Here is a 57,671-nt window from a genome sequence, read left to right as displayed (position 1 = left end):
AACAGTTGTGGCTGGCGCGCCAAGGCGCGTTCGAGCGCTACCAGTGGGATGGCCTGAGCCTGCGCCTCATCCAGCGCATCGACGGCAGTGCAGGCGTGCCGCCGGTCACCATGGGCGGGCTGGCGCTGGCCGGCAACGGCCAGCTGTGGGCGACGACGCCGCGCGGCCTGCTGCGTTGGGACCCGAAAACGCGGCGCCTGCAGCAGTTCAACGAGCGCGATGGACTGTCCGATGCGGAGTTCACCGGCCGGCCACCGGCAGTGAATGCAGATGGTCGCGTGCTGGCCGTCACCCAGACCGGGTTGGTTGCCTTCGATGTGAATGCCGACGACACGGTGCTGCCTTCTTCATCGCTGGTGATCGCCGAAGTGCGCGTACGCCGCGACGACGCGCGCGGCTGGCAACCGTTGCCGCTCACCGGCACCCTGTTGCTGGGACCGGATGACCGCGATCTGCAGATCGATGCGCGGCTGCTGTCCTATGCCAGCCCGCAGGGCAACCGTTACCGCTTCCGCGTGCAGGGCTATGACCAGGACTGGGTGGAGCAGGGGGGCGATGGCCAGCGCACCCTGTCGCGGCTGCCGACCGGCAGCTACGTCATCGAGGTGCAGGCAGCGACCGCCCGGGGCGCGTGGACGCCTTCGCAGCAGTTGCAGGTGAAGGTGCTGCCGCCGTGGTGGCGCAGCGGCATGGCGATCTTCGGCTACATCCTGCTGGGGTCGCTGCTGCTGGTGGTCCTGGTCTGGTCGGTCCGCGCGCGGCTGCGCCGTCGCCAGCAATGGCAGCTGACGGTGCACAAGCAGCAGCTGGCCGAGCAGGCCTCGCAGGCCAAGAGCCGTTTCCTGGCCACGCTGGGCCACGAAGTACGCACGCCGATGACCGGCGTGCTGGGCATGAGCGAACTGCTGCTGGCGACTCCGCTGGATCCGGTGCAGCGTGGCTACGCGGGGTCGATCCAGCAGGCCGGCAGCCATCTGCTGCGGCTGGTCAACGATGCGCTGGACCTGGCCCGCATCGAAGCCGGGCGGCTTGAGCTGGATCTGCGTCCGTTCGACCTGGAGGAACTGCTCGACCAGGTGCAGGGCCTGATGCAGCCGATGGCGCAGCAGCGCCAGCTGGAATTCCGGCGCGGTGAAAACCCGGCAGGGCCGGTCAGTGTCAGCGGCGACGAGATGCGCGTGCGCCAGATCCTGCTGAACCTGCTCGGCAACGCCATCAAGTTCACCGAGCGCGGCCACGTCGGCCTGGCCGTGCGCCTGGAAGAGAAGGGCGGCCTGTGTTTCGAAGTGCATGACAGTGGCCCGGGCATCAATGCCGAGCAGCAGCAGCGCCTGTTCCATCGTTTTGAACAGGCCGACGGTCCGCGCACCGCGTCGCGCTACGGCGGCAGTGGCCTGGGACTGGCGATCTGCCAGGAACTGGCGGTGGCGATGGGGGGGCGTATCGAAGTGGACAGCCAGCCTGGCAAGGGTGCGCGGTTCCGCGTGCGCCTGCCCCTGCCCTGGACGCGCCAGGCCGCCGGCACCGCGGGCGAGGTGGCGGCCCTGCCGGAACTGCCGCCGCTGCGCATCCTGCTGGTCGAGGACGACGCCACGGTGGCCGAGGTCATCGCCGGCCTGCTGCGGGTGCGCGGGCATGAGGTGGTCCACGTGCTGCATGGCCTGGGCGCGCTGTCGGAGATCGCCACCGATGGTTTCGACGTCGGCCTGCTCGATCTCGATCTGCCCGCGCTGGACGGTACGGCCATCGCCCGCCAGCTGCGCACCATGGGCTATGAACTGCCGCTGGTGGCAGTGACCGCCCGTTCCGATGCCTACGCCGAAACCCAGGTGCTGGCCGCCGGCTTCGATGGCTTCCTGCGCAAGCCGGTGACCGGCGACCTGCTGGTGGCGGCCATCGCCCAGGCGCGTGCGAAACGGCAGGCAACTGCGTGACTGTGCCGGCGCCGGGCGTGAACGGCGCGACTTTCGGTTTACCATGCCGACGCCCGCAGCGCGGGAATCATCAGGACCAGCGTGAGGAGGCAATCGGTGGTGTATCTGCGGGCGGCGATGCTGCTGCTGGTCCTCCTGTGCGGCGCGTTGCCCGCTGCGGCACAGCCGGTGCCTCCGAGCCCGCGGCAGGTGACGGTGTTCGATGGCCTGCCGTCCAATACCGTCAACCGCATGGCCGAGGACCGGTACGGCTACCTGTGGATCGCCACCAACGATGGCCTGGCCCGCTATGACGGCCGCACTTACCGCGTGTGGCGTTCCGAGGATGGACTGCGTGACAACCGCATCTGGACGGTGCTGGTCGATGCCCGCAACCAGTTGTGGATAGGCACCGAGAACGCTGGCCTGGTGCGCATGTCGGCCGACCGCCGGCAGCTGCACTTCTACGACCGCAGCAGCCAGCCGTTGATGGGCACCAACACGGTCTGGAGCCTGGCCAGCACGCCTGATGGCTCGATCTGGTTCGGTACCCACGAAGGCGGCCTGTACCGCCTGGACAGCCAGGACCGCCTGCAGCGCTTCCTGCCCGAGCCGAACAATCCGCGCAGCCTGCCTTCGTCGTCGGTGCCCTACCTGGCCACGCTGGCCGATGGCAGCCTGTGGATCGGCACCAAGCATGGCGTGGCACGCTGGACCGGGACCGACTTCGAGCGTGTCGGTACGGACATCATTCCCAGCCTGCTGATCAACGGGTTGACCGCCGAGCCCGATGGCAGCCTGTGGATCAGCACGATGGCCGGGGCCACCGTGCGCCGCCCGGATGGCCGCTTCGAGGCACCACCGTGGAAGCTGCCGCCAGGCGAGCAGGTGCTGGGCATGATGCTGCGCGACGAGCAGGGCGGGCATTGGCTGGATACGCGCACCGGGCTGGGACGTGCGGTCGACGGCCAGTACCAGACCGTGCCGCTGTACAGCGCGATCGCACGCGGTCCGGTGCGGCCGAACTGGACCGGTGCCTATGAGGACCGCGAAGGTGGCATCTGGCTGGCCAGCACCAATGCCGGGTTGTGGCACCTGCTGCCACGCTGGTGGCAGTTCTCGGTGCTGTCGCGGCTGGAGGACGACCCCAGCTCGCTGCGCAATGCGCTCGTGCTGGGCACCAGCCCGTCCAGCAATGGCGGTGTCTGGACCGTGGGCAGCCATGGCGCGCTGGACCGCTTCGATCCGAAGACCGGCAGGATCGAGCAGCACCGCACCTGGGTCAACGGCATGCACTGGCTGACCTCGGTGCGCGAGGACCGGCGTGGCCAGGTCTGGATCGGATCGACCGATGCACTGGTGCGCTACGACCCGCAACGGCGCGAACTGCGTCGTTGGGGCCGTGATGCCGGTACCGATGCGGCGATGGAAGGGGTCATCGAAGCGATGATGACCTGCGACGGCGACAGCCTCTGGTTGATGCTTCCCGCGGGCCTGCAGCAACGTGATCTCGACGGACGCCTGCGGCGCCAGCTGGACAATGGCCAGCGCGGCCTGCAGCAGGGCCAGCTCAACCTCGATGTGGAATGCGGTCCGCAGGACCATATCTGGCTGGCCAGCAGCCGTGGCCTGCTGCAGTGGCTGCCGGAAAGCGAACGCTTCCAGCCGGTGCCGGGTGCGCCGGCAACGGCCATCCATGCGTTGCATGTGGGCCGTGACGGCCAGGTCTGGTTGTCCGAGGACGGGCGCCTGTCGCGATACCGCTGGAGCCAGGGGCGGCTGGAACGGCAGGCGGTGGTCGGTGCCGAACAGGGCTATCCGGCGATCTCCGCCTCTGGCCTGGTGGTGGATGCGCAGGGCGTGGCCTGGGCGACCAGCGCACGCGGCCTGGTACGTGTCAGTGCCGATGGGCAGAGCGTGCGCCTGTACGGCGTGCACGACGGCCTGCCAAGCCAGGAATTCCGCGAGCACACCCTGATCGCAGCGGCCGATGGCCACCTGGTGGCCGGAACGGCAGCGGGCGCGGTGGTGTTCGACCCGGAGCAGGTACGGCCTTCGGTACGTCGCGCGCCACTGGTGATCGAGCGGGTGGAAGTGCGCCGCAACGAACAGGTGCTGGACATGACCCACGATGCGCCGTTGCAGATCGCCGATGGCGATCGCGACCTGCGCATCGTCGCGCGATTGCTGTCCTTTGCCGACTCGGCGTCCAATACCTACCGTTATCGCCTGGCCGGCTACGACCCGGATTGGGTTGAAGTCGGTCCGGCGGGCGAGCGCCTGTTCTCGCGCCTGGCGCCGGGCAGCTACCGGCTGGAAGTGCAGGCACGCTCGGCCGACCATGTGTGGTCGCGGGTGCAGAGCCTGGAGTTCCGCGTGCAGCCGCCGTGGTGGCGCAGCCTGTCCGGCCTGCTGGTACTGGCGTCGGTCGGGTTGCTGCTGACCAGCTGGTTCGCCTGGTTGTACCGACGCCGCCTGCAGCGGCGCCACGCCTACCAGCTGGCGCTGCACAAGCAGGAACTGGCCGAGCAGGCCTCGGCGGCCAAGACCCGCTTCCTGGCCAACCTTGGCCATGAGATCCGTACGCCGATGACCGGCGTGCTGGGCATGAGCGAGCTGCTGCTGGCTTCGCCACTGGACCCGCAGCAGCGCGGCTACACGCAGTCGATCCGGCATGCGGGCGAGCACCTGCTGCATCTGGTCAACGATGCGCTGGACCTGGCGCGGATCGAGTCCGGGCGCCTGGAGCTGCAGTCGCAGTCGTTTGCGTTGAATGGCCTGCTGCAGGATCTGGCGGCGCTGATGGGCCCGCTGGCTGCACAGAAGGGCCTGCGCTTCGTCCTGGACAACCAGCTGCCGCCGGGCCTGCAGGCGACCGGTGATGCCATGCGCGTGCGGCAGATCCTGCTGAACCTGCTGTCGAACGCAGTGAAATTCACCAGCCGCGGCACCATCACCCTGCATGCACGTTGCGATGGCGAGCTGCGCGCGCTGCATTTCGAGGTACGTGATACCGGCCCGGGCATCAGCCAGGAACAGCAGCAGCGCCTGTTCCGACGCTTCGAGCAGGCCGATGGTGCACGTACGGCAGCGCAGTACGGTGGCAGCGGCCTGGGCCTGGCGATCTGCCGCGAGCTGGCACAAGCGATGCAGGGGCGGATCCAGGTGGAGAGCCAGCTGGGCCGGGGCACCTGCTTCGGCGTCACCCTGCCGTTGCCACTGGTGGTGGACGGTGACGCCGAGGTGTCCGCCGAGGGGCATCGCGACGATGCGGCGAACATGCCACCGCTGCGGGTGCTGCTGGTCGAGGACGATGCCACCGTGGCCGATGTGGTGCGGGGGTTGTTGAGCGCACGCGGCCACGAGGTGGTGCATGCCGGCCATGCGCTGGCGGCGCTGCGCGAGATCAGTGCCGGCGATTTCGACGTCGGCCTGCTGGATCTGGACCTGCCCGGCCTGAGCGGCTTCGAACTGGCCCAGCACCTGCGTAACCAGGGCTACATGCTGCCGCTGCTGGCGGTGACCGCGCGGACTGATCCGGACCTTCAGCAGCAGGTGGAAGCGGCCGGCATCGGCGGCTTCCTGCGCAAGCCGGTGACCGGTGAACTGCTGGTGGAAGCGATCGCCAGGGCGATGGGCAGGTAGGGTTTATTGCAGGGCTTGCAGTCCTGCACCTGCAGAATCAATGTCAACGTCAAAAGCCCGCCTTCGACAGTTTTCCGCGATCTGTCGGAGCTCGGGGTCGGATCCCGTTGCTGCGCAACGGGCTCTGACCCCAATCTGGAATTCGATATCTGACAGATGTGTCGACCAAGGTCGACACCTACCAACAACCGCGCGTTCCAACAGTCGCCGTTACCCACAGCCGCGTGAACCTGTCAGAGGTGGGGCGGTGTGGGCTTGCAGGACCGTTGGCGCCATGGATGGCGCCATCGAGTCCCCATGGGTGAGGGCGCTTTGCTTGCGAAGCACTGCTTCGCAAGCGCCCGAACGCGCAGCCGCCGGCGGCTGGGCCGGACCGCGGAGCGGGATTTACGGCGTGTCCTGCAAGCCCGCACCGCCCCGCCAACTCACGGAATGCTCGCTGTTGCTGTTGCCGGCCAGCGGCCGGCACTACCGCAGGTGCAGGGCCGCAGGCCCTGCCGAACCCCCTTCACTCCGCGACGTGCTCGACCTGCCGCGGTTCGGGCTTGGTGTCGGGCAGCTGCCAGAAGATCATCGTCGAGGTCAGCGTGATCGCGCCCACGCACAGGAACGTGGCATGCAGCGCGGCGGTGGCGCTGTTGCTGTCCAGGTGGTTGCCGAACGCGGCCAGCAGGCTGCCGGCCGCAGCAGCACCAAAGCCGGCGGCCAGCATCATCACCATCGACAGCAGGCTGTTGCCGGAACTGGCGAACTCACGGTCCAGATCGCGCAGGGTCACGGTGTTCATCACGGTGAACTGCAGCGAATTGACCGCGCCGAAGAACGCCAGCTGCAGCAGGCGCCAGGCCAGGTGCTGGCCGGGTGTCATCAGGATGAAGCTGGCCATCGCCAGGCCGACCAGCACGGTGTTGACCATCAGCACGCGGCGGTAACCGAAGCGCTCGACCAGCCTCACCGCCAGCTGCTTGGAGACCATGCCGGCGGCCGCTACCGGCACCATCATCAGGCCGGCATGCATCGGGCCCAGGCCGAGGCCGACCTGCAGCAGCAGCGGGATCAGCATCGGCATCGCGCTGCTGCCGATGCGCGAGAACAGGTTGCCGAGAATGCCGATGCGGTAGCTGGGCACGCGGAACAGGGCCAGCGAGAACAACGGTGCGGTCGAGTTGGCGGCGTGCAGCCAGTAGCCCACCAGCGCGGCCAGGCCAGCCACGGTCATCAGCATCACCAGTGCGTGTGGCGTACCCAGGCCGGAGATGCCGTCCAGTGCCAGCGACAGCACCACCATCGCGAAGGCCAGCATGACGTAGCCGCGCAGGTCGAAGCGGGTGCGGTGGCTGGCGTAATGGTCGGGCATGATCTTCATCGCGGCGATGAAACCGATCACGCCGATCGGCAGGTTGATCAGGAACACCCAGTGCCATGAGGCGATCTCGACCAGCCAGCCGCCCAGCGTGGGGCCGATCAGCGGGCCGACCAGCGCGGGGATGGCGATGAAGCTCATCGCGCGCAGGAAATCCTCGCGGGGCACCGAGCGCATCACCGCCAGCCGGCCGACCGGCAGCAGCATCGCACCGCCGATGCCCTGCAGCACGCGCGCACCGACCAGCTGGTGCAGGTGCTGGGCCAGCGCGCAGGCCAGCGAGCCGAGGGTGAACAGGATGATCGCCACCAGGAAGGTGCGCCGGGTGCCATAGCGGTCGGCGATCCAGCCCGAGGCGGGAATGAAGGTGGCCACCGCCAGCGCATAGCTGAACACCACCGACTGCATCTGCAGCGGGCTCTCGCCCAGGCTGGCCGCCATCGCCGGCAACGCCGTGTTGACGATGGTCGAGTCCAGCATCTGCATGAAGATCGCCAGGGACACCAGCCACAGCAGGGGACGCTGGCGGTTGTAGGTCGATGGCGATGTGGACATGGGGTGCGGCCGGTGCAGCGTGGGGGCCGCCATGATCGCGCACTGCGGGTCACGGCGCGATCAAGGTCGCGCCGTACCTGCCTGCGGAATGCTCAGCGTTGGCTGTGCGCGTGCACTGCGTCGACCAGCACCTGTACATGCGCCGGGTCCATGTCCGGCGACATGCCATGGCCGAGGTTGAACACATGGCCCTCGCGCGAGCCGCCGTTGCCGGCGGCATAGGTGTCGAGCACGCGCGCGGCGGCCGCGGCGATCGCATCCGGCGAGGCGTACAGCGTGGTCGGGTCGAGGTTGCCCTGCAGCGCGACGCGGCCACGGGTGCGGCGCATCGCCTCGTCCAGGTCCAGCGTCCAGTCCAGGCCGAGTGCATCGGCGCCGGTCTGCGACAGCGCTTCCAGGTGCAGGCCGGTGCCCTTGCCGAACAGGATCAGCGGCGTGCGCTCGCTGCCTTCGCCGCGCTCCAGCCCCTCGGCAATGCGCTGCAGGTAGCGCAGCGAGAACTCGCGGTACATCGACGGCGACAGCACGCCACCCCAGGTGTCGAACACCTGCAGCGCCTGCGCACCGGCGGCGCGCTGCGCGCCGAGGTAGGCGATCACGGCGTCGGTGGTGACCTCCAGCAGGCGGTGCAGGGCCTGCGGATGGTTCAGTGCCATGGCCTTGATGCGCGCAAAGTCCTTGCTGCCACCGCCTTCCACCATGTAGCAGGCCAGTGTCCACGGGCTGCCGGAGAAGCCGATCAGCGGTACTTGGCCGTCCAGCTCGCGGCGGATCAGCCGTACCGCATCCATCACGTAGCCCAGGTCCTGTTCCATGTCCGGCACCGCCAGCCGGGCGATGGCGGCTTCGTCACGCACCGGGTGCCGGAACTTCGGGCCTTCGCCTTCGACGAAGTACAGCTCCAGGCCCATCGCATCGGGAATGGTGAGGATGTCCGAGAACAGGATGGCCGCATCCAGCGGGAAGCGGCGCAGCGGCTGCAGGGTGACTTCGCAGGCAATCTCCGGGGTCTTGGCCATGGCCAGGAAGCTGCCGGCCTTGGCCCGGGTCGCGCGGTATTCCGGCAGGTAGCGGCCGGCCTGGCGCATCAGCCAGACGGGGGTGCAGTCCACCGGTTCGCGGCGCAGGGCGCGCAGCAGGCGATCGTTGCGGAGAGGGCTGGTCACGATGGGCATTCCTTGGACGGGAGGAGCAGCGGCGTCAGTCGCCGTGCGAAAGGATCTGGAAGCCGCGATGCAGTTCGGCATCACGGGCCTTCTCGAAGGCGTGGCGGGCGTCGTCGGCCTGCAGGAACAGCTCGCGCCGCAGCTGCGAGCGGCTGCCGACACGGCCGCTCTCGCGCAGCAGCTCCCAGCCGCCGAACAGGTCCGGCAGCAGGCTCAGGCGCAGGAAGCGCGGTGCCTGCGCGCCGGCATCGGGATGTTGCAGGTAGACGTGCATGGCGCCGATTGTAGCGGGGCCAGGGTGACCCCGGCCGCAACGCGGCCGGCACTACCGGACCGACAGCACCTTCAGCACCGCCGCCTCATCCACGTCCGGCACCACTTCGGCACGGCCCATCCCGCGCCACAACACCAGGCGCAGGCGGCCGGCCACGTTCTTCTTGTCCAGGCGCATGCGGCCGAGCAGGGCCTGCGGCTCCAGCCCGCCCGGGATCGCCACCGGCAGGCCGAGGCGTTCCAGCAGGGCCTGCAGGCGCGCGCGGTCGGCATCGTCGGCCAGGCCCAGGTCGGTGGACAGCTTCGCCGCCAGCACCATGCCCACCGCCACCGCCTCGCCGTGGTTCAGCGCATCGCGGCCCGGGGCCGAATAGCCCTGTTCGGTCTCGATGGCGTGGCCGAAGGTGTGGCCGAGGTTGAGCAGGGCACGCTCGCCCTTTTCGAACGGGTCGCGCTCGACGATGGCGGCCTTGTGCCGGCAGCTGCGCGCGATGGCCTCGGCCAGCACCGCATCCTCGCCGGCCAGCAGCGCATCGGCATGCTGCTGCAGCCACTCGAAGAACACGGCATCACCCAGCGCGCCGTACTTCACCACTTCGGCCAGGCCGGCACGCAGCTCGCGTGGCGGCAGGGTGGCCAGCACGCGGGTATCGGCGATGACCGCACGCGGCGGATGGAAGGCACCGACCAGGTTCTTGCCGGCCGGAATGTCGACTGCGGTCTTGCCGCCCACCGACGAATCGACCATTGCCAGCAGGGTGGTCGGCAGCTGCACGCAGTCCACGCCGCGCATCCAGCAGGCGGCAGCGAAACCGGCGAGATCACCGACCACGCCGCCGCCGAGGGCGAAGACGCAGGCGTCGCGGGTGGCGCCGAGCGCGGCCAGCGCTTCGATCGCGCGGCCGAACTCGGCCAGCGTCTTGGAGGCTTCGCCCGCGGCCAGCACGTGCTCGCCGATGACCAGGTCGGGGCGAGCGGCAAGCAGCGTCTGCTTCACCGGCGCCAGATAGCGCGGGGCGACTTCACTGTCGCTGAGCAGCAGCACATGACGGCCGCGCACGTGCGAGGCCAGCGCGGTGCCATCGGCCTGGGCACCGGCGCCGATGGTGATGGAGTAGGGGCGGTCGCCGCCAACGGCGACCTGCAGCAGGGCGGGGGAGGTCATGCGGTCAGGTCCTGGCGCTGCCATTGCGTGGCCAGCTTGACCACCAGTTGGGCGGTCGCATCGGCAGCGGTATACGGGTCGGTGTCGAGGGTGAGGTCGGCCAGTTCGCGGTACAGCGGGTCGCGGTGTGCGGCCAGATCGTGCAGCACCTGCTCGCGGTCCGGGCGCTGCAGCAGCGGCCGGCCCTTGTCGCGGGCCAGGCGCTCGAGCTGTTCGGCCACGCTGACCCGCAGATAGACCACGAAGCCGCGCCGGGCGATCAGTGCACGATTGTCCGGATCCAGCACGGCGCCGCCACCGGTGGAGACCAGCTGGCCACGGCCTTCCAGTACCCGCGCAAGCGCCTGGCGTTCATGGCTGCGGAAGCCGGCTTCGCCGGAGTGCTCGAAGATGGTCGGAATGCTGGCGCCGGCGGCATCGACGATGGCCTGGTCGACATCGACGAAGTCCAGCGTGAAACGCTCGGCCAGGCGGCGGCCGATGCAGGTTTTGCCGGCGCCCATCGGGCCGATCAGGATCAGGTTCGGAGCAGGATTCATGCCTTCTGATGCTAACACCTCCGTGCCCTGGCCTTTACGTTCTTCACGTCAGGGTGGGCGTTCCTGCGGGGTCTCCCGCGCCAGACGGAGTACAGGCCATGACGGTCGCCAAGGTCATCGAAATCACTGCGTCCTCGCCGAAAAGCGTGGAAGACGCCGTGCGCAGCGGGCTGAAGAAGGTCTCCGAGACGGTCAAGGGCATCCAGGGCGCCTGGGTGAACGAGACCAAGGTAGTCACCAATGGCAGCGGCGAGATCACCGAATGGCGGGTCAACCTGCGGGTGACTTTCCTGGTGGAATAGGGGCGCGTTCAGCGCACGTCCTGCACCTGTCGCTGGCCGTCCAGCACCACCACGTGGTCGGCCAGGGCGGGCAGGGCGCTCAATGCCTGCCGGCTGACCCGCTCGTAGTACTGCACGAAGCGCTCCAGCTGTGGCCGGCTCATGCCGTGCCGGCCCGGCTGCGCGGCCTGCAGGTTCTGCTCCTGCTGCCAGCGCCAGCGTGGTACCACCGAGAAATCCGGCGGCTGCAGGAACCACAGGCGGTCGCAGCGCTGCCACAACGCCGGGTAGTCACGGGCCAGCGCCTGGTTGCACCAGCGCCGCCAGCGGCCATCGGCGTCGGCTTCGCGTTCCAGTGCGTTCAACGGGCTGTCCAGCGCGTCGTCATCCTGCGCGGGCGTGCCCAGGAACCAGCCTTCGAATACCAGCAGGTCCAGCGGTTGCTGCAGCTGCGGCCAGTGTGCTTCGGGCAGGCGCTCGTCGGCCAGCTTGTCGAAGCGCGGCATTGCGAAGGGCTGGCGTGCGGCCACGGCGTTCAATACCGCATGGGCCAGCGGCAGGTCGTGGGTGCCGGGCGGGCCGCGGGTGATCAGCAGTGGGTGCACCTGGCGGGCCAGCCGTTGGCGCTGTGCGCGGGTCAGGTAGACATCATCGATCGACAGCGTGGCTGCGTTCAGGCCGCGTGCCTGGGCACGGGCCACCACCTGCGCCGCCAGCGTCGATTTGCCGCTCCCCTGCAGGCCGCTGATCGCCAATACTGGAACCGCTGCGCCGCTGCCCAGCGCATCATCCAGCGCCTGTTCGGCCAATGTTTCGGGGAATCCTTTCACCTGGGGCATATACGCAGCAGCGGCCATGCAGCCACAATAGCCCAATCCGTGTGAGAAGAACGCAATCATGAGCGACCTGTACGCCGAAGCCCTGTCCACGTTTGCCGGCCTGTTCGACGAGGCCAAACAGAGCCGCGAGGTCGAGCCGAACGCGATGACCGTGGCCACCGCCGATACGCAGGGTCGTCCCTCGGCGCGCACCGTGCTGCTGAAGGCGTTCGATGAGCGCGGCTTTGTGTTCTACACCCACCTGGACAGCCACAAGGGCCAGGAGCTGCAGGCCAATCCTCAGGCCGCGCTGCTGTTCCTGTGGCGCAGCCTGCGCGAGGCCGGCATCCAGGTGCGCATCGAAGGCCGTGTCGAGCAGGTCGCCGATGCGGAAGCCGATGCCTATTTCGCCAGCCGCCCGCGGATGAGCCAGATCGGCGCGTGGGCTTCGCAGCAGTCGAAGACGCTGGCCACGCGCGAGGAATTCGATGCGCGCGTGGCCGAGGTCGAAGCCCGCTTCGAGGGCAAGGACGTGCCGCGCCCGGAGGGCTGGAGCGGCCTGCGCGTGGTGCCTGACCGCATCGAGTTCTGGTATGGCGCGCAGTTCCGCCTGCACGAGCGCTGGTGCTATGAAGCCGGCGCCGAAGGGCGCTGGAGCAAGCGCCTGCTGTACCCGTAAGGCGGGGTGGTGCTGGGGCTGCTGTAGAGCCGAGCCCAGGCTCGGCTGATGTTCTCGCAGGAGCAGCCGAGCATGGGCTCGGCTCTACAGCAACCTGCGTTTGTCGCGAACGGACTGGTCCGCTTCATGCACGAGCAGGTCGGCGACGGGCACACTCGCTGCGATGCCCTCGATCTGCGGAGTTGCCGTGCCCTCCTGGCGTTGCCTGTTTGCCGTGCCGCCACCACGCCGCGGCGTGGAAGCGTTGTTGTTGCTGCTCGCCCGCATCGTCGCCGGTGTGATGTTCTGCGTGTCCGGCTGGAACAAGGTGTTCACCGACGCCGGGCGCGAGCGCATGGTGCATACGCTGGTCGATGCCGGTATCCCATTCCCGGTGTTCAGTGCGCCGGTACTCGGTGCGATCGAGTGGATTGCGGGTGGTCTGCTGGTGCTGGGCCTTTTGAGCCGCCCCTCGGCCCTGCTGCTGGCGGCGATCTGCGTAGTGGCTGCGCTGACCGATGGCATCGCGCGCATTCCGGCAGGGCTTGGCGTGCTGGATTGGCTGAGCTGGTTCTTCTACCTGAGCGAAGTGCCGCTGGGCGTACTGCTGCTGTGGATTGCCGCAGTGGGTAGTGGACGGTTCGCCATCGAAGCGCGCTGACGACAGGCACCCTGTAGAGCCGAGCCCATGCTCGGCTGCTTACGCGGGAACATCAGCCGGGCATGGGCTCGGCTTTACAGGTCCTCCGCGCGCAGCCAGCGCCACAGCGTGGTGCGTGACACGCCCAGCGCCAGCGCCATGCCCTCGCGATCATGCCGGTGTTCCCGCAACAGTGCTTCCAGCTTGGCCCGCGGTGGGCGCCTGCCGTTGCTTTCCAGCGGCAACGCCGCGACACCTTCATGCACCAGCTCGGGTGCCAGCTGCAGCAGCCGCGCCGTATCGATCAGCCCTTCACCGGGCTGCCAGTGGATGCGCAGGCGATCGACCAGATTGCGCAGCTCGCGCACGTTTCCCGGCCACTCGGCCGCGCACAGCACCGCCAGCGCCGCCTCATCCAATGGCGCGTCGATGCCACGCAGCTGGCGGAAGAAATGCTGCGCCAGCAACGGGATGTCACCGCGTCGGGCGCGCAGCGAGGGCAGGGCAATCCGCAGCGCGGCCAGGCGGTAATACAGGTCGCGGCGGAAGCTGCCGGCCGCCGCGCGCTGCTCCAGCGATTGCAGGGTGGCGGCGACCACGCGCAGGTCCACCGGCGTCGGTTCGGTGGCACCCACGCGCAGCACTTCACGTTCCTCCAGCACCCGCAGCAGGCGGGTCTGCAGCGGCAGCGGCAGTTCGCCGATTTCGTCCAGGAACAGGGTGCCGCCATCTGCAGCTTCCACCAGGCCAACGCGGCCGCCACGCCGTGCGCCGGTGAAGGCGCCATCGCTGTAGCCGAACAGCTCCGCTTCCAGCAGCGATTCGCTGATCGCGCCACAGTTCAGCGCGACGAAGCGGCCACGGCGCCCGCTGGCGGCGTGCAGCTGGCGCGCCACCAGTTCCTTGCCGGTGCCGGTTTCGCCGCTGACCAGCACGGTGCTGTCATGTGGGGCATACAGCGCGATCTGCGCGCGCACCTGCGCCATCGCGTCGCTGTCGCCGAGCAGTTCATGCGCATCGGCACGCGCTGCCGGGCGCCGGCGCGGTGCAGCGCGGTTGCTGCCGGAACGTGCCAGGGTCTGGGTCAGTTCCAGCGCATGTTCGAACGCCTGCCGCACCGAGTCGGCCGAATACAGCAGCACCCCGGGCAGGCCGGCCTGCTCGGCATGGTCGATGGCCATGCCGGTGCCGACGATCACCTCGATGCCGTTGGCGCGCAGGTCGGCGATGCAGTCGCGCGCATCCTCGCGGGTGACGAAACGGCGATGCTCGATATTCAGGCCGAAACTCTGCTGGAAGTTGCTGAACACCGGTACGTCGCTGGCGTGGGTGACCAGGCCGATGCGGCTGGCGATACGCCGTGCCCGGGCCAGCGCTTCCATCAGGTCGAAGCCGTTGGCCTGGATCGGCACCAGCGGCAGCTCCAGCCGGCCGCGCAGCCAGGCCGCGTTGGAGCCGCCAGCGATGACCACGTCGCAGTGCTCGCGGCGCAGGCGTTGGCCGATCACCTCCACCGCTTCCTCGAAGCCGAGGTTGATCTGTTCGATACGCGCGCGGCGGTCGAACTCGGGGATCACGTCGCCGAGCAGGCCGGTCAGCCGCGAGACGCTGACCGTCCAGATCACCGGACGGCCCGGGTCGGCATCGGCATGGCGAAGCGGGGAGCGGGGCAGATACATGGCAGCCGGTTCGGGGAGGATGTTTCATGATACATCCGTTTCAATGTTTCATATGTTCCACTGCTGCATGCCGGTCATTCCCGTGAAATCAACCGCTTGCAGCTTGGCATGGTGCTTGCGCTTCCTTATCCGTACTTCAACCTGGATCGTCGCATGACCGCTTCTGCCCCTTTCTCCGCCGGTGCCCGCTTCCGTGAGGCGCTGGCTGCCGAATCGCCGCTGCAGGTGATCGGTGCGATCAACGCCAACCACGCCCTGCTGGCCAAGCGCGCCGGCTTCCGTGCCATTTACCTGTCTGGCGGCGGCGTTGCCGCAGGCTCGCTGGGCCTGCCGGACCTGGGCATCAACACCCTGGAAGACGTGCTGGTGGACGTGCGCCGCATCACCGATGTCTGCGACCTGCCCTTGATGGTCGACATCGACACCGGCTTCGGCCCGAGCGCGTTCAATATCGCGCGCACCGTGAAGTCGCTGATCAAGGCCGGCGCGGCCGCCTGCCACATCGAGGATCAGGTCGGTGCCAAGCGTTGCGGCCATCGTCCGGGCAAGGAGATCGTCTCGCAGGGTGAAATGGTCGACCGTGTGAAGGCCGCTGCCGATGCCAAGACCGATCCGGACTTCTTCCTGATCGCGCGCACCGATGCCATCCAGGTGGACGGCGTGGACAAGGCGATCGAGCGCGCCATCGCCTGTGTCGAGGCCGGTGCCGACGGCATCTTCGCCGAGGCCGCCTACGATCTGGATACCTACCGCCGCTTCGTCGACGCGGTGAAGGTGCCGGTGCTGGCCAACATCACCGAATTCGGCGCCACCCCGCTGTTCAGCCGCGATGAACTGGCCTCGGCCGGCGTCGCCATCCAGCTGTTCCCGCTGTCGGCGTTCCGTGCCGCCAACAAGGCCGCCGAGAACGTCTACCAGGCGGTGCGCCGCGATGGCCACCAGCGCAACGTGGTGGAAACCATGCAGACCCGCGAGGAACTCTACGACCGCATCGGCTATCACGCCTTCGAGCAGCAGCTCGATGCGCTGTTCGCCGCCAAGAAATAAGCAGTACCCTGCACCATCAAGTTTCGGAGGGAAACATGAACGATACGACCGCAACCCCGACCTTCAAGCCGAAGAAGTCCGTCGCCCTGTCCGGCACCGCGGCCGGCAACACCGCGCTGTGCAGCGTGGGCCGCAGCGGCAACGACCTGCACTACCGCGGCTATGACATCCTGGACCTGGCCAACACCAGCGAGTTCGAGGAAATCGCCTACCTGCTGGTGCACGGCAAGCTGCCGACCCGCGCCGAGCTGGTTTCGTACAAGGCCAAGCTGAAGTCGCTGCGTGGGATCCCCGCCGCGGTGAAGGCCGCGCTGGAAGAGCTGCCGCCGTCGGCGCACCCGATGGACGTGATGCGCACCGGCGTGTCCGTGCTCGGCTGCGTGGCACCGGAGAAGGACGACCACAACCACCCGGGCGCGCGCGACATCGCCGACAAGCTGATGGCCTGCCTCGGTTCGATGCTGCTGTACTGGTACCACTGGAGCCACAACGGCCGCGCCATCGATGTGGAAACCGACGATGATTCGATCGGCGGCCACTTCCTGCACCTGCTGCATGGCGAAAAGCCGCAGGATTCGTGGGTGAAGGCGATGCACACCTCGCTGATTCTGTACGCCGAGCACGAGTTCAACGCCTCGACCTTCACCTGCCGTGTCATCGCCGGTACCGGCAGCGACATGTACAGCGCGATCTGCGGTGGCATCGGTGCGCTGCGTGGCCCGAAGCATGGCGGCGCCAACGAAGTGGCGTTCGAAGTGCAGAAGCGCTATGACAATCCGGATGAAGCCGAGGAGGACATCAAGGCGCGCGTCGAGCGCAAGGAAGTGGTGATCGGTTTCGGCCACCCGGTCTATACCGTCTCCGATCCGCGCAACAAGGTGATCAAGGACGTGGCCCGCGAGCTGTCCGAGGAACAGTCGAGCATGAAGATGTACGACATCGCCGAGCGCCTGGAATCGGTGATGTGGGACATCAAGAAGATGTTCCCGAACCTGGACTGGTTCAGTGCGGTCAGCTACCACATGATGGGCGTGCCGACCGCGATGTTCACCCCGCTTTTCGTGATCGCGCGCACCGCCGGCTGGAGCGCGCACATCATCGAGCAGCGCATCGACGGCAAGATCATCCGCCCGAGCGCCAATTACATCGGTCCGGAAGACCGCGACTTCGTTGCCATCGACAAGCGCGTCTGATCCCCCTGCTGTACCCATCCGGCCGGCCGCATGCCGGCCGGGTGCTTTCGCCGCCGCACCGCCGGCATCCGGCCCGCCCCAAGCACTCCGCCAGCCCATGAATACCGATTACCGCAAGAACCTCCCCGGCAGCGCGCTGGACTATTTCGACGCGCGCGCCGCTGTCGATGCGATCCAGCCCGGCGCCTATGCCACCCTGCCGTACACCTCGCGCGTGCTGGCCGAGAACCTGGTGCGCCGCTGCGATCCGACCACGCTCGGCGATTCGCTGAAGCAGCTGATCGAGCGCCGTCGCGACCTCGACTTCCCGTGGTTCCCGGCACGCGTGGTGTGCCACGACATCCTCGGCCAGACCGCGCTGGTGGACCTGGCCGGCCTGCGTGATGCGATCGCCGACAAGGGCGGCGACCCGGCCAAGGTCAATCCGGTGGTGCCGGTGCAGTTGATCGTCGATCACTCGCTGGCGGTGGAATGCGGTGGCTACGATCCGCAGGCGTTCGAGAAGAACCGCGCCATCGAGGATCGCCGCAACGAAGACCGTTTCCACTTCATCGACTGGACCAAGCAGGCGTTCCAGAACGTGGACGTGATTCCGCCGGGCAACGGCATCATGCACCAGATCAACCTGGAGAAGATGTCGCCGGTGATCTACGTGCAGGACGGCGTAGCCTTCCCGGATACCTGCGTGGGCACCGACAGCCACACCCCGCACGTCGACGCGCTGGGCGTGATCGCGATTGGTGTTGGCGGCCTGGAAGCGGAGAACGTGATGCTGGGCCGCGCGTCGTGGATGCGCCTGCCGGATATCATCGGCGTCGAGCTGACCGGCAGGCCGCAGCCGGGCATCACCGCCACCGACGTGGTGCTGGCACTGACCGAGTTCCTGCGCAAGGAACGCGTGGTGGGTGCGTATCTTGAATTCTTCGGCGAGGGGGCGTCGGCACTGACCATCGGTGACCGCGCCACCATCTCCAACATGTGCCCCGAATACGGCGCCACCGCCGCGATGTTCTATATCGACGGGCAGACCATCGATTACCTGCGCCTGACCGGCCGCGAGGAATCGCAGGTGGCGCTGGTGGAGAACTATGCGCGCACCACCGGCCTGTGGGCCGATGACCTGGCCACCGCGCAGTACGAGCGCGTGCTGCGCTTCGACTTGTCCAGCGTGGTGCGCAACATGGCTGGCCCGTCCAACCCGCACAAGCGCGTGGCCACTGCCGAGCTGGCCGAGCGCGGCATCGCCGACAAAGCCAAGCTGGCAGCGGGCAGGGCCGAGCAGGCGCAGGGCCTGATGCCCGACGGCGCGGTGATCATCGCCGCCATCACCAGCTGCACCAACACCTCCAACCCGCGCAACGTGATCGCTGCCGCACTGCTGGCGCGCAAGGCCAACGAACGTGGCCTGCTGCGCAAGCCGTGGGTAAAGTCGTCGCTGGCGCCGGGCTCGAAGGCGGTGCAGCTGTACCTGGAAGAATCCGGCCTGCTGCCGGACCTGGAAAAGCTCGGCTTCGGCATCGTCGCCTTCGCCTGCACCACCTGCAACGGCATGAGCGGCGCGCTGGATCCGGCCATCCAGCAGGAGATCATCGATCGCGACCTGTACGCCACGGCCGTGCTGTCGGGCAACCGCAACTTCGATGGCCGCATCCACCCGTATGCGAAGCAGGCCTTCCTGGCGTCGCCGCCGCTGGTGATCGCCTATGCCATCGCCGGCACCGTGCGCTTCGACATCGAGAAGGACGTGCTGGGCGTCGATGCCGAGGGCAACGAGGTGCGCCTGAAGGACATCTGGCCGAGCGATGCCGAGATCGACGCGGTGGTGAAGGCCTCGGTGAAGCCCGAGCAGTTCCGCCGCGTCTACAACCCGATGTTCAACGTGCGCGTGGAGCATGGCGCGGCGGTCAGCCCGCTGTACGACTGGCGCCCGCAGAGCACCTACATCCGCCGTCCGCCGTACTGGGAGGGCGCACTGGCCGGTGAGCGCACACTGTCGGGCATGCGTGCGCTGGCGGTGCTGCCGGACAACATCACCACCGACCACCTGTCGCCGTCCAACGCGATCCTGGCGTCCAGTGCCGCCGGCGAATACCTGGCGAAGATGGGCCTGCCGGAAGAGGACTTCAATTCCTACGCCACCCACCGCGGTGACCACCTGACCGCACAGCGCGCCACCTTCGCCAACCCGAAGCTGTTCAATGAAATGGTGCGCAACGACGATGGCAGCGTGAAGCAGGGTTCGCTGGCGCGCGTGGAGCCGGAAGGCAAGGTGATGCGCATGTGGGAAGCGATCGAGACCTACATGGACCGCAAGCAGCCGCTGATCATCATCGCCGGTGCCGACTATGGCCAGGGCAGCTCGCGTGACTGGGCCGCCAAGGGCGTGCGCCTGGCCGGTGTGGAAGCGATCGTGGCCGAAGGCTTCGAACGCATCCACCGCACCAACCTGATCGGCATGGGCGTGCTGCCGCTGGAGTTCAAGCCGGGCACCACCCGCCTGACCCTGGGCATCGACGGTACCGAGACCTTCGACGTGATCGGCGAGCGCACCCCGCGCGCCGACCTGACCCTGGTCATCCACCGCCGCGACGGCCAGGATGTGATCGTGCCAGTGACCTGCCGCCTGGACAGCGACGAGGAAGTGGCGATCTACGAAGCCGGTGGCGTGCTGCAGCGCTTCGCCCAGGATTTCCTGGAAGGGGCCAAGGTGGCGTGATACCGGCCTGAATGCCTGCCCCCGGAGGCCGGGGGCGGGCTTGTCCGACACCAGGGCGGGGCGCAGACTAACTTGGCAAAAACTGCCAAAGGAGAGTTTCATGGCCACCATGAACATTTCGCTGACCGACCCGCTCAAGCAGTTCGTGGACGAGGAAGTGCGTGAAGGCGGCTACTCCAGTACGTCGGACTACGTGCGTGACCTGATCCGCCAGCGCCAGCGCAGCAAGGCCGAAGAGCTGCTCAAGCAGTTGATAGCCGAGGGGCAGGCTTCTGGTCCAGGCGTTGCGGTGACGGCCGACACATTCGAGCGCATGCGTCGCGAACTGACCGAAAGGTTGGAGCGTGAAGGCGATTGAATGGCGGCCAAGGGCCGAAGCCGACGCAGCCGATGCCGCGCTGTGGTCTGCACGGCAGGGTGGGCTGGTACTGGGTCGGCGCTTTCTCGCCGAGTTGGAGACCACGCTTCAACGCATCGCCGTGTTTCCAGGCTCGGGTTCCACCCGGCACGCCGACCTCGCAGCACAGCTGCCGGTGCCGTTGCGGTCCATGCTGGTTCCGGGCTTCGAACGCTACCTCGTCTATTACCTCGATCTACCGGACCGCGTGGACATCATGCGTGTGTGGTGCGTTGATCGTGGTCTTGACGCACTGATGCAAGACATTTCCTGAAATTCAAACGCGTGGATTCGACGATGACCTTCCTCCCGCAACTCCGTATTCCCGCCACCTACATGCGCGGCGGCACCAGCAAGGGCGTGTTCTTCCGCCTGCAGGACCTGCCCGAAGCCGCTCAGGTGCCGGGCGCCGCGCGCGATGCGCTGCTGATGCGCGTGATCGGCTCGCCCGATCCGTATGGCAAGCAGACCGACGGCATGGGCGGTGCCACCTCCAGCACCAGCAAGTGCGTGATCATCTCCACCGCCTCGGTGCCGGACCACGATGTGGACTACCTGTACGGCCAGGTCTCGATCGACACCGCCTTCGTCGATTGGAGCGGCAACTGCGGCAACCTCAGTACGGCAGTGGGTCCGTTCGCGATCGCCAATGGGCTGATCGATCCGGCCCGGGTGCCGCGCGATGGCCTGTGCACCGTGCGCATCTGGCAGGCCAACATCGGCAAGACCATCATCGCCCACGTGCCGATGCGCGATGGCGAAGTGCAGGAGATCGGCGATTTCGAGCTGGATGGCGTGACCTTCCCGGCCGCCGAGATCCAGCTGGAGTTCATCGATCCGTCCGATGACGGCGATGTGGGCGCGATGTTCCCGACCGGCAACCTGGTCGACACCTTGGATGTCCCCGGCGTGGGCAGCTTCGAGGTGACCATGATTACCGCCGGCATCCCGACGATCTTTCTCAACGCCGCCGACCTGGGCTACACCGGTATCGAGCTGCAACCGGCGATCAACGAGGACAAGGGGGCGCTGGAGCGCTTCGAGAAGATCCGCGCCTACGGCGCCTTGCGCATGGGTCTGATCAGGAACCTGGAAGATGCGGCCACCCGCCAGCACACGCCGAAGGTGGCCTTCGTGGCGCCGGCACAGGACTACGTGTCCTCCAGCGGCAAGGCCATTCCGGCCTCGGCCATCGACCTGCACGCGCGGGCGTTGTCGATGGGCAAGCTGCACCACGCGATGATGGGCACCGCCGCCGTGGCGATCGGCACTGCGGCGGCGATTCCGGGCACGCTGGTCAATCGCGCGGCCGGTGGTGGTGAACGCGAAGCGGTGACCTTCGGCCACCCTTCCGGCACGCTGCGCGTGGGCGCGCAGGCCGGCCTCGTTGACGGCCAGTGGACAGTGACCAAGGCCATCATGAGCCGCAGCGCCCGCGTATTGATGGAAGGCAAGGTGCGGGTGCCGGCCGAATAACCAGCCGGTCGGCGCTGGCATCACATGCTTCGGTAGATGCCAACCTTGGTTGGCATGGCATTGGCACCGCCCGGGCAACGTCCAGCGCCAACCAAGGTTGGCGACTACCGGGAGGCGCGGCCTGAGCTCTGAAGAGGAGATCGACGATGTCTGACAGCCACACCCCATCCAACGAGCGTGCAGCGTGGGATGCGCTGCTGGTGGACATCGTCGATTACGTACGCGACGCGCGCATCGACTCCCCCCTGGCCTTCCAGACCGCGCACTACTGCCTGCTCGACACGCTGGGCTGCGGGCTGGAAGCGCTGTCCTTCCCGGCCTGCAGCAAGCTGCTCGGTCCGCTGGTGCCGGGTATCAGCGTGGTCAACGGGGCGCGCGTGCCGGGTACGCACTACGTGCTGGACCCGGTGCAGGCCGCCTTCAACCTGGGCGCGATGGTGCGCTGGCTGGATTTCAACGACACCTGGCTGGCCGCCGAATGGGGCCACCCGTCGGACAATCTGGGCGGCATCCTGTCTGTCTGCGATTGGCTGGGGCGCAACGCGCAGGCCCTGCATCGCCCAGCGCCGACCCTGCATGACGTGCTGCTGGCGATGATCAAGGCACACGAGATCCAGGGCGTGCTGGCCCTGCAGAATTCCTTCAACCGGGTCGGGCTGGACCACGTGGTGCTGGTCAAGGTGGCCACCACCGCGGTGGTTGCGCAGCTGCTCGGCTTGGATCGCGAACGCATGCTCAATGCACTGTCGCTGGCTTGGGTCGATGGCCAGGCGCTGCGCACCTACCGGCACGCGCCCAACACCGGCTCGCGCAAGAGCTGGGCGGCCGGCGATGCGACCAGCCGTGGCGTGCGCCTGGCGCTGATGGCGGCCAGTGGCGAGATGGGCTATCCCAGTGTGTTGAGCGCGCCGACCTGGGGTTTTGAAGCGGTATCGATGCAGGGCAAGGCGCTGACGCTGGAGCGACCGCTGGGCAGCTACGTGATGGAAAACGTGCTGTTCAAGATCAGCTACCCGGCCGAGTTCCATGGCCAGACCGCGGTGGAGGCGGCGATCACGCTGCATCAGCAGCTGCGTGCGATGGGGCGTCGGGTCGAGGACATCGCGCACATCGCCATCCGCACCCAGGAAGCCTGCATCCGCATCATCGACAAGCAGGGGCCGCTGCACAACCCGGCCGACCGCGACCACTGCGTGCAGTACATGGTCGCCATCGCGCTGCTGCATGGGCGGCTGGTGGCCCAGGACTACGAGGACGACGTTGCCGCCGACCCGCGCATCGACGCACTGCGCGCGAAGATGGCCTGTCATGAGGATCCGCAGCTCAGCGCCGACTACCTGGACCCGGACAAGCGCAGCATCGCCAACGGCCTGAGCGTGCGCTTCAGCGACGGCACTGAGCTGCCCGAGGTACTGGTGGAATACCCGCTGGGCCACGCGCGCCGACGCGAGGAGGGCATCCCGTTGCTGATGGACAAGTTCCGCCGGCACCTGGCCCATCGCTTCCCGACCACCCAGCAGCAGCGCATCCTGGCCGCATCGCTGGATCCGGTGGCGCTGGCGGCGATGCCGGTGACCGACTACGTGGACCTGTACCTGCCGGGGTAGGGGACGCTTCACCGGATCTGACACCGCGCCTGCTTGCCGGGCACGTGGCTCGACCCGCTTGGGTAGGTGCCAACCCTGGTTGGCACGGCCAATGCCAACCAAGGTTGGCGGCTACCGAGACTGCCGGCCAGCGGCCGGCACTACCCGCGCCTGGGGCAATTGCCGGATTTGCGTCAACACCTTGACGTGGCCTGCCTATAATGGCCGCCTCGATCAAGGAGTGACGACATGAGCGGTCCGGCACGGCGGAAGCGGTGGGGGTGGGCGGCGGCCGTACTGGCAGGAGGCCTGTTGCTGGGGCTGGCCGGCTGCCGCAATGACAGCGGGCAGCTGCCCAAGGCCAGTGGTGAAGCCATCACCACCAAGGCCGAGCAGGTGAAGGAATTCACCCTGCTGCGTGCCTACCCGGACCAGAAGAATGACGGCCTGTCGCTGGCGCTGGAGTTCTCGCGCCCGCTGGTCGGCACCCAGGATTTCGACAAACTGGTTCGCTTCGAAGAGAAGGTCGGCACCGAGGACAGCAGCTGGACCCTGTCCGATGACGGCCTGACCCTGCGTTACCCGTTCGTCGAGGCCGGCAAGGAGTTCAGCCTGGTGGTCTCGCCGGACCTGCTGGCCGCCGACGGCAGCCGGCTGGGCAAGGAACTGAAGCAGAAGGTGTTCAGCGGCGAGCTGAAGCCCGTGGTCGGTTTCGCCTCGCAGGGCAGCGTGCTGCCGGCCAAGGACAGCCGCGGCCTGCCGGTGGTCTCGGTGAACGTGCCGGAGGTCGACGTCGAGTTCCTGCGCGTGCGCGAGAAGGACCTGCCGACCTTCTTCAGCCAGTACCAGCGCGGCGGCCGCCGTGGCAGCTGGGAGCTCAGCAGCGACTACGAGCGCAGCCCGATCAACAAGCTGGCCGAGCCGGTCTACGTCAACCGCTTCATCCTGGGTGGCAAACAGAACGAGCGGGTGCTGACCTACCTGCCGACCCAGGACATCAAGGAACTGCAGGAGCCGGGCCTGTACTTCGCCCTGCTCAAGCGCACCGGTGACTACGAGGGCGAGTTCGATACCGCGTTCTTCTCGGTCAGCGACATCGGCCTGCATACCCGTGCCTACAAGGACAAGCTGTTCGTGCACACCGCCGGCCTCAAGGACGGTGCGCCGCTGAAGGGCATCGACCTGCGCGTGCTCGACGCCAAGGGTGAGGTGGTGCTGAAGGGCAGCACCGACGGCAACGGCAATGCGCTGCTGAACTACACCCTGGATGCCACCCACGTGCTGGTCGCCAGCAGTGGCAAGGACACCAGCTTCCTGCCGTTCAACCAGCCGGCGCTGGACCTGAGTGAGTTCGCCGTGGCCGGTCGTGACAACGCCTGGTTCGACGTCTACGCCTGGTCCGGCCGCGACCTGTACCGCCCGGGCGAGACCGTGCGCCTGTCCGCGCTGCTGCGCGACAACGACGGCAAGCCGGTCAAGGCACAACCGGTGTTCCTGCGCCTGAAGCAGCCCGACGGCAAGACCTTCCGCGAGACCCGCCTGCAGCCGGGCGACCAGGGCTACATCAACTTCGAGCAGGTGATCCCCGCCGAGGCGCCGACCGGGCGCTGGCAGGTCGAGTTCCGCACCGACCCGGCCAGCAAGGAAGCGATCCAGGGCATGACCCTGCGCATCGAGGAGTTCCTGCCCGAGCGCATGAAGCTGGAGCTGGACAGCGCGCAGAAGACGCTGAAGCCGGGCGAGGACCTGCGCCTGCAGGCCAACGGCGCCTATCTGTACGGCGCGCCGGCCGATGGCAACCGCTTCACTGCGCGCATGGCGGTGGCTGCCGAGCAGAAGCCGGTGGAGGGCCTGCCGGGCTATTTCTTCGGTGACCCGACCCTGCAGCTGCCGCGCGAGGCCAAGGACGTGATCGATACCACGCTGCCGGCCAATGGCCAGCTGCGTGAGGATGTGGCGTTGCCGGAAGAGGCGGCCAAGGCCAAGGCACCGATCGCCGTGGTGTTGTCCGGCAGCCTGTATGAAACCGGTGGCCGCACGGTCACCCGTACCCTGAAGCGGGTGATGTGGCCGGCCAACGCGCTGGTCGGCGTGCGGCCGCTGTTCAACCCCGACGATGGTGCTGATTCCAACGGCAACGCACGCTTCGAACTGATGCGCGTGGATGCCGCCGGCACACCGCAGCCAGCCAAGGGCCTGAAGATCACCCTGGTGCGGGAACTGCGCGACTACCACTGGACCTTCAACGACAACCGCTGGGATTACGATTTCACCCGCCGTTTCGAGAACAAGGAAACCCGCACCGTCGATTCCGGTAGCAGTGCGGTTGCCTTCGATTTCCCGGTGGAGTGGGGCGAGTACCGGGTGGACGTGTTCGATCCGTCCACCGGACTGACCAGCCGCTACCCGTTCCGTGCGGGCTGGAGCTGGGGCGATGACAACCGTGGCCTGGATGCACGCCCGGACAAGGTCAAGCTGGGCCTGGACAAGACCGGCTACAAGGCCGGTGACACCCTGGAAGTGACGGTGACCCCGCCGCACGCCGGCAAGGGCATCCTGATGGTCGAGACCGACCGCATGCTGTATGTGCAGGACATCGAGGCCAAGCCGGGCTCGACCTTCAAGATCCCCGTCACCGCCGACTGGGAACGTCACGACGTCTACATCACCGCGCTGGTGTTCCGCGGCGGCAGTGCGCCGAGCAAGATCACCCCGGCCCGTGCCGTGGGCGTGGTGCATGTGCCGATGGACCGCAAGGGCCGAACCGTGGCCGTCGGCCTGGTCGCGCCCAAGCAGATGCGGCCGGAACAGGACCTGCCGGTAACGGTCAGCGCACCGCAGCTGGCCGGCAGGGCCGCGCACGTGACCGTCTCGGCGGTGGACGTTGGCATCCTCAACATCACCCGTTTCCCGGTGCCCGACGCCGGCGCGCACTTCTTCGCCCAGCGTCGCCTCGGTATCGATGCCTATGACATCTACAGCCGGGTGATCGAGAGCTTCGATGGTGGCAGCGGCAAGCTGAAGTTCGGCGGCGACATGGCGCTGCAGGCACTGCCGCAGGCCAAGCGCCCGACCGCGCGCGTGCAGACCGTGGACCTGTTCTCCGGCCCGGTGCAGCTCGATGCCAAGGGCAATGCCCGCATCCGCCTGAAGGTGCCGGACTTCAACGGCACCCTGCGCGTGTCGGCGCTGGTCTACAGCGATGACCAGTACGGCAAGCGTGACGTGGAAACCATCGTGCGCGCGCCGATCCTGGCCGAAGCCAGCATGCCGCGCGTGCTGGCCCCGGGCGACCGCAGCACCGTGACCCTGGACGTGCAGAACTTCACCGGCAAGCCGGGGCAGTTCAACGTCAAGGTGGAAAGCGAGGGTCCGCTGAACCTGGGTGAGGGCAGCCGCAGCGTGCAGTTGAATGCCGATGCCAAGACCACGTTGAGCTTCCCGTTGTCGGCTCGCGAGGGCCACAGCGTGGCCAAGGTGCGGGTGCGGGTGGACGGCAACGGCTTCAAGGCTGATCGCCGCTACGACCTGCCGGTGCGTGCGGCGTGGCCGCAGGTGCTGCGTTCGCAGGTGCGCACACTCGATCCGCTGGCCGCGGTCAGCCTCGACAACAGCCTGACCGATGGCCTGATGGCAGAGTCGGTGAATGCCCGCCTGCTGGTCAGCCCGCTGCCGCCGATCCCGTTCGCCAGTGCACTGCAGGGCGCGCTGAACTACCCGTATGGCTGTGCCGAGCAGACCACCAGCAAGGGTTACGCCGCGCTGATCCTGGACCAGGCGACGTCGTCGATGCTCGGTGCCGACGGCTTGGATGCCAAGACCCGTAGAGAGCGCATGGAAGGTGCGTTTGGTCGCCTGGCGTCGATGCAGGTGGCCAATGGCAACTTCTCGATGTGGGGTGACGACGGCTACGTGAACCCGTGGCTGACCCCGTACATCACCGAGTTCCTGCTTGATGCCAAGGACGCCGGCTTCGCCGTGCCCGACAACGTGCTGCAGAAGGCGCTCAACCGGCTCAGCGAGGATCTGCTGTCCGGCGGCAATCAGTTCTATGGCCAGGAGGATCGCGAGAAGCTGAAGTTCGCCAACCAGGCGTATTCGGGTTACGTGCTGGCCCGGGTCAACCGTGCGCCGCTGGGTACCCTGCGCACGCTGTACGACAACGAGCGCAGCAAGGCGGTCGGTGGCCTGTCGCTGGTCCACCTGGGCGTGGCGCTGTCGCTGCAGGGTGATGCCAAGCGTGGCCAGGCCGCGCTGGCGGCGGCCTTCGCCAAGTCCAGCAGCGAGCGCCCGTCGTACTTCGGCGACTACGGCAGTGCGATCCGTGATGACGCGCTGATGATCGCGCTGACCCACGAGAACAAGCTGGCCAAGCCGGCCTGGGATGCGCGTGCGGTCGATCTCGGCCGTGGCCTGGATGCGCGCCGCAACGCCGGCTGGATGTGGCTGAGCACGCAGGAACAGGTGGCGATTGCACGTCTCGGCAAGGCGCTGGCCGCCAACCAGAAGGCGCTGGTGGCCGGTGAGCTGGTGATCGGTGGCAACACCGAAGCCATCGGCGAGCGCAAGCTGTTCGGCCGCAACTTCAGCGCCAGTGAGCTGGCCAGCGGCGTGCGCTTCACCCCGCAGGGGCAGCCGCCGATGTTCGCCAGCATTGATGTGGCCGGCATCCCGCGCAGCGCACCGGCACCGGACAACAGCGTGCTGGGCGTCGAGCGCAGTTACTACGGCACCGATGGCAAGCCGTGGTCGCCGCGCCCGCTGAAGGAAGGCGAAGCACTGATCGTGCGCGTCACCGTCACCGCTGACACCACGATGCCCGATGCACTGCTGACCGACCTGCTGCCGGCGGGCCTGGAGATCGAGAACTTCAACCTGGGCGATGCCAAGCAGTGGGCCGACGTGGTGGTCGATGGCATCACCATCAGCGACCGTGGTGAGGCCGCCGACACCAAGCACGAGGAGTTCCGCGATGACCGCTACGTGGCCGCGCTGAAGCTCTCGCGTGGCAGCAAGGCCAACGTGTTCTACCTGGTGCGCGCGGTGACGCCGGGAACCTACTCGGTGCCGCCGCCGCTGGTGGAGGACATGTACCGGCCGCAGCTGCGCGGCGTCGGCCGCAGCAACCCGACCACGATCACGGTGGTACAGCCGTGACCGCGCGGACGGGCTGCGACGGCGCGGCCCGTCCTGCCGGCAACCTGCAATGAACAACACGATGTCGATCCGGCTGGCGGCCCTGCGCCGCCGGCTGCAGCCGCTGTGGCCCTGGCTGCGCTGGGGCACGGCCGCCACGCTGGCGCTGCTGCTGGTGCTGGATTTCGCCTTCCCGCCACCGCTGCCGAAGCAGCGTGATACCAGCACCCTGGTGGTGGCTGCCGACGGCACGCCGCTGCGTGCATTCGCCGACGCCGAGGGTGTGTGGCGCTACCCGGCTTCGATCAACAGCGTCTCGCCGCTGTACCTGCAGGCGTTGCTGACCTACGAAGACCGCTGGTTCTGGCGGCATCCGGGCATCAACCCGCTGGCGATCCTGCGTGCCAGCGGCCAGCTGCTGCGTGGCGGCCGCATCGTTTCCGGTGGCTCGACCCTGACCATGCAGGTCGCCCGCATCCTCGATCCGCATACGCGCACGCCGTGGGGCAAGCTCAAGCAGATGCTGCGCGCGGTGCAGCTGGAAGTGCACCTGAGCAAGCAGCAGATCCTGGCCCTGTATCTGGAGCGCGCGCCCTATGGCGGCACCATCGAGGGGGTGGAAGCGGCCAGCTGGGCCTACCTGGGCAAGCCGGCGGCGCAGCTGTCGCATGCCGAGGCCGCGTTGCTGGCGGTGCTGCCGCAGGCGCCGAGCCGGCTGCGCCCGGACCGTCATCCGGAAGCGGCGCAGAAGGCGCGCGACAAGGTGCTGTCCCGCATGAACGAGCTGGGCGTGTGGACGGCGGACGAAGTGGAAGACGCGCGCATCGAGAACGTGGTGGCGCGCTCGCTGCGCCCGCCGCTGCACGCCGCGCTGCTGGCGCAGCGCCTGCACTCGGCGCATCCGGGCCAGGCACGCATCCAGAGCAGCATCGACATCGGCCTGCAGCGCACGCTGGAAGAACGCGTGGCCAGCTATTTCTCGACGCTGCCGGAACGCACCTCGGCCGCCCTGCTGGTAGTCGACAACCAGACCCTGCAGGCGCGTGCCTATGTCGGCACGCTGGCGTTCGGTGACCGGCAGCGGCTGGGCCACGTGGACATGGTGCAGGCCTGGCGGTCGCCGGGCTCCACGCTCAAACCGTTCCTGTATGCCATGGCGCTGGACGATGGCCTGATCCATTCGGAAAGCCTGCTGGTCGATGCGCCGCAGAGTTTCGGCAGCTACCGCCCCGGCAACTTCGACATGGCTTTCAATGGGCCGATTGGTGCCTCCAGCGCGCTGCGGCTGTCACTCAACGTGCCCTCGGTGGACCTGCTGCAGCGGGTCGGTCCGGCGCGCTTCGCCGCACGCCTGTCGCACTCCGGCATCCAGCTGCGCTTCCCGCCGGGCAGTACACCCAATCTGTCGCTGATCCTGGGCGGCACCGGTGCGCGGCTGGAAGATCTGGTCGGTGCGTTCGCAGCGCTCAACCGCAACGGCATCGCCGGGCGCGTGCGCTACACCGATGACGAACCGATGATCGAGCGTCGCCTGGCCTCGCCGGGCGCCAGCTGGATCGTGCGCGAGATGCTGGAATCGAATCCGCGGCCGGGGTATAGCGTCGGGACGTTCGATGTCGGTGGCCGCCCGCGCGTGGCGTGGAAGACCGGCACCAGTTACGGGTACCGCGATGCGTGGGCGATCGGCAGCACCCGCCACTACACCGTGGGCGTGTGGGTGGGTCGGCCGGACGGCACACCGCTACCGGGCCAGTACGGCGCGGTGACCGCGCTGCCGCTGATGTTCGAGGTGGTGGACAGCCTGCCGCGCCAGCGCGGTGATTCAGCTGCTGCACCGATGCCGGCCAGTGTCAGCCAGGAGGACGTCTGCTGGCCCACCGGCGAACGTGCCGAGGGCCTGCCAGCGGCGCTGTGCCAGCGGCGGATGTCGGCCTATCTGCTGGACGGTGCGGCACCGCCGACCTTCCCCGAGCGCGAGGCGCGGCGCTGGCAGCCGGGGCGGCAGCGTTACCTGGCCGACGCGCGGACCGGTCTGCGTGTATCCGCTGATTGCCGTTTGCCGCATCAGGAAGTCGCGCGGGAGATCGCGCGTTGGCCGGCGTTGTTGTCGCCGTGGCTGCCGAAGGCCACGCGCGAGGCTTCGCAGCTGCCGGCGCTGTCGCCGGACTGCCGCGACGACGGGCGTGAGGCCAGCGTCGCGCTGCACGTGGACGGGCTCAATGACGGCGCCACGCTGGCGCGCGCGCCGAATTCCGAGCACGGCGTGCGCCTGCAGCTGCGCGCGCTGGGCAGCGAGCAGGCGGTGGACTGGCTGCTGGATGGACGCTGGATTGCACAGACCCACGGCGCGCAGCTGATGCAGCGCGAGTTCGCCGATCCGGGCGCACACACCCTGACCGCGCTGGCAGCCGACGGCGCGTGGACGCAGGTGCGGTTCAACGTCCTGCGATAGGTGCTGGGAATGGCCCGTCTACCCGACGCATCCATGCTCTGGTAGGTGCCAACCTTGGTTGGCACGCGATAAATGCGCCCACCAAGGTGGGCATCTACCAAGGCGTTTGCGGGGCCGCTATTCCCCGATCCACCCGTCCAGCAGATCGGCGAACTCGTCGGCGTGTTCTTCCTCCTGCGCCAGGATCTCTTCAAGGATGCGCTTGGTGGTGGTATCGCGGTCGCCGATGAAGTTGATCATCTCGCGGTAGCTGTCGATGGCGATCCGTTCAGCCACCAGGTTCTCGCGCACCATGTCGCGCAGGTCGCTGCCTTCCTTGTATTCGGCATGCGAGCGCGTGGTCAGCGTATCCGGGTTCAGGTCCGGCTCGCCGCCAAGCTGGACGATGCGCTCGGCCAGCTTGCCGGCGTGCGCCTGTTCCTGCTGCGCATGCTCGAGGAACTCGGCCTTGACCGCGTCGGCCAGCATGCCCTTGGCCATGAAATAGTGCCGGTAGTAGCGCAGCACGCACACGTACTCGGTGGCGAGGGCATCGTTGAGCAGCTTGATCACCACCTTGCGGTCGGCGCTGTAGCTGTCGGTGATCGCGCCGTCTTCGATGTTGTGCCGGGCACGCTCGCGCAGGGTCTGACGGTCACTGATGCCGGGAATCCCGGCGGCGGGCTTGCTGGCTTTGGCTGGCTTGCTGGACATTGCTGGCCGTTTCCTTCTGCGGTGGGGAATCAGGTAGGCAGGTGCTCCAGCACGTACTCGGCGGAAGACACCTCGAACTGGCCCGGCTGCTCGATCCAGGCCGCACGCACCACGCCATCGACCACGTACAGCGCGAAGCGGCGCGAGCGCATGCCCATGCCCGAGGCGCTGGCATCCAGCTCCAGGCCGAGCGCGCGGGTCAGCTCGGCATTGCCGTCGGACAGCATCAGCAGGCCGTCGGGCACCTTCTGGTCGGCGGCCCAGGCTTTCATCACGAACGGGTCGTTGACCGCCATGCAGTAGACATCGATGCCGCGCTGGCGGAAGGCCTCGAATTTTTCGACGTAGCCGGGCAGGTGGCGGGCCGAGCAGGTGGGCGTGAACGCGCCGGGCACCGCAAACAGGACGACCTTGCGGGCGTCGAACAGCGAATGCGTATCAAGCGTTTCGATGCCCTCGCGGATGCGCTTGAGGGTCACTTCCGGAATGCGGTCGCCGACATGGATGGTCATGGGGAACTCCTTGCTGGGGCAGGCTAGTGGGCCGGATGGGACAGGGGCGTCAAGACATTGGAAAACCCGTGTGCAGGCCCCATCTTCAGGGTTGCGGCGGGGGCTTCCAGCCACAGCCTGGGGCATCGGGATGGCAGCGGCATTGCGCAGGATCAGTCGGCCTCACCGGGGCCGCACGAGGGGCGGCGTAGCATCGCCGGCGCGTAGAATGAACCCGGGGCGGCGCCACCGGCGCGGCCGAAGCAGATCGAGGTAGCTGGATGGAATTCAAGGATTACTACGCCACCCTGGGGGTGGAACCGAGCGCGGGCGAGGCGGAGATCAAGACCGCCTACCGCCGGTTGGCACGCAAGTACCACCCGGACGTCAGCAAGGAGGCCGGGGCCGAAGACAAGTTCAAGGCGGTCAACGAGGCCTACGAGGCGCTGCGCGATCCGGAAAAGCGCGCAGCCTACGACCAGCTGCGCGCGCAGGGCTATCGCCCGGGCGAGGAGTTCAACGTGCCGCCGAACTACGGCGGCGCCGGCGGTTTCAATTTCGAGGAAGTATTCGGCGGTGGTGGCCCCAACGGCGGCTTCAGCGACTTCTTCGAAAGCCTGTTCGCGCGCCAGCGTGGCGGTGCCGGTCCGGGCCCGGGCTTCAGCAACCAGGGCCACGCACCCAACCGCGACACCCGCGCCAAGTTGTCGGTCCCGCTTGAAGCGGCCTACAGCGGCGACAGCCTGCGCATCACCGTCAACGGCAAGCAGCTGGACGTGCGCGTGCCCAAGGGCATCCGTCCGGGCCAGGTGATCCGCCTGGCAGGGCAGGGTAACCATGGCGGCAACCTGCTGCTGGAAGTGGAGTACGCCGCGCATCCGCAGTTCGAGGTCGACGGCCGCAACATCCTCTATACGTTGCCGGTCACGCCCTGGCAGGCCGCGTTGGGTACCAGCATCAGCGTGCCGACCCTGGGCGGTGCGGTGGAGCTGAAGATCCCCGCCGACTCCGATGCCGGCCGCAAACTGCGCCTGCGTGGCCGCGGCCTGCCGGGCAGCCCGGACGGCGACCAGATCGTTGAAATCGAGATCGTGGCCCCGGCCGCGACCGACGAGGCGCAGAAGAAGGCCTACCGCAATCTGGCCAAGGCCTTCGGCGAGTCGATCTGAGCACGCCTTGCGGTCGTGCCGGCCGCTGGCCGGCAATTTCATGACCTGGGACGGTGACGCGTGGTTGCCGGCCAGCGGCCGGCACGACCACGCGCGTCTCAGCCCTGGCCGGCGAACACCCGCTCCAGCACCTCGGACAGCTCGTCTTCCGAGAACGGCTTGGTGATGTAGGCCTTGGCGCCCTGGCGCATGCCCCACATGCGATCGGTGTCCTGGTCCTTGGTGGTCACCAGGATCACCGGGATATGCCGGGTCGCCTCGTCGCGGGCGAGGGTACGGGTGGCCTGGAAGCCGTTGAGATTGGGCATCACCACGTCCATCAGGACCAGGTCGGGCAGCTCGGCCCTGGCGGTTTCGACCCCGGCGGCGCCATCGGTGGCGGTCAGGATCTGGTGCCCGAGCTTCTCGACGATGCGCTGTATCCCCAACAGCTGCGACGGTGAGTCGTCGACGATCAGAATGCGTGCCATGTTGTTCCCCATGTAATGCCCGCAGTGTAGTGCGGGCTCATTACCGGCGGGAGGGGGGCACCTGCCGTCCGTCGCCTGCCTGCGACGTTCAGTCGATCCGCACCACCGTGCGGCCCAGCGATCCACCCGCCAGCATCCGCTCGAACACTGCCCGGAGGCCATCAAGGCCGACCTCGGCGGTGCAGATGCGGTCCAGGTGCTGCGGCTTCCACTCACCGCCCAGGCGCGACCACACCTCTTCGCGCAGCCGGCGCGGCGCATTGGCCGAAGACACGCCGAGCAGCGACACACCGCGCAGGATGAAGGGCATCACCGTCATGTCCAGCGTCGGGCTGGCCGCCAGGCCGGCGCTGACCACGCTGCCGTAGGGCACGGTCTGCGCCAGCAGGCTGGCGAGCATGGCGCCGCCGGCATTGTCCAGGCCCCCGCCGAAGCGCGCCGACTGCAGCGGGCCGGTGTCGGCCAGCGCCTCGCGCGGCAGCACCTCGCTGGCACCGATGTCGCGCAGGAAGTCGGTCTGGTCCGGCTTGCCACTGACCGCGTGCACGGTGTAGCCGGCACGGCTGAAGATCGACAGCGCCAGCGCACCGACGCCGCCGCTGGCGCCGGTGACCGCCAGCGGGCCGAGCTCCGGGGGCTGGCGGTTGTCCTGCATGCGCAGCAGCGCCAGCGCCGCCGTGAAGCCGGCGGTGCCCAGCACCATCGCCTCGCGCGGGCTCAGCCCGGCCGGCTGTGCAATCACCGCACGCGACTCCAGCCGCACATACTGGCTGTAGCCGCCGTCACGGGTCTCGCTGAGGCCGCAGCCGGTGGCCAGCACCGCGTCGCCTTCACGCCAGGCCGGGTCGGTGCTGGCGACCACGGTGCCGGCCACGTCGATGCCGCCGACCAGCGGGAAGCGGCGCAGGATCTTCCCCTTGCCGGTGCCGGCCAGGGCATCCTTGTAGTTGACCGAGGACCAGTGGGCGCGGATCAGCACCTGCCCGGGGTTGAGGTCGTCGACACCGAGCCGGGTCAGGCCGCTTCGATAGCCGGCGTCGTCGTTTTCGATGCGGAAGGCGGTGAACGGGGTGGTGGGGGCCATCGGCGTTGCCTGACTTCGAGGAAAACGCCACCTTACCCCGTCGTCGCCCTTTCGATCCTGCCGATCCGCCCCATCTTGTATGATCGGTAATGGTTTCACGGCTGGCGCCGCGGGAAGGGCCCGCGCCGCAGCCCACATCTTGATGGAGCGTGCATGGCCTGGAATACACCCGGCGGCAACAAGGGCGGACAAGGCCCCGAGGACAATCGACGCGGGCCGTTCGGGTCGCGCGGCGGTGGCAATGGTGGTGGCTGGGGCGGACTGCCCGGGCCGCTGAAGGACCTGTTCGACGGCGGCATCGTGCGTTGGGTGGTGGCGGCCGTGGTGCTGCTGGTGCTGTTCTCCAGCTTCCAGCTGATCGGTGAGCAGCAGCGTGGCGTGGTCCTGCGCTTCGGCCAGTTCTCGCGCATCCTGCAGCCCGGCCCGAACTTCAAGCTGCCGTGGCCGATCGAGTCGGTCACCAAGGTCAACGCCACCGAGATCAAGACCTTCTCGATCCAGGTGCCGGTCCTGACCCGTGACGAGAACATCGTCAACGTCTCGCTGAACGTCCAGTACCGCATCGACGATCCGCAGCAGTACCTGTTCGGCACGGTCGATGCCAACCAGGTGCTGGAGCAGTCGGCGCAGAGCGCGGTGCGCGAGGAAGTCGGCCGCGCCGACCTCAATGCCGTGCTGAACAACCGTGGCCCGCTGGCCGTGGCCGCCGAGGAGCGCCTGCAGGCGCTGCTGAAGGCGTTCAAGACCGGCCTGACCGTGACCGGCCTGACCCTGCAGGACGCCCGTCCGCCGGAGGAAGTGAAGCCGGCCTTCGACGAGGTCAATGGTGCCCAGCAGGTCAAGGAACGCCTGATCAACGAAGCCCAGGCCTACGCCGCCAAGGTCGTGCCGGAAGCCCGAGGCCAGGCCTCGCGCGCCCGTACCACCGCCGAAGGCTACAAGCAGGCAGTGGTGTCCAAGGCCGAGGGTGACGCGCAGCGCTTCAGCCTGTTGCAGGCCCAGTACAAGGACGCGCCGGAAGTGACCCGCAAGCGCCTGTGGCTGGAGACCGTGCAGCAGGTGCTGAGCGAGAACCGCAAGGTGATCGGCGGCGATGGCCGCCAGCTGATCTACGTGCCGATGACCGGCGACACCCGTCCCACCACGTCGGCCCCGGCCGCAGTGGCAAACCCGGACGTGGTCATGCCGTCGCTGCCGGGCGCAGCGGTGGAAGCTTCCCGTGATCCGGGCCGGCCGGTGGGCCGCCCGACCGGGCGACCGAGCGGCCGTGAGGAGGGCAGCCGATGAAGAGTCCTATCTGGATCGCCGTGATCGTGGCGGTGGTGCTGGGCCTGCTCGGCTCGGTGTATGTGGTCCGTGAGGACCAGACCGCCATGGTGCTGAACCTGGGCAAGGTGGTGCGGTCGGACATCAAGCCAGGCCTGCACTTCAAGGTGCCGGTGGTGGAAACGGTGAAGGTCTTCGACCGCCGCTTCCAGGTGCTCGACACCGCGCCGGCGCGCTACTTCACCGCCGAGCAGAAGGACGTCAGCGTCGACTTCTTCGCCATCGGCTACATCTCCAACGTGGGTGACTACTTCCGTGCCACCGGCGGCGACCCGCGCGTGGCCAACGCCCGCCTGGCGCCGATCATCACCGATTCGCTGCGCAACCAGATCAACTCGCGCACCCTGCAGCAGCTGGTGTCCGGCGACCGCAGTGAGCTGATCGCCGAGCAGTTGAAGGGAATCAACGAGGCCGTGGCCGGCCTTGGCATGCAGATGATCGACCTGCGCATCAAGCAGGTGGACCTGCCCACCGACAGCCAGGTGATCAACGACGTGTACGAGCGCATGCGCGCCCAGCGCAAGCAGGAAGCCGCCAAGCTGCGCGCGGAAGGCGAGGAACAGTCGCTGACCATCCGCGCCCAGGCCGACCGTGACAGCACCGTGCTGATCGCCGAGGCCGAGCGCGATGCACAGCGCCTGCGCGGTGAAGGTGATGCGGAAGCCACCCGCATCTACGGCAAGGCCGGTTCGGCTGATCCGTCGTTCTACGCGTTCTACCGTAGCCTGGAGGCGTACCGCGGCTCCATGACCGACGGCAACGGCGTGATCGTGCTCGACAAGAACGACCCGTTCCTGCAGTACCTGAAGAACGACCGCTGAGGTCGCAGGGCATTACCCCACGGGGCCCGGCCAACTGCCGGGCCCCGTGCTTTTTCCGGAGTTCCGATGAAAGATCTGTTCGCCGCCGTCTGCCTGGTCGCGGTGCTGGAAGGCCTGTTCCTGTTCGTCGCGCCGTTCGCCTGGAAGCGCATGGCCGAACGCCTGCTGGACCTGCCCAGCCCGGCCCTGCGCAGCTTCGGCGGACTGGTGCTGCTGGCCGGCCTGAGCCTGTTGTGGTGGGTGCGGCACTAGACGCCCCGGCGCGGCCGCCTGCGACTACGTGCGTGGCCTGGCCTTGGTAGCTGCCAACCTTGGTTGGCATTGCCGGCCAGCGGCCGGCACGACCGGGTGGGACGGCTGACCGACCTGCACCTGCGTGGCCTGGCCCTGGTAGATGCCAACCTTGGTTGGCATTGCCGGCCAGCGGCCGGCACGACCGGGCGGGGCGGCTGACCGGCCTGCACCTGCGTGGCCAGGCTCTGGTAGATGCCAACCTTGGTTGGCATTGCCGGCCAGCGGCCGGCACGACCGGGCGGGGCGGCTGACCGGCCGGTGAAGCCGTCCGTCGGAAAGGTGGCAGCGGACCCCGGAAACCCGGATAATGCACAAAAGCCGGACGGGCCTCCCCGTTCGGCTTTTTCCGTGTCTGGGCCCTCCATCGCCGGCCGCTCCCCGTTTGGAGCCGCCCTCCAGGTGCTGGCCAGCCCCGCCACGGTTTACCCGTCCGCGGCCCCGATGGCCGCAACAAACCGAGGAGCCCGTCATGGGTCAGTCTGTCGTAGTGTTGGGTGCCCAGTGGGGCGATGAAGGCAAGGGCAAGATCGTCGATCTGCTCACTGAGGAAATCGGCGCCGTCGTGCGCTTCCAGGGCGGCCACAATGCCGGCCACACCCTGGTCATCAACGGTAAGAAGACCGTCCTGCACCTGATCCCGTCGGGCATCCTGCGTGACGATGCGCTGTGCCTGATCGGCAACGGCGTGGTGATCTCGCCGGCCGCGCTGCAGAAGGAAATCGCCGAGCTGGAAGCCTCCGGCGTGGAAGTGCGTTCGCGCCTGAAGATCTCCCCGGCCGCGCCGCTGATCATGCCGTACCACATCGCCCTGGACCAGGCGCGCGAGCGCGCAGCCGGCGGCAAGGCGATCGGCACCACCGGCCGCGGCATCGGCCCGGCCTACGAAGACAAGGTGGCGCGTCGCGGCATCCGCATCGCCGACCTGCACTACCCGAAGCAGCTGGAAGAACTGCTGCGCACCGCGCTGGATTACCACAACTTCGTGCTGACCAAGTATCTGAACACCGATGCGGTCGACTTCCAGAAGACCTTCGACGAAGCACTGGCCTTCGGCGAATACGTGCAGCCGATGAAGTCCGACGTGGCCGGCATCCTGCACGACCTGCGCAAGCAGGGTAAGCGCGTGCTGTTCGAAGGTGCGCAGGGTGCGCTGCTGGACATCGACCACGGCACCTACCCGTACGTCACCAGCTCCAACACCACCGTCGGTGGTGCGCTGGCCGGTTCCGGCGTCGGCGCTGATTCGATCGACTACGTGCTGGGCATCGCCAAGGCCTACGCCACCCGCGTAGGCGGTGGCCCGTTCCCGACCGAGCTGGACGACGAAGTCGGCCAGGGCATTCGTGACCGCGGCGCCGAGTACGGTGCGTCGACCGGCCGTCCGCGTCGTTGTGGCTGGATGGACATCGTCGCGCTGAAGCGCGCCGTGGCCATCAACGGCATCAGCGGCCTGTGCATCACCAAGCTGGACGTGCTCGATGGCATGGAAAAGCTGAAGGTCTGCATCGCCTACGAATACAACGGCAAGCGCACCGAGTACGCGCCGCTGGACGCGCAGGGCTGGGAAGAATGCACCCCGGTGTACCTGGAGTTCCCGGGCTGGAGCGAGAACACCCACGGCATCACCCAGTGGGACGACCTGCCGCCGGCCGCACGCGCCTACCTGCGTTCGCTGGAAGAGCTGGCCGGCTGCCCGATCAGCATCGTCTCCACCGGCCCGGACCGCGACCACACCATGGTCCTGCAGGATCCGTTCGCCTGAGGTGGCGCCGGGCCATGCCCGGCGTTGGTGACAGGAAAAGCCCCGCGCACGCGGGGCTTTTTCGTTACTGTGTGGCCAGGCCAGCGGGGAAGCGACGCGATGACCAGGATGTCAACGTGAAAGGCGGGACGGTAGTGCGGGTCACCCTGTGGGTGTTGTGGAGCCTGTGGTGCATGGCCGGCCTGGTTCTGGCGCTTGGCGCCATCGCCAACTGCCTGGCCTCGCGTACCCAGACCCTGCCTCTGCTGCTGAGCCCGGGTGCGACGGCCGAGGTGACGGTCTACCGCCTCATCGATGATCAACTGCGGCTGCACCTGCGTTATGCCGCGGACGGTACAGAGGCTGACCCTGAAGTGCTGCTGAGCATCGAGACTCCCACCGAACATGGAGACTTCCGCGCAGGGGAGCGTTGGGGAGTGGCCGGGCAGGGCATCGACCGCGCGCTGGTATCGGTTGAGTCCAGCGGCCTCATGGCCTCCTACTTTGGTTACGGTCGCGGCGACGCATTGCCACGCGGCCGCTCATGGCTGCGGGTAACCGTGCTGGAGGTGGATCCGGCGCTGGCGGGACGCACTGCAGACATCGAGCTGCAGCCGCCGCTGGGTCTGCTGAAGCTGACCGACCTGGACTACCTCTGGCTGTGGCCGTTCTTTTTCTGGAAGATGGCGGCGCTGTTCCTGCTGATTCCGGGGGCTGCGTTGACTGTCTTCACTGTGGCGTTGCGGCGCCAGCAGCGCCGGGCATCGGTGCCGCCGACTTCAGCAAGGGATAGGGATTGATCGACTCTCCCTTCCACCACTGCTTCTCCGGCCCCAAGACATGCACTTCGAAGTGCAGGTGCGGGGCCTCGGCGCTGGCATTGCCGGTGCTGCCGACGTAGCCGATCACATCCCCGCGCTTGATCGCCTGTTTCTCGGCCAGGCCATCGGCATAGCGCTGCAGGTGCGCGTAGTAGTAGCACCAGCGTCCGCTGGGCTCGAACTGGTAGATCGTCAGTCCGCCGCGTTCGCTGTCGAACAGTTTTTCCACCGTGCCATCAGCCACCGCGAGTACGGGAGTACCTGCATCGGCCATGATGTCGATGGCATCGTGTACGCGGCCTTCGCTGCGTGCATCGGTGAAGGTATCGCGCAGCTGCGAGGCCAGGATGCCCTGCACCGGCAGCAGCAGGCCGGACGGTGCATCCGCAGCCTGCGCGGCCGGCGGCGCGGTGGTGGCGGGTGGGGCCGTTGCGCGTGGCGCTGGTTCGACCACCGGCGCGGCGGACACCGCCGATGGCGCTGCCGGCAGCGAGGCGGCTACCGGCTCACTCCCATCGCGACGCAGCCACCAACCTGCCCCCAGTCCCAGCAGTACGCCCAATACGATCAGCTGCGAAAGACGCATGGGCTTACTCCTGCATCACCACGGGCACCGAAGTATCCACTGCGTCGGCCACACGCACCGCATCCCAGTTGGTCATGCGTACGCAGCCATGCGATTCGGTCTTGCCCACGTGGCTGGGTTCGGGTGTGCCATGCAGGCCGTAGTGCGGCTTGGACAGGTCGATCCAGACCCGGCCGACCGGATTGTTCGGGCCCGGCGGCAGCGTCGCCTTCTTTTCGCCCTTGCGCGCATCCCAGAACAACTTCGGGTTGTAGTGGAACGGCGGGTCGCGATACACGCCCAGGATCTTCCATTCGCCGATCGGCAACGGGTCGTGCTGGCTGCCCGACGACACCGGCACCTGCGCGATCAGCTTGCCCTGCGCATCCAGCAACTGCAGGGTGGAGTCGGATTTGTCGACCACGATCTTCGCCGCCTTCGGCAATGCCGCTGGTGCGATGTTGGGCACTTGGATGCGGCTGCCAGCCTTGGTCAGATCCACGCCGGGATTGAGCACCTTCAGCAACTCCGGCGAGGCGTGGAAGCGCTCGCCCAGGGCTTCTTCCACACTGCTGAAACCCAGCGATTTCAGTTTGGCCTGTGCGGCAGGTCCTTTCGGTATGGGCTGGAACGGGCCGGCGACATCCTCGGCAGTCAGCGTGTAGCTGGCCAGCGGCCCCACCGTATCAGCCTGCAGAGCCTTCCAGGTGGCGTCGTCCAGCTCACCCGTCACGGTCAGCCCATGCGCGGCCTGGAAGCCCGCCACCGCGCGTCGCTGGTTGCTGCCCACTTCGCCATCGATCTGGCCAGGCGAGAAATTCGCGCGATCCAGCAGCACTTGGGCATGCAGTGCGGAGCGCACTGCGGTGTCCGGGTCGGCCTTCTCGGCAATGGGGGCGGGCAGGTTGGGCGCAGGGGACTGCGCGAAGGCGGGTGATATCAGTAGCGACAGGACGAACAGTACAGGATGGGGTACACGCATGGGCATCTCCGGCATTCACGGAACTACCATGCCTGTGCGCAATGCAGGACTGATGTGAAAAGAATCTGACGCCGGGATGAGTGGTGCCAACGTGACCATCCCTTGCGGGGCCGCGTCTGCACATGGAAAGCAACGAGGGCAGGCGACCACGGATCCGTCGCCGCCTGCCCTGATGTTCAATCCACAGTAACCATGATGTCGATGCTGTTGTTGTCCTCCCGTGACTCGCTCACGGTGTTCTGATCGTCAACCAGCAGCTGGATGGAGTGCACCCCTGGGGTCGGGCGCCAGACGTCGTTGTAAGTCCTGACATTGACGCTGGCGCCGGGTGCCAGGGTGTAGTTCTGGAGGCCGCCCCATACGCAACCTTCAATGAAACACTGCCCATTCTTCATGGCCATCAGCCCAATCCAAGGCGCGCTGGCGGCGACCGAGCCGACATTCTCGATGGTTGCGGTGAACGAGGTTGCATCGCCGGATTTCGGACGGAGCGGCTGTGAATGGGCGCTGGTGATCCGAAGGTCTGGCTTGTCCGAGACCTGGATGATTCGAGCCAGCTGGTTGTTGCCCTCATTCGACTCCTGGATCAGCCCTTGGTCGTCAACAATGGAGGTGATCTGTTGCTGGCCGCCCGCAGCTGGCCAAACGGGGCCTGCGGGGCTCAACCATACGGATTCGCCCGGCGCCAAGGCCGTTGTCAGGCCACTCCAGGGGCAGCCACTGGCTGGGCACGCGCCGTTTACCAGATAGACCGCTCCGAGCCAACCCGCAGGTGCGGGCATTGATCCGCGGTTGGTTACTGCCGTGCGGAATGTCACTGCATCGCCTGGCTTGAAACTGGCTGGAATCGTTTCGATCAGGTATGGCTGCAGATCGGGCAGATCCCCCACCATGATTTCCCGGGTCAACTCGTTGTTGTGTTCGTCGAGTTCCTTGATGCGGTCCGCGTCATCAGCGAACACGGTCATCGCATGCAGCCCTGCCGAAGGTGTCCAGCTGGGTCCCTGGTTCAGATCTATGGTGGCCTGTTGACCAGGGGCCAGACTGATGGTCAAGATTCCCCATTGGCATCCTCCCTCGAAACACTGTCCCTCCTCATGGACGAGGACACTGTGGTGATTCATGGGAGACGGAGCATTGCCGGCATTTCGGATGGTTGCCCGGAAACGGACTGGCTCCCCTGCCCGGAACTGGCTTGGAATCGTGTCGATCCGCGTGACCTGAAGGTCCGGTTGATGCGTGAGGTCATCGATCATTGAGTTGAAGATGGCAGGGCAGTTCTGCCCGTCGAACTGAAAATCAGGGCGTGCACCCGGCCAGAACGCAAAGTAGGCGCTGCCTAGGTTGCGAGGGCGGTCCGCTCCATACACGGCTTGCAATGAAGCTTCGAGTTTCACCCGGAAGCTGGTGCGCAGTCCGGGGTCATTGCAGCTGGTGTAGTTGAAAGCAGGAAGGACCGGAACCATTCCACCTCCCAGCAATCCGTGCCGTTTCCATTTCTGGTACTGAGCGACCTGTTCGTTGACGGTGTTCTGATACTGGTCAACGAAGACGACATCCTGTGCGTGTGGGCTCATTGCGTACTGGATCTGGACATCGCTCAACGTGCCCATCAGATTGGCGATGATCACCGGGCGCGCGGATGCATCGGGATCCGCTTGCCGAAGCCTTTCGTAGACCAGTTCCTGGAAGCGCTTGCAGATACCAAGGTTCTGTGGTGTCTGTGGCAGAGCTGGTTCGTCAAAAGTGTAGTAACCAACTACGATGTCTGAGTTCTGCAGGGCAAGTGCAGCAACAGCGTCAAGCTCCTGTTGAAGCCAGTGTGGTAGACGCTCGTTGCCAGGAGAGCAGGCACTGCCGGGATCTGCGTACCAGGCGTCGTGAACGGGTCCGTTGAACTGGAGCAGCACTTTGAATCTGGATAACAGCGGGTCCTGCCGCAGCGCCTGCAAACGGGAGCTGAGTTCACCCGTATTCCATCCTGTCACGGGAATCACATTCGCGCCGGCATTGTGCAGCTCGGTCAGCTGGGAGCGGACTGCGGGGTCAGCATTGCCGATGATGTTGTACGCGTAGAGAAACTTGAAGTTGCTTCCGGTGTATGCGTCCTGGGCGTGCGCGGACTGTGGGCTTGTCATGCAGGCAAGCAGGAGCGGAAGTGCACTGAGATAATGCCTCATGGTCGTCCTTGTACGATGGCGAGGGTGGCCGAGGTCTGGCATCTTGCAGATCAGCGGTGGCCCAGCATAACGGCAACAACCGCGTGGATCAGACCGCCTACGGAGATGCTGCGCATTCGTTGCTGGCAATGGCGATGCAAACGTGAACCGCGCCCGAAGCGTTCAGAATTTACGGGTCAAGACCCAGCATGAGGCCGCCGATAAGGCCACATCCCCCCGCATTGGATACCCCCATGAACTACTTGAGGAACGTCAGGGTTGCCTGGCGTCTTGGGCTGGGCTTTGGCCTGTTGCTGCTGCTGGTCGCCGCCGTGGTGGCCACCGGCGCCACTGCCAGTGTCGTGCAGAAGCGCGCGATGCAGCAGGTGGTCGACGTCAGCGTGGCCAAGGTGCGCCTGCTGTCGCAGATGCTCGATGCCAACAACCAGATGATGGTCGTGCGCCGCGAAATGCTGATCCGTCAGGGCGAAGACCGCGGCAGCGACGAGAAGCGCATCGCCGACCTGGTCAAGCGCTATGAGGCCAGCTGGACCGCCTACCAGGCGCTGCCCAGCGATGCCCAGGGCAAGACCATCGCGGAAACCATCGCGGCCAAGCGTGCCGTTGCGCGCCCGCTCAACAAGCAGACCAGCGAACTGATGGAGCAGGGCGATTATCCCGGCGCCGTGGCGCTGACCCTGGGCGCGGTGCAGGAAGCGGCCAACGGCTGGAACAAGGCGCTGTCCGATGGCGTGGACTTCGAGGAGAAGGAAAGCCGTGAAGCTGCCGCCGAAGCGATCCGCCTGGGCGAACGCAGCCTGCTGCAGCTGCTGGTGCTGGGCGGCGTCGCGCTGCTTGCCGGCATCGGCGCCTCGGTGATGATCGGCCGCAGCCTGACCGGCCCGCTGGCGCGCGCGGTGAACCTGGCCGAGCGGCTGTCCAAGGGCCAGCTGGACCAGGAGTTCCGCCTCGGTGGCCGGGATGAACTGACCCAGCTGGGCGAGGCCATGGCCAGCGTGCGGCAGAGCGTGCAGGCGGCGATCGGCGCGCAGCTGCAGATGGCTGAGCAGCACGAAGCGGGTGCGATCCGCTATCGCATGGACGACAGTGCCTTCCCCGGTGATTTCGGCCGCATGGTGCAGGCCACCAACAGCCTGGTCGAATCGCACGTGCAGGTGGAGCTGCTGATGGCCGAAGTGATGCAGCGTTACGCGATCGGCGACCTCAGCCGTGACCTGCCGGACTACCCGGGCGAGAAGGGCACGCTGACCCGCACTCTGGCCGCGGTAAAGCAGAGCCTGATGGCGATCAACGCGCAGATCGATGAACTGGCCCGTGCGGCTCGCGCCGGCGACTTCAGCATGCGTGGCGATGCTGCTGCGTTCCAGTACCAGTTCAAGGCAATGGTCGAACACCTCAACGGCATGATGGCCAGTTCGCAGGCCAGCATTGCCGATGTTTCCGACGTGCTGCGCGCGATCTCGCACGGTGACCTGACCGCACGCATGGACGGTGAGTACGACGGCGTGTTCGCGCGCATGCGCGACGACGCCAATACCACCACCGCGCAGCTGACGGGCATTGTGCGGGGCATCCAGGTGGCTGCCGACAGCATCAACAACGCGGCCCAGGAACTGGCCGCCGGCAACAACGACCTGTCGCGCCGCACGGAGCAGCAGGCGGCCAACCTGGAGGAAGCTGCCGCGTCGATGGAGGAGCTGACCTCCACCGTGCGCCAGAACGCCGAGCTGGCGCGTCAGGCCGACAGCGAAGCGCATGCCGCCGGTGCCGCCGTACGCGAGACCGAGCAGGCGATGGCGCAGATGGCCTCGGTGATGGGTGAGATCGATCAGTCCTCGGCACGCATCTCGGAAATCTCCACCGTTATCGACGGCATCGCGTTCCAGACCAACATCCTGGCGCTGAACGCTGCGGTGGAAGCCGCGCGCGCGGGCGAGCAGGGCCGTGGTTTTGCCGTGGTCGCCAGCGAAGTACGCACGCTCGCGCAGCGCGCCGGCGTCGCGGCCAAGGAAATCAAGGAGCTGATCGAAGACGCCGCTGCCAAGGTGAAGAGTGGCCTGGCGGTGACCGTTGAATCGGAAGCAGCGATCGCACGCGTCGCCCAGGCCAGTTCGCGCACCACCCAGCTGATGAGCGACATCGCAGCGGCCAGCAAGGAACAGGCCGCCGGTATCGAGCAGGTCAACCAGGTGGTGGTGCAGATGGACCAGGTGACACAGCAGAACGCGGCCCTGGTGGAAGAAGCCACTGCGGCGAGCCGCGCGCTGGAAGAACAGGCGCATGCGCTGACCACTTCGGTAGCGGTATTCAAGGTGGAAGGCGCAGTGGCTTCGGCCGTGCCGCGCCGTGCAGCCTGAGCAGGCTGCTGACCCCGTGACAGGAATACGGCCGCCTTGAGCGGCCGTATTTGCATCGCCCGCTCAGGCAGCAGGGAGGATCGCCCTCATTGCTCCAGGACGCTGCCGAGCATGGCCCCAAGCACGTACAGCACGCCAAGCGTGGGAGGAATCACCAGAAGGTAGACGGTGATCCAGGTCATTCCGGAAAGCCAGCGTCCCACGCCGATGACGTTGAGTGCTGCGGTCTGCAGCATCACCGGCAGTTGCATGAGGATGTAGGCGCTCTTGGGGTCGCTGTTGGACCGGGCATCGAGCACCAGCCAGGTGGTAAGCGCGAGATAGAGCGCGCATAGGGCAATGCCGGTCCAGCTGAACCAGCGTGGCTTGCGCATGCCGCCTTCCTCGTCTGTCCGGGGCCATCAGGGTAGCGCCGCGACCAGCGGCGTGCACTTCCCTGGGTCGAGCCGATAAGCGAAGCTGCGCGGCAGCGAGTCGTGCGAAGGGACCTGAGAAGTGAGCAATGTGATGAACGCCGTGATGCTCCCGATCGTGATGCTGCCCGGGCTGGATGGCAGCGGCCTGCTGTCGACATGCTTCGTGGAAGCGATGCAGGACCACGGGGTTACCGTGCAGGTGCTGCCGCTGCCCATGCACGGGCCACAGGACTACGTCACATTGGCGTCGATCCTGCGCGCGCAGCTTCCCATCTCTCCCTTTGTGCTGCTGGCTGAATCGTTTGCCGGGCCGCTGGCTATCGAACTGGCGGTGGCTTCACCGCCGGGGTTGCGCGGATTGATACTGAGTACGACCTTCGCGCGGCGACCGGTGCCGCTGCCAGCGGCGAGCGCACGCTTGCTTGCCCCTGCATGGCCACTGCCGCCGCTGGCGTTGCTGGCCCGGCTTCTGCTGGGGCATTGGCGGACACGCATGAACCTTCGCGAGCTGCGACATGCGATCGCTGCGGTACCGACCGCGATCCTGCGGCAGCGCGCTGCGGCGACACTGCAGATCGATGTCCGCGCGCAGTTGCCGAAGCTCACGCTGCCGACGTTATGCCTGCATGCACGACAGGACCACCTGTTGTGGCCGCCCAGCGTGGCCGAGCTGCAGGTCTTGTTGCCCGATGCCCGGCACGTATCGCTGGAAGGGCCGCATCTACTGCTGCAGGCCCGTGCCGAGGCAGCCGCAGCCGAAGTTGCCGCATGGATGAGGGCGCTCCCCTCCTGATCGAAGACTCAGCCGCGTGCACGCGTGCGCGCGGCTTTCTTCGCCGCCGCCTTGCGCACGGTCTTCTTCGCGGCCCGCGTCTTGGCTGCCTTCTTCGCGGCGGCGCTCCGCGCGGCGGCCGTACCCGCCTTCTTTACCGCTGCCTTCTTCGCCGTCTTCTTTGCGGCCTTCTTTGTCGCGGTCTTGCGAGCCGGTGCCTTCTTCGCCACCGCCTTCTTCGCAGGTGCCTTCTTCGCCGCCGTCCTCTTGGTTGCGGCCTTCTTTGTGGCCGACTTTCTGGCAGGCGCCTTCTTGGCCGCCTTCTTGCTGGTCGCCTTCTTCGCGCCCTTGCGGGCACTGCCGGCGCGCTTGCCGCCGCCGTCCTGCTTGTTCACGGTGGCCCAGGCAATGCGTTCGGCGGTGCCTTCACTCGCGCCGCGATCACGTTCGCTTTCCTCGATGTGCTCGGCCTGGCGCTTCTGCTTTTCGGTGTATGCGGATTTGTCACCACGGGGCATGACGATTCTCCTGTCGTTGTGGTCAGGCCAGCAGGCGCAGCTTGGGCTCGCGCGCCCACTGGCGGGTGGCGGCCGCCGCCAGGAATGCCTTGGCGTCTTCTGCTTCGACGATGCCGGGGTCGTTGCCGACGCGCGCCGCCTTCAACAGCACCTGGCCGCCCGCGTCGCTGGCGATGGCCTTCAGGTGTGCCCACGCCTGGCTGACGAATTCGACGGCTGCACTCTCTTTCGACAAGGCCTTCGCGGCTTCAAGGCTGAGCACCACGGCTACTGCATCGAACACGGCTGACGGGGTGCCCGCCAGCTGCCCATCTGCCGCCTGCAATGCGCCATCGCTCAGCGTGGCGCCTCCCACTTTTGGCGCGACCAGCTTCACGTCTGCACCTGCCTTCCGGGCGGCCTTGCTCAGGCTGGCAATCACGCGCGCGTCGGAGCCTTCGTCGAACAGGATGCCGATGCAGCGACCCTGCAGGGTGGGCTTGTTACGCCCGATCACGCGCACCTCGGGAGCGGGCGGCATGTCCCGCACCGGCGTGGCGGTTGGGGCCGGGTCGGGCAGCGCAGGCAGGGCCAGGCCATCGGCCACGCGCTGCGCCAGCGCGTCATCGATGTTGCGCAGGTGGCTGACGGTGCGCACCCGCACCTTCAGCGTTTCCACCTTGGACAACTCGAACACCAGCGCCGATGCCAAGTGCGCCTGCTCCGGCTTTTCCAGGCTGCGGAAGAACATCCGGGCCTGGCTGTAGTGGTCGGCGAAACTCTCCGCGCGGGTGCGGCCCTTGCGGCCATCGTCGGCGCTGGCATGGCTGCGGAATCCGGCAGGCGTCTCGCGCGGGGTGTCGTCCTGCAGCGAGCTGGGATCGTAGGCGACGCGGCCCTTGGGCACCTGCATCTGCATGTGGCCGTCGCGCTGATGATTGGCAAACGGACACCTCGGTGCATTCACCGGGATCTGGTGGAAGTTCGGGCCGCCCAGGCGCAGCAGCTGGGTGTCCAGGTAGGAGAACAGGCGGCCCTGCAGCAGCGGGTCGTTGCTGAAGTCGATGCCGGGCGGCACGTTGGCCGGGCAGAACGCCACCTGCTCGGTCTCTGCGAAGAAGTTGTCGGGCCAGCGGTCCAGTACCATGCGCCCGATCACCTGCAACGGCACCAGCGATTCGGGAATGATCTTGGTTGGATCCAGGTGGTCGAACGGGAATGCGTCGGCGTCTTCTTCGGTGAACAGCTGCACCGCCAGCTCCCATTCGGGAAAGTCGCCGCGCTGGATGGCCTCGAACAGGTCGCGGCGATGGAAGTCATTGTCGGCCGATTGCAGTTTCAACGCTTCGTCCCAGACCGTGGACTGAATGCCCAGCTTGGGCCGCCAGTGGAACTTGACGAACGTCGACTCGCCAGCCTCGTTCAGCAGGCGGAAGCTGTGCACGCCGAAGCCTTCGATCATCCGCAGCGAACGCGGGATGGCGCGGTCGCTCATCGCCCACATGATCATGTGCATCGATTCGGGCATCAGCGAAATGAAGTCCCAGAACGTGTCATGGGCCGACGCGGCCTGCGGGAAGGCGCGGTCCGGCTCCATCTTCACTGCGTGCACCAGGTCCGGAAACTTCATCGCGTCCTGGATGAAGAACACCGGGATGTTGTTGCCGACCAGATCCCAGTTGCCCTCCTTGGTGTAGAACTTGACCGCAAAGCCGCGCACGTCGCGCGGGGTATCCACCGAGCCTGCGCCACCGGCCACGGTCGAGAAGCGGGTGAATACCGGCGTCTTCACGCCGACCTCGGTCAGGATGCGTGCGCGGGTATGGGCTGCCAGTGATCGGGTCAGCTCGAAGTAGCCGTGTGCTGCGCTGCCACGTGCGTGCACGATGCGCTCGGGAATGCGTTCGTGATCGAAGTGGGTGATCTTCTCGCGCAGGATGAAGTCCTCCAGCAGCGTGGGCCCCCGAGGTCCCTGCCGCAGGGAGTTCTGGTTGTCCGCCACCGGAATGCCCTGGTCGGTGGTCATTGCCGGATGGCTGCCCCCGGCCTGCTGGTGCAGTTCATCGCCATCGCCCCGGCGGTGGCTTTCGGCAGGGACGGTTGCGCGCTTGCCGGTCGGCTTGCTGGCGGCCATGGACGTTGGCTCCGGATCATCAAAAGGAACCACGACACTGGAACCAGCCCCGTTAAACCACGGTCCGGCAAAGGTGAACGTACGGGCAAAAGCAGGCTCGGGTATGCTTGCCGCATGCGAGTCGAGCCCGCCGACATCGAAGCCCTGTTCGACGCCATCCCGGATGTGCTGTTCTTCATCAAGGACCGCCAGGGGCGTTACACCCACGTCAACCAGACCATGCTGCGGCGGCTGGGTCTGCGCGCGCGCAAGGACGTGATCGGGCGTACGGCGGCCGAAATCTACCCGACCGGCCTCAGTGCGGACTACGTTGACCAGGACGCCCGCGTGCTGTCCGGTGAGGTGATCGAGAACCTGATGGAGCTGCACCTGTTCGCCAACCGCGAACCGGGCTGGTGCCTGACCTGCAAGCGCCCGCTGGTGGTCGACGGGGCCATCGAGGGCCTGATCGGCATTTCCCGCGACCTTGGCCAGAAGGACAGCCTCGGCACCCAGTACGAGCAGCTGCGGCTGGCGCTGGCCCACCTCAACGCGCACTACGCCGAGAACGTGCGCATGCAGACCCTGCTGGACATCACCGGCTTTTCGCTGTCCAAGCTGGAGCGCAGCTTCCGCAAGGTGTTCCAGATGACCCCGCAGCAGGTGCTGACCCGGCTGCGGATCCAGATGGCCATGCATCTGCTGCATGGCGACGACAGCATCGCCTGCATCGGCCAGGCCTGCGGTTTCAGCGACCAGAGTGCCTTCACCCGCAAGTTCAAGGCTGAAACCGGTTTCTCGCCGCGTGCCTATCGTGCCCGTATCGGTGGGAACGTCGGCGAGCCGGCGCTGGCCTGAGCGGCCTGCTGCGCTGTGCCTATCCCCGTGGGCACGGGACAGGGTAAGGTGTCGCCCTTGTAGCCCGCCGCCAGCCCCGCCGATGCCCAACTCGATTCCGACCGCTTCGCCGTCCCGCCTCGGACATTCGCTCAAGCCCCGCCAGCTGATCATGATGGGCCTGGGCAGCGCCATCGGCGCCGGGCTGTTCCTCGGCTCGGGCGTGGGTGTGCAGGCGGCCGGTCCGGCGGTCCTGGTGTCGTATCTGGTCGCCGGAGCGCTGGTGATCATCGTGATGAACGCTCTGGGCGAGATGGCGGCGGCCAAACCGACCAGCGGCGCGTTCTCGGTGTATGCAGCCGACGCCATGGGCGCTACCGCCGGTGCCACCGTGGGCTGGCTGTGGTGGGTGCAGCTGGTGATCGTGATCGCCGCCGAAGCAGTGGGTGCGGCCGGGCTGCTGGCCACGGTCTGGCCGGCGATACCGGTACCGATGGCGGCGTTGGCGTTCATGCTGTTCTTCACCGCGATCAACCTGCTCGGAGTGAAGAACTTCGGCGAGTTCGAATTCTGGTTCGCCATCCTCAAAGTCGCGGCGATCCTGGCGTTCATCGCCATTGGCGTGGCGCTGCTGATGGGATGGCTGCCGCAGGTGACCTCCCCGGGCCTGAGCAACTTCACCGAACACGGTGGTTTTGCGCCGAAGGGCCTGGCCGGGATCGGCGCGGCGCTGCTGGTGGTGGTGTTCGCCTTCGGCGGCACCGAGATCGTGGCCGTGGCGGCGGCCGAAACCGAAGACCCCGAGCGCAGCATTGCCCGTGCCATCCGCACCGTGGCCTGGCGCATCCTGGTGTTCTACATCGGCTCGCTGAGCGTGATCATCGCCGTGGTGCCGTGGACCAGCGAGGCGCTGAAGTCGCCGTTCGCCGCCGTGCTGGACATCGCCCGCATCCCGGGCGCTGGTACCGCCATCACGCTGATCGCCGTGATCGCGCTGCTGTCGGCGCTCAATGCCAACCTCTACGGCGCCTCGCGCATGATGTATTCGCTGGCGCAGCGTCGCGAAGCGCCGGCCGTGCTTGGCTGGACCGACCCGCGCCAGGTGCCGGTGATCGCCGTGCTGGCCAGCGTGCTGTTCGGCTTTGCCGCCACGGTAATGGAACTGCTGTTCCCGGACCGGGTGCTGCCGGTGCTGCTGAACATCGTCGGTTCCACCTGCCTGCTGGTGTGGACGCTGTCGCTGGTCTCGCAGCTGGTGCTGCGTCGTCGCGCGGATCGTCTGGGTACCCGACTGCCGTTCCGCATGGCCGGTTTCCCGTGGCTGACCTGCTGTGCACTGGCGATCCTTGCGCTGATCTTCGGCCTGCTGCTGAGTGAGTCGCACACCCGCCTGCAGTTCCTGTCGATGGTGGCGTTGACCGCCACGATCGCCGCCAGCAGTGCCATCGCGCGGCGCATGCGCCAGGCGTGATTCTGTAGAGCCGACCCTGCGGTCGGCTGCTGTTTGCGCGATCGCCAGCCGAGCATGGGCTCGGCTCTACAACAGGCACACACTCCGCGTGGCACTGTGCAGGCAGGCCGTCATCGGCCCGTCGACCAGGAGTACCGCATGCTGCGCAGCCGTCCCTTCCTGATGTTCACCGGCCAGGCCGAGGCCGCGCTGGCCCTGTACGCCGAAGCCTTTGCCGATTTCCGGCTGCTGGCCCTGCAACGCCATCCCGAGGGGGCCGGCGCCGGCGTGCCGGGGCAGGTCCGCCAGGCCATCTTCCTGCTCGGTGGCACCCACTACCTGTGCTTCGACAGCCTGGACGTGCACGATTTCACCTTCTCGCCGTCGATCTCGCTGTTCGTCGAGTGTTCCGGTGCCGAGCAGTTCGAGCGCGCGGCACGCGTGCTGGGTGAGGGCGGCCATTGGTTGATGCCGGTGGGCGACTATGACTTCAGCAATCGCTACGGCTGGGTGCAGGACCGCTTTGGCGTGTCGTGGCAGTTGAGCCTGGGGCAGATGCCGGACCCGTGATCGGATGCTTGTGGGTGTGGGCCTTGGTCCACACGCCCTATGAAAACGGCCCGCTTGCGCGGGCCGTTTTCTTTACCGATGCAGTGAGGAATCACGCCTCGACTTCATCATCCTTGTAGGCATCGACCGGGATGCAGGCGCACATCACGTTCTTGTCGCCGTACACGTTGTCGACACGCGCCACCGGCGGCCAGTATTTGCTCTGCTTCAGGCTGGCCAGCGGGAAGGCGGCCAGTTCACGCGGGTAGGCGTGGGTCCACTCGCTGGCGGTCACTGCGGTGGCAGTGTGCGGCGCGTTCTTCAGCGGGTTGTCCTCGCGGTCGAGGCGGCCGTCTTCGATCGCGGTGATCTCCTCGCGGATCTGGATCATCGCGTTGATGAAGCGATCCAGTTCGTGCAGCGATTCGCTCTCGGTCGGCTCCACCATCAGCGTGCCGGCCACCGGGAAGCTCAGGGTCGGGGCGTGGAAGCCGAAGTCGATCAGGCGCTTGGCCACGTCCTCGGCACCGATGCCGCTGGTCTTCTCCAGCGGGCGCACGTCCAGGATGCACTCGTGCGCCACCAGGCCGTTACGGCCGGTGTACAGGGTCTTGAAGTGCGGGGCCAGGCGCTTGGCGATGTAGTTGGCGTTGAGCTGCGCGACCTGGGTGGCCTTGCGCAGGCCGTCGCGGCCCATCATTGCGATGTACATCCAGCTGATCGGCAGGATCGAGGCGCTGCCGAAGCTGGCCGCGCTGACCATGCCGACCGGGCCGTTGTCACCCAGCTTGCCCGGCAGGAACGGGGCCAGGTGCTCCTTGACCGCGCACGGGCCGACGCCCGGGCCGCCACCGCCGTGCGGGATGCAGAAGGTCTTGTGCAGGTTCAGGTGCGAAACGTCCGACCCCCACTTGCCCGGCTTGGCCACGCCGACCAGGGCATTCATGTTGGCACCGTCGGTGTACACCTGACCGCCGTGCTTGTGGATGATCTCGCAGATCTCCACCACCTCTTCCTCGAACACGCCGTGCGTGGACGGGTAGGTCATCATGATCGCGGCCAGGCGGTCGCTGTACTTCTCGGCGTTGAGGCGGATGTCCTCGACGTCGACGTTGCCGTTGGCATCGGTCTTGGTCACCACCACCTTCATGCCGCACATCTGCGCCGAGGCCGGGTTGGTGCCGTGCGCCGAATCCGGGATCAGGCAGATGTCGCGGTGGCCTTCGCCGCGCGAGCGGTGGTAGGCGCGGATCGCCAGCAGGCCGGCGTACTCGCCCTGCGCGCCGGAGTTCGGCTGCAGGCTGACCGCGTCATAGCCGGTGCATTCGACCAGCATCGCTTCCAGCGTGTCGATGAGTTCCTTGTAGCCCAGCGCCTGGTCGGCCGGTACCAGCGGGTGGATCTGCGAGAACTCCGGCCAGGTCACCGGGATCATCTCGGCGGTGGCGTTGAGCTTCATGGTGCACGAGCCCAGCGGGATCATCGTGCGGTCCATCGCCAGGTCCTTGTCGGCCAGCGAGCGCAGGTAGCGCAGCAGTTCGTGCTCGCTGTGGTGGGTGTTGAACACCGGATGGGTCAGGAACGCGGACTGGCGCAGCAGGCCGGCCGGCAGTGCGTCGGCGGTGCTGGCATCCAGCGCATCGATGTCGGCCTGCGCGCCGAACACGGCGGCCAGCGCGACCACGTCGCCGCGGGTGGCGGTCTCGTCCAGGCTGATGCCGACCGAGTCGCTGTCGATCGCACGCAGGTTGTAACCGGCGGCGCGGGCCTTGGCGTGAATCTCATCGGCATGCACGCCGGTGATGTGCAGCGTATCGAAGAAGTCGCCACCGACCTGCACGCCGGCCTCGCGCAGCGCGGCGGCCAGGATCGAGGCCAGGCGGTGGGTACGCCGGGCGATGCGGGTCAGGCCTTCCGGGCCGTGGTACACGGCATACATCGAGGCCATCACCGCCAGCAGCACCTGTGCGGTACAGATGTTGGAGGTGGCCTTCTCGCGGCGGATGTGCTGCTCGCGGGTCTGCAGGGTCAGGCGGTAGGCCGGGTTGCCCTGGGCATCGACCGAGACGCCGATCAGGCGGCCCGGCATCGAGCGCTTGTAGGCGTCGCGGCAGGCCATGAATGCGGCGTGCGGGCCGCCGAAGCCGAACGGCACGCCGAAACGCTGGCTGTTGCCGACCACGATGTCCGCACCCCATTCGCCCGGGGCGGCCAGCAGGGTCAGCGCCAGCAGGTCGGTGGCCACGGCCACCAGGCCGCCGCGCGCGTGCACGGCCTCGACCAGCGCCTTGTAGTCGCCGATCTGGCCGAAGGTGTCCGGGTACTGCAGCAGCAGGCCGAAGGCTTCTGCTTCCAGTGCCTCGGCCGGGGTGCCGACGCGCAGCACGATGCCCATGGGCTCGGCGCGGGTGCGCAGCAGTTCCAGGGTCTGCGGGTGCACGGCGTCGTGCACGAAGAAGGTGTCCGATTTCGACTTGGCCGAACGCTTGGCCAGGGTCATCGCTTCAGCTGCGGCGGTGGCTTCGTCCAGCAGCGAGGCGTTGGCGATTTCCATGCCGGTGAGGTCGGCGCACAGGGTCTGGAAGTTGATCAGCGCTTCCATGCGGCCCTGCGAGATCTCGGCCTGGTACGGGGTGTAGGCGGTGTACCAGGCCGGGTTTTCCAGGATGTTGCGCAGGATCACGTTCGGCGTGTGGGTACCGTAGTAGCCCTGGCCGATGAAGCTGCGCAGCACGGTGTTCTTGTCGGCGATCGCACGGATCTTCGCCAGTGCCTGCACTTCGGTCATCGATTCCGGCAGTGCCAGCGGCGCCGGCGACTTGATCTTGGCCGGTACGATGGCATCGGTCATCGCATCCAGCGACGCGTGGCCGACGACGTCGAGCATCTGCGCGATCTCGGCATCGTTGGGGCCGATGTGGCGCTCGACGAACGCATTGTGGTGCTCGAGCTCACGCAGGGAAGGGGTGTTCTGGGACATGGCGAAGGATCCGTCAGGAAAGGGCACACGCACGGGCACAAGCCGCCGGTCGGCGGTCTGCGGGGCGCCCCTCTGTCCTTTTGCCTGAGAGTTTGGAAGCGCGGAAAACCGCGGCTTCGTGCCCCTTCGGCGCCGGATCGAACCGGTCTCTCCAGAGTTGTGTTACGGGTGGTATCGGGCCTGAGCGATTACGGGCGTTGCGCCTTCGGCAGCGGTGTTCCGCTTCTCCCACCGTGTTGCCTGCCGATTATAGCCCGTTGCGGGCGCGCCAGCCGCCTGCGGGCCCGGCCGCGGCGCCTGAATGGCCGATGGCCCGCCCGTGCGTTTTGTGCACTGCTGCATGGCATCAGGCGCAATCCCCACCTATGATGGGCGGATACCCGAATTCATCTGGCGCCGTCCCTGCTGCAGGGGACTGGCGCCCGCCGTGCGTGCCGCGCATGGCCCTGCCGGACGCCTTCTCCATGACCGCCGCTGTTGCTCCTTCCACCCGCCGCATGGCCCTGCTGCTCGCCGGCCTGGCCATGTTCGGTCCGTTCTCGATCGACACCATCTTCCCCGCGTTCCCGCAGCTGGCCCAGCGCCTGGCGGTGGACGAGGTGGCGGTGCAGCAGACCATCAGCGTGTACCTGCTGTTCTACGGCCTGATGAGCCTGGCACACGGCCCGCTGTCCGATGCCTGGGGCCGCAAGCGGGTGATCCTCGGCGGCCTGGTGGTGTTCGTCGGCGCCTCGGTCGGCTGTGCGCTGTCCACCGATCTGACCACGCTGCTGGGGTTCCGCGCCCTGCAGGGCCTGTCCGCAGGCGTCGGCATGATCGTCGGCCGCGCGGTGATCCGCGACCTGTACCACGGTCACGACGCGCAGCGGCTGATGAGCCAGGTGTCGATGCTGTTCGGCATCGCCCCGGCGATCGCGCCGATCATCGGTGGCTGGATCCTGCTCAGCGGTGCTGGCTGGCCGCTGATCTTCTGGTTCCTGGTGGTGTTCGCACTGGTTCTGCTGGCAGCCACCGCCCGCTACCTGCCGGAGACCCATCCGCTCGAAGCGCGCGTTCCGTTGTCGCCGCGGGTGCTGATGCGTGATTACGTGCGCATCGGTTTCAATCCGCGCTTCCTGCGCCTGGCGCTGGCCGGCAGCATCGGTTTCGGTGGCATCTTCCTGTACATCTCCTCGGCACCGGTGTTCGTGATGCAGCACCTGCACCTGGGCGAGGGCGGTTTCGCCTGGCTGTTCATCCCCACCATCGGCGGCATGACCACCGGCTCGTTCCTGTCCGGGCGCATGGCCGGGCACACCACGCCCACCCGCCAGGTATCCATTGGTTTCGGCCTGTGCGCGCTGTCGGTGCTGCTGAACGTCGGCTACGTGGCGCTGGCGCCGCAGTTCGTGCTGCCGTGGGCGGTGCTGCCGATCTTCCTGGGTGGCATGGGCATGGCGCTGATCTTCCCGATCCTGGCGCTGGCGGTGCTGGACATGTACCCGCACCAGCGCGGCCTGGCCTCGTCGCTGCAGGCCTTCGTGCAGCTGATGATCAGCACCGTGGTGGCCGGCGTGGTGTCGCCGCTGCTCAGCGCCAGCCCGCTGCACCTGGCGTTGGGCCAGGCCGGGTTCTTCGGCGCCGGCTTCGTGTTCTGGTACTGGGAACACCGGCGCGAACGCGCGGCGCAGGCAGCCTGCACGGGTCACTGAGCAGCGCGCAGGGGTAGGGCGGGCCGTGGCGCCCGCAACGCTTGCGGCGGGAAACCGCCGGACTAGGCTGGGCACTCCAGCCAGCCGGTGCACAGGTGCACGACAGCCAGCCGATCCACTGTCGTTGCATGAGGTTCCCCATGGCTGCGCAGCAGACCTACCGCCTGTTCGAGGTGGCGCTGAAGGAGCGCCGCGTTCTTTCCCCTTCCCTGGACCGCATGGTGTTCACCGGTGCCGACGTGGCGCGGATGACGACCGGAGGGCCGGACCAGCGCATCAAGGTGTTCTTCCCCTTGCCCGGCCAGGAGGCGCCGCAGGTCCCCAGCGGCGAGGACTGGTACCCACGCTATCGGGCCCTGCCGGACGATCAGCGCCCGCCGATGCGCACCTACACCCTCCGCCAGCTGCGTGCAGAGCAGGGCGAGGTCGATGTTGATTTCGTGCTGCATGGCGAGACCGGGCCGGCCTCGCGATGGGCCATCCATGCACGGCCGGGCGACCGCGTGGTGCTGCTGGCCCCGGATGCCGACTGCGCCGACAGCAGCGAGGGCTGGGAATGGAAGCCGCCGGCCGGCGTTGGCCAGGTGCTGCTGGTGGCTGACGAGACCGCGCTGCCGGCAGTGGCCGGGATTCTCGAGGAACTGGCGGCCAGGGTGGATCCGCCGCGTACGCTG

At 67.3% G+C, this 57,671-nt stretch carries 45 protein-coding genes and 1 riboswitch (2 of these 46 cut by a window edge); of the genes, 27 read left to right on the top strand and 18 right to left on the bottom strand.

The features are described from left to right. Together QP609_RS15775 and QP609_RS15770 are read left to right on the top strand one after the other, a co-directional pair. A protein-coding gene (locus tag QP609_RS15775) for an ATP-binding protein (protein ID WP_197621460.1) crosses the window boundary here: on the top strand, positions 1-1,934 show its 3' portion. 1,609 nt of this gene lie to the left of the window's left edge; the window shows 1,934 of its 3,543 coding nt (coding positions 1,610-3,543); its start codon lies off the left edge, out of view; its stop codon occupies positions 1,932-1,934. Between the two features lie 96 nt (positions 1,935-2,030). Next, positions 2,031-5,558 carry a hybrid sensor histidine kinase/response regulator gene (locus tag QP609_RS15770; RefSeq protein WP_046432011.1) on the top strand — a complete coding sequence of 1,176 codons (3,528 nt, stop codon included), beginning with the start codon at positions 2,031-2,033 and terminating at the stop codon, positions 5,556-5,558. 508 nt (positions 5,559-6,066) lie between these two features. Here the strand turns inward: QP609_RS15770 and mdtD are convergent. The 5 genes from mdtD to QP609_RS15745 all read right to left on the bottom strand — a co-directional run bounded on the left by mdtD (position 6,067) and on the right by QP609_RS15745 (position 10,619). After that, positions 6,067-7,476: a multidrug transporter subunit MdtD gene (mdtD, locus tag QP609_RS15765; protein WP_014648053.1), complete on the bottom strand. Its 1,410-nt coding sequence runs from the start codon at positions 7,474-7,476 to the stop codon at positions 6,067-6,069. A gap of 92 nt (positions 7,477-7,568) precedes the next feature. Next, positions 7,569-8,651 carry a uroporphyrinogen decarboxylase gene (gene hemE / locus QP609_RS15760; protein WP_053495221.1) on the bottom strand — a complete coding sequence of 361 codons (1,083 nt, stop codon included), beginning with the start codon at positions 8,649-8,651 and terminating at the stop codon, positions 7,569-7,571. Between the two features lie 25 nt (positions 8,652-8,676). Next, positions 8,677-8,916, bottom strand: a complete 240-nt coding sequence (locus tag QP609_RS15755) for a WGR domain-containing protein (protein WP_014648051.1) — start codon at positions 8,914-8,916, stop codon at positions 8,677-8,679. A gap of 51 nt (positions 8,917-8,967) precedes the next feature. Next, complete coding sequence (aroB, locus tag QP609_RS15750) at positions 8,968-10,080, bottom strand: 3-dehydroquinate synthase (protein WP_053495220.1); 1,113 nt, start codon at positions 10,078-10,080, stop codon at positions 8,968-8,970. Continuing rightward, positions 10,077-10,619, bottom strand: coding sequence for a shikimate kinase (locus QP609_RS15745; RefSeq protein ID WP_014648049.1), 543 nt, complete (start codon positions 10,617-10,619; stop codon positions 10,077-10,079). Before QP609_RS15745 ends, aroB begins: the two co-directional genes overlap by 4 nt. A gap of 98 nt (positions 10,620-10,717) precedes the next feature. Between QP609_RS15745 and QP609_RS15740 the strand changes: the two genes are divergently transcribed. After that, positions 10,718-10,921, top strand: a complete 204-nt coding sequence (locus QP609_RS15740) for a dodecin family protein (protein ID WP_005410663.1) — start codon at positions 10,718-10,720, stop codon at positions 10,919-10,921. A gap of 8 nt (positions 10,922-10,929) precedes the next feature. Here QP609_RS15740 and QP609_RS15735 read toward each other — a convergent pair whose 3' ends face one another. Next, on the bottom strand, positions 10,930-11,757 hold the full coding sequence (locus tag QP609_RS15735; protein ID WP_046432003.1) for a kinase: 828 nt from the start codon (positions 11,755-11,757) through the stop codon (positions 10,930-10,932). A 40-nt stretch (positions 11,758-11,797) separates the two neighbouring features. Between QP609_RS15735 and pdxH the strand changes: the two genes are divergently transcribed. Both pdxH and QP609_RS15725 read left to right on the top strand, forming a co-directional pair. Next, positions 11,798-12,397 carry a pyridoxamine 5'-phosphate oxidase gene (gene pdxH, locus QP609_RS15730; RefSeq protein WP_049401396.1) on the top strand — a complete coding sequence of 200 codons (600 nt, stop codon included), beginning with the start codon at positions 11,798-11,800 and terminating at the stop codon, positions 12,395-12,397. A 187-nt stretch (positions 12,398-12,584) separates the two neighbouring features. Beyond that, positions 12,585-13,037, top strand: coding sequence for a DoxX family protein (locus QP609_RS15725; protein ID WP_032957082.1), 453 nt, complete (start codon positions 12,585-12,587; stop codon positions 13,035-13,037). A gap of 74 nt (positions 13,038-13,111) precedes the next feature. Here QP609_RS15725 and prpR read toward each other — a convergent pair whose 3' ends face one another. Then, a complete protein-coding gene (prpR, locus tag QP609_RS15720; RefSeq protein ID WP_289213808.1) occupies positions 13,112-14,695 on the bottom strand; it encodes a propionate catabolism operon regulatory protein PrpR in 1,584 nt (527 codons plus the stop codon). Between the two features lie 153 nt (positions 14,696-14,848). Here prpR and prpB point away from each other — a divergent pair, with 153 nt between their 5' ends. The 9 genes from prpB to pbpC all read left to right on the top strand — a co-directional run bounded on the left by prpB (position 14,849) and on the right by pbpC (position 30,698). Beyond that, the gene (gene prpB / locus QP609_RS15715) at positions 14,849-15,742 is read left to right on the top strand and encodes a methylisocitrate lyase (protein ID WP_005418360.1); all 894 of its coding nucleotides are present in this window, start codon (positions 14,849-14,851) and stop codon (positions 15,740-15,742) included. Positions 15,743-15,777: 35 nt separating this feature from the next. Next, the gene (prpC, locus tag QP609_RS15710; protein ID WP_005418357.1) at positions 15,778-16,935 is read left to right on the top strand and encodes a 2-methylcitrate synthase; all 1,158 of its coding nucleotides are present in this window, start codon (positions 15,778-15,780) and stop codon (positions 16,933-16,935) included. Between the two features lie 97 nt (positions 16,936-17,032). Then, the gene (acnD, locus tag QP609_RS15705) at positions 17,033-19,651 is read left to right on the top strand and encodes a Fe/S-dependent 2-methylisocitrate dehydratase AcnD (protein WP_197621462.1); all 2,619 of its coding nucleotides are present in this window, start codon (positions 17,033-17,035) and stop codon (positions 19,649-19,651) included. Positions 19,652-19,751: 100 nt separating this feature from the next. Continuing rightward, entirely contained in the window at positions 19,752-20,009 is a 258-nt protein-coding gene (locus QP609_RS15700) for a type II toxin-antitoxin system ParD family antitoxin (protein WP_197621463.1), read from the top strand. After that, positions 19,996-20,322, top strand: coding sequence for a type II toxin-antitoxin system RelE/ParE family toxin (locus QP609_RS15695; RefSeq protein ID WP_197621464.1), 327 nt, complete (start codon positions 19,996-19,998; stop codon positions 20,320-20,322). Before QP609_RS15700 ends, QP609_RS15695 begins: the two co-directional genes overlap by 14 nt. A gap of 23 nt (positions 20,323-20,345) precedes the next feature. Next, on the top strand, positions 20,346-21,524 hold the full coding sequence (gene prpF / locus QP609_RS15690; protein WP_197621465.1) for a 2-methylaconitate cis-trans isomerase PrpF: 1,179 nt from the start codon (positions 20,346-20,348) through the stop codon (positions 21,522-21,524). 146 nt (positions 21,525-21,670) lie between these two features. Next, complete coding sequence (locus QP609_RS15685; RefSeq protein ID WP_014648039.1) at positions 21,671-23,131, top strand: bifunctional 2-methylcitrate dehydratase/aconitate hydratase; 1,461 nt, start codon at positions 21,671-21,673, stop codon at positions 23,129-23,131. Between the two features lie 228 nt (positions 23,132-23,359). Beyond that, positions 23,360-28,267: an alpha-2-macroglobulin gene (locus tag QP609_RS15680; RefSeq protein ID WP_197621466.1), complete on the top strand. Its 4,908-nt coding sequence runs from the start codon at positions 23,360-23,362 to the stop codon at positions 28,265-28,267. Between the two features lie 49 nt (positions 28,268-28,316). Continuing rightward, a complete protein-coding gene (gene pbpC / locus QP609_RS15675) occupies positions 28,317-30,698 on the top strand; it encodes a penicillin-binding protein 1C (RefSeq protein WP_111206446.1) in 2,382 nt (793 codons plus the stop codon). A gap of 117 nt (positions 30,699-30,815) precedes the next feature. Here the strand turns inward: pbpC and QP609_RS15670 are convergent, their stop codons facing one another. Together QP609_RS15670 and QP609_RS15665 are read right to left on the bottom strand one after the other, a co-directional pair. After that, positions 30,816-31,391: a ferritin-like domain-containing protein gene (locus tag QP609_RS15670; protein WP_014648036.1), complete on the bottom strand. Its 576-nt coding sequence runs from the start codon at positions 31,389-31,391 to the stop codon at positions 30,816-30,818. Positions 31,392-31,420: 29 nt separating this feature from the next. Then, positions 31,421-31,903: a peroxiredoxin gene (locus QP609_RS15665; RefSeq protein ID WP_111206448.1), complete on the bottom strand. Its 483-nt coding sequence runs from the start codon at positions 31,901-31,903 to the stop codon at positions 31,421-31,423. Between the two features lie 260 nt (positions 31,904-32,163). Between QP609_RS15665 and QP609_RS15660 the strand changes: the two genes are divergently transcribed. After that, a complete protein-coding gene (locus QP609_RS15660) occupies positions 32,164-33,051 on the top strand; it encodes a DnaJ C-terminal domain-containing protein (protein WP_197621467.1) in 888 nt (295 codons plus the stop codon). A gap of 98 nt (positions 33,052-33,149) precedes the next feature. Here the strand turns inward: QP609_RS15660 and pilH are convergent, their stop codons facing one another. Together pilH and QP609_RS15650 are read right to left on the bottom strand one after the other, a co-directional pair. Next, on the bottom strand, positions 33,150-33,521 hold the full coding sequence (pilH, locus tag QP609_RS15655) for a twitching motility response regulator PilH (RefSeq protein WP_014648033.1): 372 nt from the start codon (positions 33,519-33,521) through the stop codon (positions 33,150-33,152). Positions 33,522-33,609: 88 nt separating this feature from the next. Beyond that, positions 33,610-34,605 (bottom strand): YhdH/YhfP family quinone oxidoreductase, encoded by a 996-nt coding sequence (locus tag QP609_RS15650; protein WP_197621612.1) that lies wholly within the window; start codon positions 34,603-34,605, stop codon positions 33,610-33,612. Between the two features lie 153 nt (positions 34,606-34,758). On the opposite strand from QP609_RS15650, the gene hflK reads away from it, so the two are divergent. From hflK to QP609_RS15625, 5 genes are all read left to right on the top strand, one after another. Further along, positions 34,759-35,892 carry an FtsH protease activity modulator HflK gene (hflK, locus tag QP609_RS15645; RefSeq protein ID WP_005418335.1) on the top strand — a complete coding sequence of 378 codons (1,134 nt, stop codon included), beginning with the start codon at positions 34,759-34,761 and terminating at the stop codon, positions 35,890-35,892. Then, a complete protein-coding gene (locus tag QP609_RS15640; protein WP_014648031.1) occupies positions 35,889-36,752 on the top strand; it encodes a protease modulator HflC in 864 nt (287 codons plus the stop codon). The genes hflK and QP609_RS15640 overlap by 4 nt, the downstream gene beginning before the upstream one ends. Positions 36,753-36,818: 66 nt before the next feature. Then, entirely contained in the window at positions 36,819-37,004 is a 186-nt protein-coding gene (locus QP609_RS15635; protein ID WP_005414170.1) for a DUF2065 family protein, read from the top strand. A gap of 511 nt (positions 37,005-37,515) precedes the next feature. After that, positions 37,516-38,808 (top strand): adenylosuccinate synthase, encoded by a 1,293-nt coding sequence (locus tag QP609_RS15630; protein WP_014648029.1) that lies wholly within the window; start codon positions 37,516-37,518, stop codon positions 38,806-38,808. Positions 38,809-38,924: 116 nt separating this feature from the next. Next, positions 38,925-39,587, top strand: coding sequence for a hypothetical protein (locus QP609_RS15625; RefSeq protein WP_197621613.1), 663 nt, complete (start codon positions 38,925-38,927; stop codon positions 39,585-39,587). On the opposite strand, the gene QP609_RS15620 is transcribed toward QP609_RS15625, so the two are convergent. From QP609_RS15620 to QP609_RS15610, 3 genes are all read right to left on the bottom strand, one after another. After that, a complete protein-coding gene (locus tag QP609_RS15620) occupies positions 39,517-40,194 on the bottom strand; it encodes a M23 family metallopeptidase (protein ID WP_111206450.1) in 678 nt (225 codons plus the stop codon). The two genes, QP609_RS15625 and QP609_RS15620, sit on opposite strands and share 71 nt — an antisense overlap. A gap of 4 nt (positions 40,195-40,198) precedes the next feature. Continuing rightward, positions 40,199-41,161, bottom strand: a complete 963-nt coding sequence (locus tag QP609_RS15615; protein WP_046432024.1) for a L,D-transpeptidase — start codon at positions 41,159-41,161, stop codon at positions 40,199-40,201. Between the two features lie 170 nt (positions 41,162-41,331). Continuing rightward, a complete protein-coding gene (locus QP609_RS15610) occupies positions 41,332-43,335 on the bottom strand; it encodes a CARDB domain-containing protein (RefSeq protein WP_197621611.1) in 2,004 nt (667 codons plus the stop codon). Between the two features lie 233 nt (positions 43,336-43,568). Here QP609_RS15610 and QP609_RS15605 point away from each other — a divergent pair, with 233 nt between their 5' ends. Continuing rightward, complete coding sequence (locus tag QP609_RS15605; protein ID WP_046431981.1) at positions 43,569-45,692, top strand: methyl-accepting chemotaxis protein; 2,124 nt, start codon at positions 43,569-43,571, stop codon at positions 45,690-45,692. 86 nt (positions 45,693-45,778) lie between these two features. Here the strand turns inward: QP609_RS15605 and QP609_RS15600 are convergent, their stop codons facing one another. Further along, on the bottom strand, positions 45,779-46,066 hold the full coding sequence (locus QP609_RS15600) for a hypothetical protein (RefSeq protein WP_014648025.1): 288 nt from the start codon (positions 46,064-46,066) through the stop codon (positions 45,779-45,781). 214 nt (positions 46,067-46,280) lie between these two features. On the opposite strand from QP609_RS15600, the gene QP609_RS15595 reads away from it, so the two are divergent. Next, positions 46,281-46,901, top strand: a complete 621-nt coding sequence (locus QP609_RS15595) for an alpha/beta hydrolase (protein ID WP_289214018.1) — start codon at positions 46,281-46,283, stop codon at positions 46,899-46,901. Positions 46,902-46,909: 8 nt separating this feature from the next. Here the strand turns inward: QP609_RS15595 and QP609_RS15590 are convergent, their stop codons facing one another. Together QP609_RS15590 and QP609_RS15585 are read right to left on the bottom strand one after the other, a co-directional pair. Continuing rightward, complete coding sequence (locus QP609_RS15590; RefSeq protein WP_014648023.1) at positions 46,910-47,398, bottom strand: hypothetical protein; 489 nt, start codon at positions 47,396-47,398, stop codon at positions 46,910-46,912. Positions 47,399-47,420: 22 nt separating this feature from the next. Next, positions 47,421-49,511: a catalase gene (locus tag QP609_RS15585; protein ID WP_014648022.1), complete on the bottom strand. Its 2,091-nt coding sequence runs from the start codon at positions 49,509-49,511 to the stop codon at positions 47,421-47,423. A gap of 114 nt (positions 49,512-49,625) precedes the next feature. Here QP609_RS15585 and QP609_RS15580 point away from each other — a divergent pair, with 114 nt between their 5' ends. The 3 genes from QP609_RS15580 (at position 49,626) to QP609_RS15570 (ending at position 52,347) form a co-directional block, all read left to right on the top strand. Further along, the gene (locus QP609_RS15580) at positions 49,626-50,348 is read left to right on the top strand and encodes an AraC family transcriptional regulator (RefSeq protein WP_014038112.1); all 723 of its coding nucleotides are present in this window, start codon (positions 49,626-49,628) and stop codon (positions 50,346-50,348) included. Between the two features lie 82 nt (positions 50,349-50,430). Beyond that, positions 50,431-51,798, top strand: coding sequence for an amino acid permease (locus QP609_RS15575; protein WP_014648020.1), 1,368 nt, complete (start codon positions 50,431-50,433; stop codon positions 51,796-51,798). Between the two features lie 138 nt (positions 51,799-51,936). Next, positions 51,937-52,347, top strand: coding sequence for a VOC family protein (locus tag QP609_RS15570; RefSeq protein WP_005418291.1), 411 nt, complete (start codon positions 51,937-51,939; stop codon positions 52,345-52,347). Between the two features lie 91 nt (positions 52,348-52,438). On the opposite strand, the gene gcvP is transcribed toward QP609_RS15570, so the two are convergent. Then, positions 52,439-55,306, bottom strand: coding sequence for an aminomethyl-transferring glycine dehydrogenase (gcvP, locus tag QP609_RS15565; RefSeq protein WP_014648019.1), 2,868 nt, complete (start codon positions 55,304-55,306; stop codon positions 52,439-52,441). Positions 55,307-55,368: 62 nt separating this feature from the next. Then, positions 55,369-55,471, bottom strand: a riboswitch (glycine riboswitch). 299 nt (positions 55,472-55,770) lie between these two features. Here gcvP and QP609_RS15560 point away from each other — a divergent pair. Further along, complete coding sequence (locus QP609_RS15560) at positions 55,771-56,997, top strand: multidrug effflux MFS transporter (RefSeq protein WP_032960036.1); 1,227 nt, start codon at positions 55,771-55,773, stop codon at positions 56,995-56,997. A 140-nt stretch (positions 56,998-57,137) separates the two neighbouring features. Next, on the top strand, positions 57,138-57,671 hold the 5' portion of the coding sequence (locus QP609_RS15555; protein WP_014648017.1) for a siderophore-interacting protein. The gene runs 360 nt beyond the window's last position; the window shows 534 of its 894 coding nt (coding positions 1-534); it begins with the start codon at positions 57,138-57,140; its stop codon lies off the right edge, out of view.

The organism is Stenotrophomonas sp. 8(2023), from assembly GCF_030345295.1.
Taxonomy (GTDB): Bacteria; Pseudomonadota; Gammaproteobacteria; order Xanthomonadales; family Xanthomonadaceae; genus Stenotrophomonas; species Stenotrophomonas muris.
This window is presented reverse-complemented; position numbering and strand designations above follow the sequence as displayed.

What these genes read in the sequence shown, in the direction of transcription:
- QP609_RS15570 (WP_005418291.1), top strand. Translation starts at nt 51,937, where the DNA reads ATGCTGCGCAGCCGTCCCTTCCTGATGTTCACCGGCCAGGCCGAGGCC.
- gcvP (WP_014648019.1), bottom strand. Translation starts at nt 55,306, where the DNA reads ATGTCCCAGAACACCCCTTCCCTGCGTGAGCTCGAGCACCACAATGCG.
- QP609_RS15700 (WP_197621463.1), top strand. Translation starts at nt 19,752, where the DNA reads ATGGCCACCATGAACATTTCGCTGACCGACCCGCTCAAGCAGTTCGTG.
- pbpC (WP_111206446.1), top strand. Translation starts at nt 28,317, where the DNA reads ATGAACAACACGATGTCGATCCGGCTGGCGGCCCTGCGCCGCCGGCTG.
- prpR (WP_289213808.1), bottom strand. Translation starts at nt 14,695, where the DNA reads ATGTATCTGCCCCGCTCCCCGCTTCGCCATGCCGATGCCGACCCGGGC.
- QP609_RS15610 (WP_197621611.1), bottom strand. Translation starts at nt 43,335, where the DNA reads ATGAGGCATTATCTCAGTGCACTTCCGCTCCTGCTTGCCTGCATGACA.
- pilH (WP_014648033.1), bottom strand. Translation starts at nt 33,521, where the DNA reads ATGGCACGCATTCTGATCGTCGACGACTCACCGTCGCAGCTGTTGGGG.
- QP609_RS15745 (WP_014648049.1), bottom strand. Translation starts at nt 10,619, where the DNA reads ATGAATCCTGCTCCGAACCTGATCCTGATCGGCCCGATGGGCGCCGGC.
- mdtD (WP_014648053.1), bottom strand. Translation starts at nt 7,476, where the DNA reads ATGTCCACATCGCCATCGACCTACAACCGCCAGCGTCCCCTGCTGTGG.
- QP609_RS15600 (WP_014648025.1), bottom strand. Translation starts at nt 46,066, where the DNA reads ATGCGCAAGCCACGCTGGTTCAGCTGGACCGGCATTGCCCTATGCGCG.
- QP609_RS15735 (WP_046432003.1), bottom strand. Translation starts at nt 11,757, where the DNA reads ATGGCCGCTGCTGCGTATATGCCCCAGGTGAAAGGATTCCCCGAAACA.
- prpF (WP_197621465.1), top strand. Translation starts at nt 20,346, where the DNA reads ATGACCTTCCTCCCGCAACTCCGTATTCCCGCCACCTACATGCGCGGC.
- QP609_RS15590 (WP_014648023.1), bottom strand. Translation starts at nt 47,398, where the DNA reads ATGCCCCGTGGTGACAAATCCGCATACACCGAAAAGCAGAAGCGCCAG.
- aroB (WP_053495220.1), bottom strand. Translation starts at nt 10,080, where the DNA reads ATGACCTCCCCCGCCCTGCTGCAGGTCGCCGTTGGCGGCGACCGCCCC.
- hemE (WP_053495221.1), bottom strand. Translation starts at nt 8,651, where the DNA reads ATGCCCATCGTGACCAGCCCTCTCCGCAACGATCGCCTGCTGCGCGCC.
- QP609_RS15680 (WP_197621466.1), top strand. Translation starts at nt 23,360, where the DNA reads ATGAGCGGTCCGGCACGGCGGAAGCGGTGGGGGTGGGCGGCGGCCGTA.
- QP609_RS15595 (WP_289214018.1), top strand. Translation starts at nt 46,281, where the DNA reads ATGCAGGACCACGGGGTTACCGTGCAGGTGCTGCCGCTGCCCATGCAC.
- QP609_RS15605 (WP_046431981.1), top strand. Translation starts at nt 43,569, where the DNA reads ATGAACTACTTGAGGAACGTCAGGGTTGCCTGGCGTCTTGGGCTGGGC.
- pdxH (WP_049401396.1), top strand. Translation starts at nt 11,798, where the DNA reads ATGAGCGACCTGTACGCCGAAGCCCTGTCCACGTTTGCCGGCCTGTTC.
- QP609_RS15620 (WP_111206450.1), bottom strand. Translation starts at nt 40,194, where the DNA reads ATGCGTCTTTCGCAGCTGATCGTATTGGGCGTACTGCTGGGACTGGGG.
- QP609_RS15670 (WP_014648036.1), bottom strand. Translation starts at nt 31,391, where the DNA reads ATGTCCAGCAAGCCAGCCAAAGCCAGCAAGCCCGCCGCCGGGATTCCC.
- QP609_RS15630 (WP_014648029.1), top strand. Translation starts at nt 37,516, where the DNA reads ATGGGTCAGTCTGTCGTAGTGTTGGGTGCCCAGTGGGGCGATGAAGGC.
- QP609_RS15665 (WP_111206448.1), bottom strand. Translation starts at nt 31,903, where the DNA reads ATGACCATCCATGTCGGCGACCGCATTCCGGAAGTGACCCTCAAGCGC.
- QP609_RS15585 (WP_014648022.1), bottom strand. Translation starts at nt 49,511, where the DNA reads ATGGCCGCCAGCAAGCCGACCGGCAAGCGCGCAACCGTCCCTGCCGAA.
- QP609_RS15660 (WP_197621467.1), top strand. Translation starts at nt 32,164, where the DNA reads ATGGAATTCAAGGATTACTACGCCACCCTGGGGGTGGAACCGAGCGCG.
- prpB (WP_005418360.1), top strand. Translation starts at nt 14,849, where the DNA reads ATGACCGCTTCTGCCCCTTTCTCCGCCGGTGCCCGCTTCCGTGAGGCG.
- QP609_RS15560 (WP_032960036.1), top strand. Translation starts at nt 55,771, where the DNA reads ATGACCGCCGCTGTTGCTCCTTCCACCCGCCGCATGGCCCTGCTGCTC.
- acnD (WP_197621462.1), top strand. Translation starts at nt 17,033, where the DNA reads ATGAATACCGATTACCGCAAGAACCTCCCCGGCAGCGCGCTGGACTAT.
- QP609_RS15650 (WP_197621612.1), bottom strand. Translation starts at nt 34,605, where the DNA reads ATGGCCCCCACCACCCCGTTCACCGCCTTCCGCATCGAAAACGACGAC.
- QP609_RS15635 (WP_005414170.1), top strand. Translation starts at nt 36,819, where the DNA reads ATGAAAGATCTGTTCGCCGCCGTCTGCCTGGTCGCGGTGCTGGAAGGC.
- prpC (WP_005418357.1), top strand. Translation starts at nt 15,778, where the DNA reads ATGAACGATACGACCGCAACCCCGACCTTCAAGCCGAAGAAGTCCGTC.
- hflK (WP_005418335.1), top strand. Translation starts at nt 34,759, where the DNA reads ATGGCCTGGAATACACCCGGCGGCAACAAGGGCGGACAAGGCCCCGAG.
- QP609_RS15615 (WP_046432024.1), bottom strand. Translation starts at nt 41,161, where the DNA reads ATGCCCATGCGTGTACCCCATCCTGTACTGTTCGTCCTGTCGCTACTG.
- QP609_RS15640 (WP_014648031.1), top strand. Translation starts at nt 35,889, where the DNA reads ATGAAGAGTCCTATCTGGATCGCCGTGATCGTGGCGGTGGTGCTGGGC.
- QP609_RS15755 (WP_014648051.1), bottom strand. Translation starts at nt 8,916, where the DNA reads ATGCACGTCTACCTGCAACATCCCGATGCCGGCGCGCAGGCACCGCGC.
- QP609_RS15685 (WP_014648039.1), top strand. Translation starts at nt 21,671, where the DNA reads ATGTCTGACAGCCACACCCCATCCAACGAGCGTGCAGCGTGGGATGCG.
- QP609_RS15575 (WP_014648020.1), top strand. Translation starts at nt 50,431, where the DNA reads ATGCCCAACTCGATTCCGACCGCTTCGCCGTCCCGCCTCGGACATTCG.
- QP609_RS15580 (WP_014038112.1), top strand. Translation starts at nt 49,626, where the DNA reads ATGCGAGTCGAGCCCGCCGACATCGAAGCCCTGTTCGACGCCATCCCG.
- QP609_RS15740 (WP_005410663.1), top strand. Translation starts at nt 10,718, where the DNA reads ATGACGGTCGCCAAGGTCATCGAAATCACTGCGTCCTCGCCGAAAAGC.